This is a genomic window from Planosporangium thailandense, from assembly GCF_011947195.1.
Taxonomy (GTDB): Bacteria; Actinomycetota; Actinomycetes; order Mycobacteriales; family Micromonosporaceae; genus Planosporangium; species Planosporangium thailandense.
On the sequence record NZ_JAATVY010000032.1, the window covers coordinates 1 to 56,931 of the forward strand.

The following is a 56,931-nucleotide window of genomic DNA, read 5'->3' on the forward strand; positions in this document are numbered from 1 at the left end:
CCAACCATCCCCCAAGGGACAGCCGGCCGGGGTATCAAACATACTTTGGCACTGGCTTTACAAGCACCCTGTTGAGTTCTCAAAGAACAACCACACACCAGACCCGCACCGCATCCACGGCCCGCATCCGGGGCAACTCCCTAACGTTATCCCGTCCGGTTCGTGGTGTCAAGTCCCGGCTTGCCGGGTTTGGCACCCACTGTCCGATCCGCGTACCAGCGCAGCAGACAACCAACGACACAACATCGAAGGATTTTGACAGGCCGACCGCCACGGCGCTCCCGCACCGCACTCGCCCGGTTCCCTGCCGGTCGTTCACTCTACCCGACCCCCGGATGCGCTCCAAATCGACCTCACTCGGTCACTCGAAGCGGTCACCCAGTCGGGTGCCGGTCAAGGCCGGCGCTGACGCGCCACCCGCCCGGGATCACCCACCGCACCCCCGGAGAAGTTCTCCGGCGGTCCCGTGGGCGGAGAGAAACGTACCCACGGCGGATCACGATCGTCAAACCCGCGACCGTTGTCCTGCGTCACATCCCGACCCGGCCGTCCGGAAGGACGGACCACCGGGAACCGAGACGCTCACCGCGCCGTACCTGTGTTTTCAGCACCGCTCGGGCGCGTTCCGCTCCCCTGCCGGGCCCACCGGCACCGAACCGCTCGGTCCGGACCAGGCCACTTCCAGGTCAAGGCCGTCGCTCCGGGATCTGTCCCCGAAGCCGGCGCTCCGATCGGCCAACCATGTCGGCCACAGCCGGGCCCCCTGGCGGCCCGCATTCCCGCGGAGACAGGTCCGGGCCTGGACCAGGTCCGAGAACCCGGCTCGAGCATCTGCCGGCCGGCCCGTGGACCCCGAACAACGCCGACCCGGTGCCTTTCATTCCGGGACCGGGACCGGCAACGTCGTCGACGGCTTCCGACTGCCGACGGCGCCCCCGGCCGCCAACCGGCCGGGGCGCCGGCCGGGGCGCCGGCCGGGGCGCCGAAGCGCCGTACCGCCCGGCAGTGATTTTCCTCAGTGAGACGCGCCGCGACACGCCCATACGCACTCACTCCGGCGGCCGGTTCACGACTACGGTCATAGGTCCGCGCCGTATCCGGGGGGATCACTTTGACCGACCAGTTCGTCCATCTGCATGTTCACTCCGAGTACTCGATGCTGGACGGCGCGGCCCGGTTGAAGGAGATGTTCGGGGAGGCCAAGCGGCTGGGGATGCCGGCGGTGGCGATCACCGACCACGGCAACATGCACGGGGCCAACGACTTCTACAAGCAGGCCAAGGCGGCTGAGATCACCCCGGTGATCGGGGTCGAGGCGTACATCGCACCGGCGTCCCGCTTCGACAAGAAGCGGATCTTCTGGGGTACGCCCGAGCAGAAGCGCGACGACGTCTCCGGCGGTGGCGCCTTCACCCACATGACGATGTGGGCGCGTAACGCCGAAGGCCTGCACAACCTGTTCCGGCTCAACTCGCGGGCCTCCATGGAGGGGTACTACGTCAAGGGCCGGATGGACGCCGAACTGATCTCCGAGCACGCGGCCGGGATCATGGCGACGACCGGCTGCCCGTCGGGTGAGGTGCAGACCCGGTTGCGGCTCGGCCAGGTCGACAAGGCCTTGGAGGCCGCGGCGCGGTACCAGGACATCTTCGGCAAGGAGAACTACTTCCTGGAGCTGATGGACCACGGCCTGGAGATCGAGAAGCGGGTCCGCGACGGCCTGCTGGAGATCGGCCGCAAGCTCGACATCAAGCCGGTGGTCACCAACGACTCGCACTACACGTTCGCCCATCAGCGGGACGCGCACGACGCGTTGCTGTGCGTGCAGACCGGCAGCAACCTGTCGGACCCGAACCGGTTCCGCTTCGACGGCACCGGCTACTACATCAAGTCCGCCGAGGAGATGTACGCCATCGACTCGTCCGACGCGTGGCAGGAGGGGTGCCGCAACACCCTGCTCGTCGCGTCGCGCGTCGAGACCGAGGGCATGTTCGAGTTCTACAACCTCATGCCCAAGTTCCCGGTCCCCGAGGGTGAGACCGAGGAGTCGTGGTTCCGCAAAGAGGTCTGGCGGGGCATGGAGCGCCGCTGGCCGGAAGGCTACGACGAGGAGCACCGCAAGCAGGCCGAGTACGAGATGGACATCATCTCCCAGATGGGGTTCCCGGCCTACTTCCTGGTCGTGGCGGACTTCATCATGTGGGCCAAGAACAACGGCATCCCGGTCGGACCGGGCCGTGGTTCGGCCGCCGGCAGCATCGCGGCGTACGCGCTGGGCATCACCGACCTGGACCCGCTGCAGCACGGCCTGATCTTCGAGCGGTTCCTCAACCCTGAGCGTGTGTCGATGCCCGACGTCGACATCGACTTCGACGAACGTCGGCGCGGTGAGGTCATCAGGTACGTCACCGAGCGGTGGGGCTCGGACCGGGTCGCGCAGATCGCCACGTTCGGCACGATCAAGGCCAAGGCCGCGATCAAGGACGCCTGCCGGGTCCTGGGGTACCCGTACGCGCTCGGCGACAAGATCACCAAGGCGATGCCGCCGGCGGTGATGGGCAAGGACATCCCGCTGTCGGGCATCTTCGACCCCAAGCACCCCCGGTACGCCGAAGCGACCGAGGTCCGCCAGCTGACCGAGAACGAGCCCGACGTCGCCAAGGTGATGGAGGTGGCCCGGGGCCTGGAGGGCCTGGTCCGCCAGCTCGGCGTGCACGCCGCCGGCGTCATCATGTCCGCCGAGCCGCTGATCGACCACGTGCCGCTGGTCCAGCGCGACTCGGACGGCTCGATCATCACGCAGTTCGACTACCCGACCTGCGAGTCGCTCGGCCTGCTGAAGATGGACTTCCTGGGCCTGCGCAACCTGACGATCATCGACGACGCGGTCAAGAACATCGAGGCCACCACCGGCAAGAAGATCGACCTGCTGAAGCTCCCGCTGGACGACAAGCCCACGTACGAGCTACTCGGCCGCGGCGACACGCTCGGCGTGTTCCAGCTCGATGGTGGCGGCATGCGCCAGCTGCTGCGCCTGATGAAGCCGGACAACTTCGAAGACATCTCCGCGGCCCTGGCGCTGTACCGGCCCGGACCGATGGGCGCGAACTCGCACACCAACTACGCGCTGCGGAAGAACGGCCTGCAGGAGGTCACCCCGATCCATCCGGAGCTCGAGGAGCCCCTGGCCGAGATCCTGGACATCACGTACGGCCTGATCATCTACCAGGAGCAGGTGCAGCGCGCCGCGCAGAAGCTCGCCGGCTACAGCCTCGGCAAGGCCGACAACCTGCGCCGTGCGATGGGCAAGAAGAAGAAGGAGGTCCTCGAGAAGGAGTTCGTGCCGTTCCGCCAGGGCATGCGGGACAACGGCTACTCCGACGAGGCGATCCAGAAGCTGTGGGACATCCTGGTCCCGTTCGCCGACTACGCCTTCAACAAGGCGCACACCGCCTGCTACGGGATGATCTCGTATTGGACGGCGTACCTGAAGGCCAACTACCCGGCCGAGTACATGGCCGCGCTGCTCACCAGCGTCGGCGACAAGAAGGACACCATGGCGCTGTACCTCTCCGAGTGCCGCGCCATGGGCATCAAGGTGCTGCCGCCGTGTGTCAACGAGTCCGCCGGCCCGTTCACCCCGGTCGGCGACACCATCCGCTTCGGCCTCGGTGCCGTGCGCAACGTGGGCGCCAACGTCGTCAACTCGATCGTCGAGACCAGGCAGAAGAAGGGCAGCTACACGTCGTTCGCCGACTTCCTGTCCAAGTCCGAGCTGGTCGTGTGCAACAAACGTACGATCGAATCTCTGATCAAGGCCGGCGCCTTCGACGGGCTCGGGCACACCCGGCGCGACCTCGTCGCCCATCACGAAGCCGGCATCGACGCGATCGTCGGGGTCAAGCGGCAGGAGGCGGCCGGCCAGTTCGACCTGTTCGGCAGCCTCATGGCGGAGGAGACCACGGAGTCGACGCCGGTCGGTCTGGACTTCAACTTCAGCGGCCAGGAGTGGCCCAAGAAGGAGAAGCTCGCATTCGAACGGGACATGCTCGGCCTGTACGTGTCCGACCACCCGCTCGCCGGCACCGAGCGAATTCTCAAGGCCAACTCCGAACAGCTGATCAGCGAGGTCCTCGAGGAGGACACCCCGGACCGCAAGCCGGTCGTCCTCGCGGGCATGATCTCCGGCATCACCCGCAAGATCACCAAGCAGGGCGCCACCTGGGCCATCGTCAACCTCGAAGACCTCAGCGGCAGCATCGAGGTGCTGTTCTTCCCCAAGTCCTACGAGCTGCTGCGTGACTACCTGGTCGAGGACACGGTGGTCAAGGTGTCCGGGCACGTCAGCAAGCGCGACGGCGCGACGAGCGTGTTCGGCCAGGACATGGCCCTGCTGGACGTGCCCAACACGGTCGCCGGCCAGGAGCCGCCGATCACGCTGGTAGCGCCGTTGGAGCGGGTCACCCCGGAGCTGGCCCAGGAGCTGCGGCAGATGCTGTCGGCGCATCCGGGCGACGTGCCCGTGCACCTGCGGCTGCGCAAGCGCGACGGTGGTGCCCTGCTGCTGGCCCTCGGACCGGACTTCAAGGTCAACAACGACATCGCATTCCGCTCGGAGGTCAAGATGCTGCTGGGGGCAGGCGGCATCGAATGAGCGGGGCGTAAAAGGCGAGGGCAGGCGCGTAAGAACGAGGGCAGGCGCCTAAGCGGCGAGGGAGTCGGCGAGCAGCACCCGGTCGCGACCTTCGGCCTTGGCCCGGTACAGCGCCTTGTCCGCCGCGTGCAGCAGTTGGGCCGCGGAGGTACCGGACTCGGGGAAGCACGCCACTCCCGCGCTGAAGGTCACGCGCAGCCGGTCCTGCCCGGTCGGTACGAACGTCGAGGCGCACAGCCGGCGCCACTCCTGCGCCCGGTTCCACGCCTGGTCCGGGGTGGCGCCGGGGAGCAGGACGACGAACTCCTCGCCGCCGTACCGCGCCACGGTGTCGCCCTGCCGGGCGGCCGACGCCAGCACCTTGGCGATCGCCACGAGCATCTCGTCGCCGACGGCGTGGCCGAACCGGTCGTTGACGCTCTTGAAGTGGTCTATGTCGAGCAGCACCACGCCCAGCGGCCCACCAGTCTGCCCGGCCCGCGCCAGTTCCGCCTCCATGGTGCGGATCAGGTGCCGCCGGTTGTGCAGGCCGGTCAGGTCGTCACGGATGGCCTGCTCGGCCAGGTCGGCCCGGAGCCGGTCGATGGTGCGAAGCTGATCCTGCAACCGGGCGTTGGCCGCCGTCAGCTCGCGCTTCTTGTCGTTGAGCTCGGTCGTGTCGCGCACCACCACGACCCGTCCGATCGACGCGCCGCTGCGGTCGGTCAGCTCGCTGGACCGCACGTCCAGGTCGATCTGCCGCGCTCCGGCCTGGACGACGTACTCGCCGTCTTTGATCCGGTATCCGGGTCCCTGACCGGGGACGAGAAGGTGGGACCGTTCCCCGACGAGGTTCTCCGGCAGCCTGGGCCCGATCTGCCTGAGCAGCCTGCTCGCGGCCGGGTTGAGGTCGAGCACGCGGTCTTCCCGGTCGAGAACGATCAGCGCGTCGCTCACCCGCTCGAAGACGACGCTGCGGGCCACCGGTACGAGCTGCAGCATCCCCTGCCGGAACAGCGCCCACCAGAAGGTCAGCCCGCTACCGGCGAATCCGACGACCGCGAGGTCGACGCTGCCGCCGCCGGTGTACATCGCCAGCGTCACGACGTTGGCGGTGATCGGAAAGCCGCAGCCGAGCAGCACGCTGGTGATCTGCCGCCGGTGCAGCCCGGTCGCGGTACGGCGCGCCCGGACCAGCCGGTACATCATGATTGTCAAAAGCACGTAGCTGTACGCGCTGTGCAGCCAGAAGACCACGCCGACCTGCGGGACGAGCAGGCTCGGGTGGCCGACCAGCCGGGTGGTGGAGAACACCAGGTGGTGCCAGCCGTTCGTGGCCGACGCCACCGTCATCGCGACGGGTTCGATCGCGAACAGGACCTTCGCCCGCCGCGAGAACCGCGAATCGCGGTCGACGACCGCACGGCACAGCCAGAAGGCGCTGAACACCACGAGCGTCACGCCGGGGTAGATGGCGAGGCCGAAGGCGGTCTGTAGCCGGAGGTCGGTGAAGCTGATCCCGACGGCGGTGGCCACGCCCCACTCGACGAGCCCCAGCATCGTGAACGTCAGCGCGGTCGCGGCGGGGGTCGACCGCCGTCGTCGCCACGCCGACCAGCCGACGATCGCGCAGGCCACGGCACCGACGAGCGGAATCAGGACGTACGGCTGCCACTGAAGCACGTCGCACCTCCTGAGCAGAAGACCCACACCGGCCGGCGGCCGGATCGCACCGCGCGAATCGCCGCCTCGCTCTGGATCATCGACGTGCTTGCGCCAATATTGAGAACTCTTCGTAACTGTTTCACTACAGCCGGTGCTAGGGCGGCGTGCACCGATTCCGGTCAGCCGACGCACGTCGGGGGATAGTCTGCGACCATGAACGTGGATGGTGACGTGGACCCGTTCCTGGCGGGAATGGACTACCCCATGGTCATCGTGACGGCCGTGCACCGGGAGACCGGCGTGAAGGCCGGCTGCCTCGTCGGTTTCACCACCCAGTGCAGTCTCGGACCCGACCGGTTCCTGGTCTGCCTGTCGCAGAACAACTTCACGTACCGGATCGCGATGTACGCCGATGTGTTGGCCGTCCACGGGCCGGACCGGAAACAGCGGGAGCTTGCGGCGCTGTTCGGCGGCCGGACCGGCGACGAAGTGGACAAGTTCGCGCGGTGCTCGTGGCGGCCGGGGCCGGCCGGGGTACCGATCCTGAGTGACTGTCCCCGCCACTTCGTCGGCGAGGTACTCGACCGGTTCCCGCTGGGCAACCACACCGGTTTCCTGCTCAGGCCGCGCGACGCGGTGGGAGACCCCACGCGGCCGCCGCTGATGTTCTCCGATGTGTCCGACCTGAACCCCGGTCACCCTGCCTGAGCCCGCACCCGGCCGGCCCGGTCTCGGTCACACAGACTGTTGCCGATCGAAGCCCCGGATCCTAGCCTCAGACCGTGCACCACCGATCCGCCTCGGGCGAACCCTCAACTCTCATGCACCCGGGCCGATAAAGGCGACCGTGGGCACCACGCCGCGCAGTCTCCGCGCCTTCATGTACTACGCCGTGCTGACCGGCGCCGCGGTGGCGGTGCATCAGGTGCTGCCGGCGGGCGCCCGCCCGGTGTCGTACTCGCTGATCCTGGCGACCACCCTCGTGCCGCTCAGCCTGCTGGTGCGACACAGCACCGGCCGTACCCGCCTGCCCTGGTCGCTGCTGCTTGCCGCGATGGTGGTGCTGGCGTTCGGCAGTTGGATCACCGCCGCCGGTGGCGGAGCCGTCCGGGCCCTCGGCGACGAGGTGGTAACCGTCGGACATGCGCTCATCCTGGCCGCCGCGCTGACGCTTGTGGTCATCCGGGGTCGCAATGACCTCGGCGGCCTGCTCGACGGGGCGGTCGCGCTGATGGGTCTCGGCAGCGTGCTGTGGGCCTGCCTGCTGCAGCCCGGACTGGCGGCGATCGGCGCCCCGCTCACCGCGCGCATCACCGTGCTGGTCACGATATTCGTGCTCTCCGGAGTGCTGGGCGCGCTGGGCCGGTTGTGGTTCGTCGGCGGGCGACTGCTGGCGCTTCAACTCCTGGTGTACGCGCTGTTGATCGCGCTTGTCGGCAACACCGCGCTCGCGCTGACGAGCGGGTCGATGACCGTCGACCGGCCGCGGTGGGTGGAGACTCTCTTCCTGATCGCATACCTGTGCGTCGGCGCCGCCGCCCTGCACCCGACCATCCACGAGTTGAGCCAGCCGGGGCCGGCGCCGGTCGACCGGCTCAGCGGCGGTCGGCTCGTCTTTCTCGGCGCCGCGATGGTGGTCGCCCCGGTCATCGGTGGCGTCCGCCAGGTGATCGGCTTGCCCGCCGACGGCCTGCTGATCGCCATCGGCACGGTGGCCGTGGCGCCCTTTGTCATGCTGCGTATCCACCGACTCTCCAGGCAACGGGACGCTGCCGAACATGCGCTGGTCCACCAGGCCACCCACGACGCGTTGACCGGCCTACCCAACCGGGCGGAGCTGCTGGCGCGACTGGAAGCCGCTATCGCGCGCGAACGCGCCACCGGGCGACCGGCCGTCGTGCTGCTCTTCTGCGACCTCAACGGGTTCAAGCTGGTCAACGACAGGCTCGGCCACGTGACCGGAGACAGGGTGCTGGTGGAGGTCGCCAACCGGCTGCGCGCCGGGCTGCGCAGCGCGGACACGGTGGCGCGCTACGGCGGCGACGAGTTCCTCGTGCTCTGCGAGGACGGATCACCGGCGACGGTGGCGCGCCTGCGCGACCACATCGTCTGGGCGTTGTCGGCGCCGATCGAGATCGGCGCCGAACGCATCGCGATCAGCGCGAGCGTCGGCGCCGTCACCTCCGACGGTCTCGTCGACGCCGACGAGCTGATCCGGCGCGCCGACGAGGCGATGTACGAGGCGAAGCTGCGCCACCGGGCCGACGGGCAGCTCGTCGGCGGGCCGGCGCCCGCGGACTCCGGAACCGCGGCCTAGCTGTCGCGCGGGTCAGACCTGTTGCGGCGGGACCGCGATCGCCCGCTTGAGGATCTTGCCGGTCGCGCCCTTGGGCAGGGCGTCGATGATCCAGACGTGGCGGGGGTACTTGTACGCCGCGATCTGGCTTTTCACGTGCTCGCGCAGCTCGTCCGGGGTCGCCGACGCACCGGGCCGCAGGGCGACCACGGCGACGACCTCCTCGCCGAGGGTACGGTGCGGCATGCCGAGCACGGCCGCCTCCGCGACGGCGGGGTGCTCGTACAGAACCTCTTCGACCTCACGGGGATAGACGTTGTACCCGCCCCGGATCACCATGTCCTTGGTCCGGTCGACGATCGTGTAGTAGCCGTCGGCGTCGCGGCGGCCCAGGTCACCGGTGCGGAACCAGCCGTCCACGATCGCCTCGGCGGTCGCGTCGGGCCGGCGCCAGTAGCCCTTCATGACGTTGTGCCCGCGGATGGCGATCTCGCCCACCTCGCCGTCGGGCACGTCGTCGCCGTTCGCGTCGACCACGCGCATCTCCACGCCGTCGATCGGGGTGCCGATCGTGCCGGGCTTGCGCTGCCGGTCGGGGTGGTTGAAGGAGGCGACCGGGGACGTCTCCGACAGCCCGTACCCCTCCAGGATCATCGTGCCGAATCTGCGCTCGAACCGGTGGAGCAGCTCGACGGGCAGCGCCGCGCCACCCGAGACGCACACCCGCAGCGCCGACAGGTCGACCTCCCCCGTGCCGACGGTGTTGAGCAGGGCCCCGTACATCGTCGGCACGCCGGCGAACATGGTCACGTTGTGCGCGGTGAGGATGTCGAGCGCCTGCTCCGGGTCGAACCGGGGCAGCAGGGTGAGGCAGGCGCCGCTGAGCACCGCGGTGTTGAGCGCGACGGTCTGCCCGAACGAGTGGAACAGCGGGAGCGCCCCGAACACCACGTCCTCGTGGGTCAGGTGCACCAGGGTGGACGCCGACACCTCGGCGTTGCGCCGGAGGTTGTCATGCGTGAGCTCGGCGCCCTTCGGCTGCCCGGTGGTGCCGGAGGTGTACAGGATGACGGCGATGTCCGAGCCGTCCCGATCGACGAGGCCGGGCGTCGGCTCGTAGGCGGCCAGCGCCTCGGCGAAGCCGGACGGCTCCACGACCAGGTGCACCGGGTCGTCGCGGCGCGCGCCGTCGCCGACCGCCGTGTGCCATACCAGCATCCCCGCGGCCTGCGAGTCGTCGAGGTAGAAGTCAACCTCGCGCCCTTTCAGTAGGGGATTCATGGGTACGACCACGGCGCCGGCACGCAGGATGCCGTAGTAGGCGACGGCGAACTGCGGCACGTTCGGCAGCATCAGTCCCACGCGGTCGCCGGGCCCCACACCGCAGGACCGCAGGTACGTCACGACGCGGGCGGACGCGTCGTCGAGGTCGGCGTAGCTCATCACCTGGTCACCGAGCCGCAGGGCGGGCCGGTCCGGGAAGCGGGAAACGGTCCTGAGCAGGTTGGCAGCCAGGTTGGTCACCGGGTCTCCTCCCCAGCCGGCGCGTACGTCGCCGCGCTCCGGCATGTCCGACGTGGTGCGAACCGTATGGCTCACGCGACGGGCCTGTCAACCAATCGATTGGCCGGCGACCGGAGGTGGGCCGGTGGTGCCCGCGTCTCCGGGTAGCGCGGCGGCGCCCGCGATCCGCAGGGCGAACTCGGCGAACGTGTCGGCGACCCGCTCGCGACTGTACGCCCCGCCGGAGTGGAACCAGTTGGCCACCCGGATGCCGATGCTGCCGATCGCGGTCGCCGCGAGCCGGACGTCGGGCACGGCGAAGATGCCCCGCTGCGCGCCGAGGTCGAGCACCCGTAGCAGTAGCTCGGCGGAGTGCTCACGCAGCGCGAGCGCGGGCGCGGCCGCCTGCGGCGACAGCGCGTGCAGCTCCTGGTTGGACACCACGGCGAGCAGCGGGAAGTCGGCATGCGCCAGAACCTGCGCGCGGACCAGCGCGGCCAGCTGCTCGACCGGATCGGAGCCGGACTCCACGAGCGCGCGCAGCAGGCGACGGTGCAGCTCCTCGTGGCCGACCACGATCAGGTCGGCGAGGAGCTGCTCCTTCGACGGATAGTGCGCATACAACGTCGCCGAGTTGATGCCGACCGCCGCGGCGATGTCCCGGATCGACGCTCCGTAGTAGCCGTACTCGGCGAACAGTTTCAACGCCGCACGCAGGATCCGGCCCCGGGTGCCGGGCGGCGCCACGCCCTCGGGCAGGTCGACCGCCGCCTCCTCCACTCGCCGCGTCTCCGGCCGGGTACGCGCCACGGCCCCACCCCCTGTGTGTTGTCACCACACGAACGATTGGTTGACACCGTAGCGCACGCGTTACACAGTCACATACATCAATCTGTACTGCCGGTTGTCGGTTTGTACTCCCGCCGCAGAGAAGGGCGACGACATGCCCGAGCCCCAGCGAGAACCGTCCATCAGACCCGCGCCCACCCGCCGCCGCGCCGCCCGGAAACGGCTGGTCCTCATCGCCTTCGTCGCCGCCGTGCTGGGTCTGGTACCGGCAACGACCGCGACCGCCGCCGCCTCCCCCACCCGCGCCGCGACCGGCGGCACCTCGTCCGGCACCTATTTCGCCGGGGTCTACGCCAGCCTCGGCGGCGTCCACCCGTACCACGGGTACGTCCCCTCGTCCTACCGGCCGGGGACCCCCATGCCGCTGCTCGTGGCGCTGCACGGCTGCACCGAGAACGACATCGGCTTCGATCTGCTGTCCGGGTGGAGCGCGCGGGCCGAGCAGCGCGGGTTCATCGTGGTGTTTCCCGAACAGCCCGTCCTGCACAACCCGGCCGCCTGCTGGAACTGGATGCTGCCGTTCGACCAGCACCGCGGCGGCCCCGAACCGTCCGCCATCGTGGGCATCGCCGACCTGGTCCGTGGGCGGTACACCGTGGACGCCCACCGCGTCTACGTCACCGGCGTCTCCGCGGGCGGGTGCATGGCCAACATCATGGCGGTCACCTATCCGGATGTCTTCGCCGCCGTGAGCATCCTGGCCGGCTGCGAGTACAAGGCCGGGGTGATCACGCACCGACCCCCGGCGGAGTCAGGCCGGGACGCGTACCGGGAGATGGGCGGCCGGGCCCGCGCCGTACCCACCCTCATCTTCCAGGGCACCGCAGACAAGATCGTCCCGCCGGACACCGCCGACCGGATCGTCGGACAGTGGGTCGAGACCGACAACCTCGCCGGAGTCGACGTCCAGGCGGCACCGGCCCAGGTGATCCCCGGACAGGTGCCGGGCGGCCGGTCGTACACGCGGTCCATCTACCGGACGTCGGCCGGCGCGGCGCTCGTCGAGAAGTACATGATCAATGGCGCCGGGCACGTCTACCCAGGCGGCTGCTGGTGCAGCCTGTACGGTGATCCGTCCGGACCGGACGCGACCGGCATCACCTGGGACTTCTTCCTGGCGCATCCAAAGCCCTAGCCGGTCACGCCGCCGCCCGGGACACCGCGAGCGCAAGGGCCATGATGGACAGTTGCGGGTTGACCTCCGGGCAGGTGGGAAGCGCCGAGGCGTCCACGACGAGAACGCCGTGGACGCCTCGCAGCCGGCCGGCCGGATCCACCGGAGCCCGGGCCGGGTCGGCGCCCATCCGGGCCGTGCCACCGGGATGGAACGCGGCGAGATGCAGATCGGCGGGGGCTGCCGACGCGGCCGCGGCGGCGAGTTCGTCGGCGGTCCGCGCGTACGGTCGGGCTTCGATCCCGGTGAGCACCTCGTCGGCGCCGGCGGCCAGCAGCACCCGCCCCATCGCCACGATCGCCTCCCGCAACCGGTCGGCGTCGGTCGGCGCGAGCCGGTACCGCACGGTGCGGGCGCCGACGCGACCGCCGGGGACGTCGGCGACCATCGCCCCGAGCGTCGCGAGCCGGTCGGCGCCGTCCAGCTGGGCCCGCAGCGTCCGCCCGTACCCGGGCGGCACGAAGGAGACCAGCCCCGGCGGGCCGGCGGTCGCCTCGATGAGCACGCCGTCGTCGTGCAGCTCCTCGATGCCGACGCTCTGCAGCACCCCGGACCAGGAGACGACCGGCTCGGCGAAGCGGCCGGCCACGCTCACCGCCGGGTGTACGGCCAGGTTGCGCCCGAGCTGGGGGTGGCCGCCGAGGCCGGAGCGGCGCAGCAGCCGGGGAGTCTCGACGGCGCCGGCCGCGACGACGACGAGCGGCGCGAGGATCTCGTGCTCGCCGAAGCGCACCCCGGCGGCCCGGCCGCCCGTGACGAGCAGGCGCCGCACGCGGGCGCCGGTGACGATGACCGCGCCGGCCGCGCACGCCTGCGGCAGGGCGTTCAGGTGTACCCCGTTCTTGGCGTTGCGCGGGCAGCCGACCGCGCACTGGCAGGATCCGGCGCAGCCGGGCGCGTTGCGCCGCAGCGGCGCCGCCCGCCAGCCGAGGCGGCGCGCGCCGGCGAGGGCGAGCGCGCCGTTGCGGCCGAGGACATCGGTGGGCTGCGGCGCGACCGCGAGCAGGGCTTCGACCTCGTCGAGCAGGCGATCGAAGTGCGCCGGGTCGGCCACGGGCACCCCGTACGCGTCGCGCCAGCGGCGCAGGACCCGCGTCGGGGTGCGGTAGCAGGTGCCGGAGTTGACCAGGGTCGTCCCGCCCACGCCACGCCCCTGCGGCAGCAGCACGGGCGGCCGGCCGAGGGCCAACGTGGCGCCGCCGTCGCGGTACAGCGAGACGAAGCGGTCGGCGGGCGGCAGTCGCCGGAACTCGTCGACGGTGAAGCGGCGGCCCTCCTCGACCACGACCACGCGGGCCCCGGCGCGGGCGAACTCGCGCGCCGCGACCGCCCCACCCGCCCCGGAGCCGACGACCACGACGTCGGCGCTGGTCCGCGCCGGCCACTCGGCAGCCGTTATGCAGGTGAGCGGCGGGTCGGGCCGGGCGGGCAGCGGGTCGGGCCGGGCGGGCAGCCGGTCGGGCCGGGCGGGCAGCCGGTCAGCCCGGGCTTGGCGCGGCATCGCGGCGACTGCGGTGTCCGACGCCGCGAGCAGCAGGACCGTCTTCAGCGCGTCGAGCAACTGGGCGCCGCCCGGCAGGGCGGTGACCGCGGCGCACACTGCCTCCCGGCGGTCGGGCGTGAGGGCCGCGAGGCCGGTGCCGGTGCGGGCGTACGCCGCCGCGTTCACCGTCACCGCGGCCGCCCGCAGCCCGGCCGCCACCGGGCGCGGGAAGGCGCCGGCCAGCCGGACGGCACGCGCCGCCACGACGCGCGCGCGGGCGTCGTCGACGCCGAGCACGGCCGCCGCGACCGCCCGCAGCGCCCGCTCACTCACGGCGTCCCACCTCGGCGTGGGCGGTGCCGTCCAGCGTCCAGGACCGCCAGGTACGCCACTGCCCGCCCGTACGGCGCTCCACGACGATCCGCGCGTGCGCCCGCTCGGTGTTGTGACAGACCACCGGACTGCCGTCCGGATTGACGTACTCGACGGCCAGGGTACGGTCGGCCGGCTGGATGACGTCGATGCGCAGCCGGGCGCCGCCGAGCCGGCCCGTGACCGTCCAGTGTGGAAGGTCGAGGTCGGCGCGCAGCCGGGCCGCACCCAGCAGCGGATCACCTCCGGGCAGGTCGACGCCGCCCACCCGCAACCGGACCATCGGCAGCGCGGGCAGGCGCGACAGCCAGGGGCGGGCGGCCACCGCGGCGACCACCTCGCACACGTCACCGCCGCCGAGGTCGGCGTGCAACCACGCCCAGCGTGCGGCGTTGCCGTGCCCGTCGATGCGGGCGATGTTGCCCGGCGCGCGGGCGAGCTCGACCACCGTCTGCCCGTACCGGAGCGTGCCGGTGAACGTCGCCGCGGGCAGGGGCACGATCTGGGCCGCCGGCAGCACGTCGTGCCGCCACGCCCAGCGCGGGAACGTGTAGAGCGGCGCCCCGCCGCCGCAGCGGCGCAGGTCCCAGGAGAGGTCGCCGGCGCTGCCGCGCAGCCGGTCGGCGCTGACGGTCACCTCGCCGGCGCGGTACACCTCGGGCCCGTCCGGGGCGCGCCACGGCACGGGTCCGAACCGCGCGAGCACCGGCGCGGCCCCGGCCGGGAAGACGCCGGTCCAGCCGTGGGCGTACGGGGCGGCGCCGTCGCCGGGCGCGACGAGCTCGTGGTGCAGCCACAGGCCGGTGCCGGTCCGGGGTTCGGTGATCGTCGCGTACCAGACCTCGAGCCGGCCGGGTCGGCCCCGCCAGCGCGGCCGCAGCAGGTCGGCGGCGGTCGGCGGCGGGTCCGTACGCGTCCGCACGCTCACCGCCATCGGCAGTAGCTGCCGGGTGAGCGCGAAGCGCAGGCGGGCCTCGCCGACGACGCGTCCGGAGTCGTCGAGCACGGTCGCGGGCAGCCGGGTCATGGTACGCACCGGCCGGCCGAGCCGGATGGACTTCCACCCGTCCAGGTGGAGCCGGCGCCCGTCGGCCGTGGTGAACGACAGCCGGTACCGGATGCGCCGCGCGCGCAGCGGCGCGATCTCCAGGATGCCCGTGGCGGCCGGGTCGTCGGCCCAGTCCGGGGCCGCCGGGTCGTCGCCGCTGCCCGCGACGTGGACATGGCCGGTGACTTCGGCGGTGGCCGCCATCCACGGGTGCAGCAGCCCGGGCAGTTCGGCGCGCAGCTCCAGCCGCATCGCCCGCGCGGCCGGCTCGCCGGCCAGCCGTACGTCGCCTGTCATGACCTCGCGGAATGCGGTCCTCACGGCGGCCTCACTCCGCCGGTTGCGCGAGCATCAGCCGCTCGGTCTCGACGTAGTACGCCTCGGCGGCGGCGTGCGCGGCCCGCCGGTCCCCGGCGGCGACGGCGGCGACGAGGCCTGCCAGCCGGGCGGCGGCCGCCACCGGGTCGGCGAACGGCGCGGCGAACAGGTGGCGGACCTCGTCGTACGCCCGCAGCAGCGAGTTGACCAGCAGGGCGTACACCCTGTTGCGGCAGGCCGCCGCCAGCGTCCGGTGCACCGCGCACTCGGCCTGCTGCGCCACGTCGGTCGTGGGCGCGGCGCGCACGTCGTCGACCAGCGTCCGCAGGTGCTCCCGCTGCGCGGCCGTGGCGTGCTCGGCCGCTGCCGCGGCGACGAGGGCGCCGATCTCGCGGCGGGCCTGGAAGATCTCGGCGAGCCAGTCCGGGCCCGCCTCGGCGACCAGGAACGGCAACAGATCCGCGCCGGCGTCGCGCTTGTAGTCGCGGACCCGGGTGCCCACGCCGTGCCGGGTCTCCAGCAGGCCGGTCTCGACGAGCCGGACGAGCGCGTGTTTGAGGGAGGTTCGGGTCACCCCGTACCGGGCGGCGAGGTCCCGCTCCGGTGGCAGGTAGGCCCCCGGCGGGTATCGCTCCGCGAGCACGTCGGCCCGCAGCCGCGCCACGAGCGCGTCGACGACACCCTGCCGGGAGATCGGCTGGACCAGTGGCTCATCCACTGCTCCACTCTCGCCCTACCCATCCATCCAAGTCAATAGCTGGGGTCAGAGCTCCTCGCCGACCAGCACCGCCTCGGCGGGCACGGTGTGCGGGTCGGGCTGCCCGGCCCGTCCCCGGATCGCCAGCAGCGCGCCGGCGACGAGGCAGCAGACCGCCGCGACCAGGAACGGCGCGTGCGGCGAGCCCAGCCACCCGGCGACGTGGCCGACCAGCGTCGCGGCCAGCGCGCCGCCGAGCCAGCGGCAGAAGTTGTAGCCCGCGCTGGCGACCGGTCGCGGCGCCGGGCTGATGCTCATGGCGGTGCCGGTGAACAGGGTGTTGAGCAGCCCCGAGACCAGGCCACTGAGGATCACCCCGACGACCACGAGGGGCTTGCTCGGCACCGCGAGCAGCACCATCAGAACCGCGTACCCGAGCACGGCCACCACCGTGGCGTGCCGCTCCCCCAGCCGGGCGGCGAGCTTCGGCGCGAGCGCCACGCCGGCGACCGCGACGCACAGCCCCCAGCCGAAGAAGACCAGCCCGATCTCGACCGCGCTGAACCCGAGCACGAACGGGGTCCACGCCAGCACGGTGAAGAACGCCGCCGTGTAGAGCGCGGAGCCGGCAGCCGTTCGCAACAGGCCGCCGTGGCCGAGCGCCCGCAGCGGGTCCAGCAGCGCGACCCGCGGACGGGCCGCGCGGGAATCCGGCGCCAGGAACGCCGCGCACAGCACGAGAGCGATGGCCATGAGGACCGCGGTACCGGCGAACGGCCCGCGCCACGACACGCTGCCGAGCAGGGCGCCCAGCAGCGGACCGACCGACAGGCCCAGGCCGAGCGCCGCCTCGTAGAGCAGGATCGCGCCCTGCTGGCCGCCGGTGGCCGCGCCGACGATGACGGACAGGGCGGTCGCGATGAAGAAGGCGTTGCCCAGGCCCCACAGCCCGCGCAGTCCGATAAGCACGCCGATCGAGTTGGCCATGGCGCAGGCCGCCGTGGCGATGACGATCAGGACGAGCCCGGTGAGCACCGTGCGCTTGGCGCCGAAGCGGGCGGCGCACGCCCCGGTCAGCAGCATGGCCACCACCTGTACGCCCAGGTAGGAGGCGAACAGCAGGGTCACCTGGGAAGGGGTGGCATGCAACCCCTCCGCGATCGACAGCAGGATCGGGTCGACCAGGCCGATTCCCATGAAGGCGATCACCGCCGCGAACGCGGTGATCCAGACCTGTCTCGGCTGCCCCTTCACCGCGCCGATCAGGCTGGGGTGCTGGTGGGTGTGCATCTAACGTCCTTCCGAATCAAGGTCGAGCAGTCGTCGCAGCGCGGGCAGCGCGGCGGCGATGGCGCACCGGTCCGCACCGGTGAGCGTCGCGAGCCGGCCGCGCAGGTACTCCTCGCGCGCGCGGACCACCTCGGCGTAGAACCGGGCGCCGTCGGCGGTCACGGCCACCACGACGGCGCGCCCGTCGGTGGGGTCGGGGCCGCTGGTCACCATGCCCAGCCGCTTCAGCCGGCCGAGGACGTCGGTCATCGACGGCACCTTCACGCCCTCGATCGCCGCGAGCGCGCTGACCCGCTGCGGCCCTTCGCGCACGAGGGTGCTCAGGACGGCGCCCTGGGTGAGGGTGAGGTCGCGCTGCGGCGCGTGCCTCCGCACCAGGTGGTACAGCTGGAACACCAGCGGGCGCAGTTCGCGCGCCAGGATCCCCTCGTCACCGGTCACTTAGCCACCCTAACTAAATTTCGTTAGGGTGGCTAAGTAACTCGCCTCACACGTCAGCAGGGCGGAAGCGGGCGACGAAGCGGCGCTGCCAGGGCGTCTCGACGGCCCGCCGGTCGTAGTGCGCCCGGACGTAGGCCACCGCCTCGCGGCCGGACACCCCGTCCAGCACGGCGAGGCAGGCCAGCGCCGTACCGGTTCGGCCCCGCCCGCCGGCGCAGGCGATCTCGACCCGCTCGTCCGCCGCACGCGCCCAGGCCTCGCGCAGCGCGTCGGCGGCCGCCGCGCGGTCGGACGGCAACCGGTAGTCGGGCCAGCGCACCCACCGGCTCTCCCAGGCCACGGCGGGCGGTTCGTGGCCCAGCAGATACAACGCGAACGTGGGCAGCGGCCCCGCCGGAAGGGGACGGCGCAGACCCCGACCGCGGACGAGGCGTCCCGAGGGCAGCCGCAGCACACCGTCGGCCGCGGGATCCCAGGTGGCGACCACGACCGGAGCCTAGCCCCACCGCACCATCTCGGGACGAGCCGATGGGCATCGTCGAGGAGGTCGGCCCGGCGATCACCAACGTGCGCGCCAGCGACCGCGTGGTCATCCCATTCAACATCTCATGTGGACATTGCTACCTGTGCGCACAGGGTCCGATGAGCCAGTGCGAGACCACCCAGGTACGCGGCGAGGACATAGGCGCCGCACTGTTCGGGTACACCAGGCTCTACGGTCAGGGACCGGGCGGCCAGGCCGAGCCAACGGGGTCGAGGTCCTCGACCTCACCCGGCACGACGACGTGGCGGACGTGATCCGCGAACTGACCGGTGGCCGTGGCCAGGACCCGGTCGTCGACGCGGTCGACATGGAGGCGGGCGTGGACCGACTGGCCGCGCTGCATCTGGCGATCGACGCGGTCCGCCGCGACGGCACGATCTCCCTGGCCGGCGTCTACAGCGGCACCGCCAACCCCCGCCGCTGAATGATCATGCACGGACAACGCATGATCCTGAAACCTTCACGGGCCTATAACGCCGCAACACCTTCGCCGATCATGGCAGGGACCGCGCGAGGCCGGCGCGGGCTACCGCGTCTCCGCGCCGGACTGCGCACCCCTCGGGTCGACCTCGCCGTCGTAGTTGTAGACCAGGTACGACCGGCCGTCCCGATCCCGGTGCGCGGTGGTGCGGATGTACCGGTGGACCAGGCCACCGATCTCCAACTGGATCAGTCCGGTGTCGTTGGAGTCGAACAGCTCGCCGTCGCGCGGGCCGCCGACGAATATCGCATCATGGTCGGTCGCAGTGCTCATGGCAGCACACGTTCCCGGTACTGAGCGACATCTAACCTTGTCGCCCTGGTGCTTCGCGCACACCGACCAGGCGGCATGCGAAGATCTCTCGCTGTCCGACAACACCCCGCAACGCCGGACAGCCGCGATGCGATCCTGTGACCGTATCCTTTCCGGGGTCCGGCCCGCGACCATGAGAGAGCGGCTCGCAGCCCTGGACGCGAGTGGTGACCTTGACGGCCTTCCCGACTTCTACGGGGACGGCCCGGTGACCGCGCTGGAAGAGCGCGTGGCCGACCTCCTGGGAACCGAGGCCGCTGTCTTCTTCCCCACCGGGACGATGGCCCAGCAGGTCGCGCTGCGCTACGGCGCGGACCGCACCGGCAATCGCACGGTCGCGGTCCATCCGCTCGGCCACCAGGAGGTGCATGAGCGGCACGCCTACGCCCACCTGAGCGGCCTGCGCAGCACCTGGCCGACCACCGTGCCCCGCAACCCGACCGCCGACGAGATCACCGCGCTCGCCGACCCGGTGGGCACCGTGGTCATCGAACTCCCGCTGCGCGACGCCGGCTTCGTCCTCCCCTCCTGGAGCGAGCTCACCGCCGTGTCCGCCGCGGCGCGGGCCATCGGTGCGCGCGTGCACTTCGACGGCGCCCGGATCTGGGAGTCCGTCCCGCACCTGGGGCACGCCCTCAGCGAGATCACCGCGCTCGCCGACAGCACCTACGTCTCGTTCTACAAGACGCTCGGCGGCATCAGCGGCGCGGCGCTCGCCGGTACCGCCGAACTCGCCGCCTACGCCCGCGTCTGGCGGCACCGCTACGGCGGCATGCTGTTCCAGCAGTGGCCGGCCGTTCTCTCGGCACTGGCCGGACTCGACCGGGAGCTGCCGCGCATCCCCGACCACGTGCGGCACGCACCGACGGTCGCGACGGCGCTCACGGCGCTTCCCGGCGCGCGGGTGCATCCGCAGCCCCCGCATACCCATCAGTTCCGGCTCTGGCTGCCCCACCCGGCGCAGGCCCTCAACGACGCGGCGTTGGCGCTCGCCGAGGAGGAGAAGGTGTGGTTCGCCGCCGGCTGGCGGGAGACCGACGTGCCGGGCCTGGCGATGACCGAGATCACGGTAGCCGCGCCCGCCCTCGAATGGACCGCCGAGGACATCGCCGAGGTCGGTGAACGATTCCTCCGCCGCGCCGCCAGCCACCGGGGCTGAGGCGGCGTCCCGGCTGATCCCGCGGTGATCGTACGATCCCGTGATGGCCTACGACGACGCGCTGGCGGAACGCATCCGGGACCGGCTGCGGCACGGGTTCGGCGTCGACGAGAAGAGGATGTTCGGCTGTCTGGTCTTCTTCCTGGCCGGCAACATGCTGGTCGGCGTCGCGGGTGACGACCTGATGGTCCGGGTCGGCCCGGACAACGCCGAGGCGGCGCTCGCCCGGCCGGGAGCGAGGGTGTTCGACTTCACCGGGCGGGCGATGCGGGGTTGGGTACTCGTGGCCGGTGACGAACTCGACGACGAGGCCCTCGACGGCTGGATCGCGGACGCGGCCGCGTTCGTCACGACGCTGCCGCCGAAGTAGCCGCGACCTCCCCGAGTTCGGTTCAGCCGACGAAGGTCCGGGCCGCGGGACCCGCGTTACCTCGAACCCGGCGGCCGGCATCTCCGCCGCAGAGCACCAGCTACTATGCCTTTCCGCAGCTACGCTGCTCGGATCAGCAAGAAGTTGGCTTGATGAAAAACAAAGAAGTGTACGAGCGCCCGCAGTACGCCCTGGCCTCGGTCGACCACGCGCTACGCCTGATCCAGATCCTGCGGGACACCGGCGAGGCACGTCTGTCCGACATCGCCCGGGAACTCGGAACCTCGGCCTCCACCGCGCACCGACTGCTGGCGATGCTGGTCTACCGAGGGTTCGCGGTGCAGAACGAGTCGCGCGCGTACTCGCCGGGTCCGGCGCTCGGTGTCGGCCCGTCCAACGCTCCATGGACCCGTCAGCTCAAGAACCTGCTGTTGCCACATCTGGAACTGCTGTCGGGCCGGATCGACGAGACGGTGAGCCTCATGTTCCGTGTCGGCGGGCGGGTGCGGTTTCTCGCCTCCGTCGAGGGCAGCCACGTGGTCCGCGTCGGTGAGCGCACCGGCACGGTGTTGGACGCCCGGCGCGCGTCCGGCGGGAGGGCCATGCTGGCCGAACTTGACCGATCGGAGCTCGAGCGACTGTACCGCAGCCCCTCGGCTCGCCTGGCCGGCGACTTCATGGAGGAGCGTGAATTCAGTCAGCTCGTCAGCTCGCTGGAGCGCATCCGCCAGATCGGCTACGCACTCAACCGCGAGGAGACCGAGCGCGGCGTCTGGGCGGTCGGAACGGCGATCCACGACAGCGCCTCGAACCTGATCGCCTCATTCGCCGTGTCGGTCCCGGCGGTGCGCTCGCAGTTCCTCGTGGCACCGCGGACCATTGCCCTCATCGGCGCAGCCCGTGAGGAGATGGAGGCGCGCCTGCGCGCCGCGGCCTTCGTGGTCTCCTGATCCGCGCCACGCCTTGGGCGGGCCGCGAAAAGCGGATTCCCGCGAGCGGCCGGCGGAGTTCACATCATGCGTCGAGAACTGGTCAGCAGCACGCGGATCTCACCCGTACCAGCTGCCGACTCGGCGGTCTTCACCGCCGCTTCATAGACCCGGTGAGCGACTTGCTTCGGCGCACCGATCACGAGGATGCCTGCGGGCGCGGCGTTCTCGCGCTCCAGCCGGGGGCGCTCCATCAACCGGTGCCTGTCCTCGGGCTCGGTCTGGATCAGTTGGATCGGCCCGAGATCGGTGACGGCCTCGGCGAAGATCGCCGGATCGAACTGCTCCTCGCCGAGGATCCAGACCTTCGACTCGGGGTCGTAGCTGTCCCGGTTCGTCACTGTGAAAGCCGTGAGCGAGCCGATGAACGTGACCTCGTCGTCCTGCTGCGCCTCGGATGTGTGCTGTTCGGCGGACGCCACCCCCGAGTCGTCGAACCACACCTCGACGATCCCGTCGACCGACCTGCCGACCGATCTGGTCGACCAGTGCTCGACCACCGGGTTCTGCACGTACTCCCTGATTCCCGGTAATGCGGAGACGATCGCCGCGTGCGGCCCCGACCAGTGCTCGTCAAATGCATCGAAGGGCACGTCCGCCCGCTTCCGCAAAAGTACGATCCGCTTCTTCAGCACGGCTGGTTCCTTACCGTAGACCCGGTGATCGGACCTACGGTCCGATCGAATTTCTGATTCGAGCAGAATGGCCCGGCGATAGCCACGGCTTTCCAGCCTGCGGAAAACCTCGCGACCACAGTGCCCGGACCTGAGCTGGGGTTTTTTACATAGCAGAAACGTCTGTGCCGCGCGTCACCTCGTCGTTACCGTCTGACCGACCTCGAGGCAGAGGCACGGCCGGGGCGTCGGCCCCGTTGGACGAAAGGCTCAAGCATGACCCAGGGCTTGACGGACACTTCATGGACTCGAACGGACCACCTCATCGAGTCCGGCCCGGCTCAGCGTTCACAAACGCGTAAGGCTCTGGCGAGTGGAACATTGGGTTCGGCCCTGGAATGGTTCGACTTCGCCATGTACGGGGCGCTGTCGGCGACGGTATTCCCCGCTCTGTTCTTCGCCGGCCTCGGGCAGTTCGGCGCACTCATGGCGTCGCTGGCGACGTTCGGCGTGGGCTTCGTGGCCAGGCCGCTCGGCGCGGTGGTCTGCGGCTACCTGGGCGACCGCTATGGCCGCCGCCCGATCCTGCTCGCCACCTTCATCGCCATGGGTGCGAGTTCGCTCGCGATCGGCCTGCTACCCGCCAACAAGGGCGCGACCATCGCGGTGGTTCTCGTCCTCCTGCGGGTCATCCAGGGCTTCGCCCTCGGCGGCGAGGCCACCGGCGCGCAGCTGATGACCATCGAGAACGCGAAGACGAACCAGCGGGGAATCTTCGGGGCGTTGATCAACATCGGGTCGCCGCTGAGCCAGGTGCTCGCCAACACCGCCCTGGTCATCCTCGGTGCGTCGATGAGCGCCGACGCGTTCCAGTCCTGGGGATGGCGCATCCCGTTCCTGGCCAGCCTCGGGCTGATGGTGGTCGGCATCTACATCCGGGTCCGGCTCGAAGAGACGCCGGTGTTCCGCGAGCAGAAGGCCGCCAGCGACAGGCAGGTCAACGGGCTCGCGGTCCTGAAGTCGCAGCCCTGGACGGTCGTGAAGCTGATCCTGGTCCGGGCCGGCTCGAACGTGACCTTCTACACGCTGGCGGTCTACGGCCTGAAGTACCTGACCGGCGACGCCGGCCTGAGCAGGCAGGCCGCATTCGTGATCGTCCTGATCGCCAACTGTGTCTCCGTCGCGGCCGGGCTCATCGGGGGTCGGGTCAGCGACCGGATCGGCCGCAAGCCGGTGCTCGCCGCCGCGATCGTGGCCCAGATCATCGGGGTGGCCGGGTTCTTTCCCGCCGCGGCGTCAGGCAACGTCGCCCTCATCGTGGTGACCATGACGCTGGCGATCTCCGCGGTGCAGTTCGAGTTCGGTTCGCAGCCGGCGCTCTACGCCGAGCAATTCCCCACCTCGATGCGATTCACCGGATCCGCCCTCGCCCTGTCGTTCTCCCAGGTCCTGTTCTCGGCACCGGCGCCGCTGGTCGCCGCGGCCCTCGCCCGCTCGGGCAGCTCCTGGTCGATCGCCGCGGTGAACGTCGTGGTCCTGGTCGTCTCCGTGATCACCGTGCGGTGGCTGCGGGACAACTACCGCATGGATCTCGCGGAGATCCAGCCCGAACGCGTCGCCGCTGTCACCCAGCACCGCTAGCGGCTTCACCCAGCGAAGCTGAGCGCCGCGGCCGCCGAGTTCGGTGTCGACCTGCCCGGTGTGGATCAGCGCGGCCAGCGGTGTAGGGATCCCCGGCGCTTCGTCACGAGAACGCGGTCCCGCGCCGGCAGAAGATCGAGGCGGTTGCGCGTCAGCTCAGACTGTCGCGCAACTGCGTCACCCGCCGCACCGACGCCTGGAAGGCCGTCGCGTTGAGATCGCCGTTGCGCAGGCCGCCGACCAGCCCCTGGGTCGCCGCCTCGCCCTGGCTGACGTCGCGGGCGGAGCAGAGGATGAGATCCATCCCCGCCCGGGCGGCCAGGACGGCCCGCCTGCCGTTGTCACCGAACGCCTGCAGCGCGCCGGCCTCGAGGGCATCCGTGATGGTCACCCCGTGGTAGCCGAGCCGGCCACGCAGCTCGGAGGTGATCACGGTCGGCGACAGCCCGGCCGGGCGGCTGGCGTCGAGCGCCGGGTAGATCGCCCAGGACGCCATGATGAGCTTGACCTTTGCCGAGATCGCCGCCGGGTACGCCGCCTCGTCCCGCGCGCGCAGGTCGCCCAGGCTTGACGTGATGGTCACCGGCTCGAGGTCGGTGTTCTGGCCGACGGGCGTCGCGCCGAGGCCCGGGAAGTGCTTCGCGGTGGCCGCCACGCCGGTCTTCTGCTGCGCCCCGATGAACGCGCTACCCAGCTTGCCGACCGTGGCCGGGTCGGAGCCGTACGAGCGCTGGAACCGGTCGATGAAGTTGCCGGGCACGCTCACGACGTCGAGTACGGGCGCGAGGTTGAGGTTCATACCGACGCTCTTCAGGTTGTCCCCCGCGCCGGTCCCGGCCCGTACGGCTCCGGACACCGGCTGCGCGGACTGCCCGATCTGCTTCTCGGACAGCTCGGGCGCTCCGGGCAGCCGCCGGATGAGCCCGCCCTCCTGGTCGGTCATGAGCAGCAGCGGCGCGTGTACCGGGCTCTGCCGTGCGGCGTCGCGCAACTGCCGTACGACCCCGGCGATCTGGGCCGCGCTGGCGATGTTCTCGCCGAAGAAGATGACCCCGGCCGCCTCACCGTTGCGGATGTGCGCCAACAGGCTCTCGGGCGGCGTGAGCCCCGGATACGAATAGATGATCCGCTGCCCGGCCAACTGAGCGGGCGTCAGGCGGGCCGACGGTTCCCCGACAACGTCACCGTTCACGGGCCGTCCGGCGGCCGCGCTGCCCGCCGGAATCAGGGCCGTGACGCCGAGCGCCACACCGGCCAGCAGACCCACGCACAGCCTCGTCGAACCACGTCGATAGGCACCTACAGTGCCGAGGATCGATGTCATTGCGCTCCGCTTCCCTGGCCGGCCTCCGCTAACCATAGGCGCACTTCTATAGTTCAGCATCGATATCGTGTCGCCGGATCCGGGACCCCGCACAGATGTGCAAAGCTCCCCGGGCCCCGAAGTCACCATGCGCGGCTACCATCGTTCTTCGATCTGTAGGGGTGCACGCTGTCGCGCATCGAGGGCGGTACGGATGGGCGTCGCTGGCAACGAGATCGGGCCGACCCCGTTGCGGCTCACGCGGTCGGCCGACGGTAGCGGCCGGGTGTCCTTGACGGTGGCCGGTGAGGTCGATATCAGCAACCTGTGCCGCCTGGACGACGAGCTGTCGAGCATCCTGACCGATCCGCACGTCACCCAGCTGATCGTCGATGTGGCGCCGCTGGAGTTCATCGACTCCTCCGGGGTGGAGGTCCTGATGCGGGCCAGGCAGGCGGCACGCCGTCGGAGCACCGGCTTCGCGCTGGCCAACGCGCACGGCAGGGTGCAACGCGTGCTGGCGGTGCTGGGCGTCGACCGGGTACTGGCGTCGACCGTCGAGCCTCGACAGATACCGGGCTGAGGCTACGACGGGGCGGCTACGACGACCGGGAGGCTACGACGACCGGGGCAGGTCCCGGCGTGCGGTCGTGAGCCGTGGCGGGTCGGCGGCGGCCGGGTCGGCGGCGTTGCGGGCGTGCCACGCGAGAACCCCCGCCACGTCGATGCCGTGCGGGGGGGTCCCCGCGTACGGGCGAAGCCGTTCGACACCGCGGTCCACCAGCCGAACCGCGCCGGCCAGGTTGCCCCGCTGGGCGTGGGTGATCCCGACGCACACCTGGGCCAGCCCCTGCCAGAGTTCGCGCTCGGGAGCGGGCGCGGCCTTCCACGCCGCCTCCAACACTTCGTGCGCGGCGAATGCCCGCCCTGCGTCCAGCAACGACTGCGCGAACGCGAGCGTCTCGGCCGGCGGCAGCGGCTCCTCGGGAACCGGCTCCACCCCGCGAGGATCGCCGTACGGCAACGGTCGGCCGGTCGCGTCCCTCGGGCGGGACTGCCGCGGCCGACCGGAGGGGTCCCTGTCCCGGGCGCCACTGTGCATAGCTCACATGCTCGCACCCGCGCCGCCACACGCGGCGGCGTCCCCTCCCACCGCCGGCCTATCCGGCGAGAACGACTCCGACGAAGACGGCGAACACCGCCGCCAACGCCGACAGCGTGCCGAACACCGCCAGCGCCGCGACCCCGCGGGCGCGCTGGTGTATCGCCGCGGCCACCCCGGAGACCGCGACCACGACAAGCTTGACCACGAGCGTCACCCGGGCCCGATGGTCCATGTCGGGCCACTCGGCCAGCACGTTCCAGATCCCCGTCGCCACCAGCGCCGCGAACGCCCACCAGGCGACCACGGCGAACCGCCGGGCGGCCGGCCGGACCGCCTCCGGAGCGGCCCGGCGCAGCACCGGCACCAGGGCGGCCAGCGTGAACTGGCCGCCGACCCAGATGGTGGCGGCGAGTACGTGCAGGGTCACGCGGATCGCGTCCCAACCGATCGATTTCATGCGCCCATCCTGGCCGACGGGCTCGGCGGCCCCGCGGGCACCGGTCATGCGGCGACACACCGTCACATACTTGCCGGGGCCCGGGGGTACAACGGCGACGACAGCGACGGCGGTGACGAAGGGCGGCGTACTCGGTGACTGAAGGCTCGGATCGGGAGCTGTCCGCACTGGCGGCGGCGCACGGCGTCGCGACCGCGTACGAGGACTGGCGGCACCGCCGCGTCGAGGTGGACCCGGACGTGATCCGTACGATCCTGGGGCTGCTCGACGTGGAGGCCGACACCCCGGCCGCGGTACGCCGGGAGCTGGCCCGGGTACGCGAGCGCGACCGCGCCGACCGGCCGCCGCCGACCGTGGTGGTACGGCCCGGCGAGCGCTGGCGCCTGCCGGGTGGCGCGGGCGGCGCCGCGCTCGACGACAGCGGCGCGGCGTACGAGGTGCGCGACGGCGCTTCCGTCGACCTGCCGCTGGGCTGGTACCATCTGGACTCCGGCGCCGGGCGGTCGACGCTTGTCGTCGCGCCCCGACGACTGCCGGCGCCGCCGCCGGCCTGGGGCTGGATGCTCCAGCTGTACGCGCTGCACTCGGCACGCTCGTGGGGCATCGGCGACCTCGCCGACCTGCGCGCCTTCACCGACTGGGCCGCCGGTACCGGGGACGCCGGGCTGGTGCTGCTCAATCCGCTGCACGCCGTCGCGACCGTACCGGCGGTCCAGCCGTCGCCGTACTCGCCGTCGAGTCGTCGCTTCGCCAACCCCGTCTACCTCGCGGTCGAGGAGACGGAGGCCTATCGGCGCGCCGCGCCGGGCGTACGGGCCGCGGTGGACGCGCTGCGTACGAACGCCGACGGCGGGCACATCGACTACGACCACGTGTGGCGGTCCAAGCGGGCGGCGCTGGAGCTGCTGTTCCCGTACGTGGACGGCGGTGCCGCGGCAGCGCGCGACCCGGCCCTGCGCGACTTCGCCGCGTTCTGCGCGCTCGCCGAGTCCCACGGCGCCGACTGGCGGAGGTGGCCGGAGCACCTGCGCCGGCCCGGGCCGAAGGCGGTGGCCGAGGCCGGGGACCGCGTCGCGTTCCACGCGTGGCTGCAGCAGGAGCTGGGACGGCAGCTCGGACACGCCCAGGACGGCGCCCGGCGCGCCGGCATGCCGGTCGGGCTCGTCCACGACCTGGCGGTCGGGGTGGATCCCGGTGGCGCCGACGGCTGGCTGCTGCAGGACGTCCTCGCGCGCGGCGTCACGGCCGGCGCGCCGCCGGACGGGTTCAACCGGCAGGGCCAGGACTGGGGCCTGGCCGCCTGGCGGCCCGACCGGCTCGCCGCCACCGGCTACGCGGCCTTCCGGGACATGCTGCGGTCGGTGCTGGCACACGCCGGGGGCGTGCGGGTGGACCACGTCATGGGGCTGTGGCGGCTGTGGTGGGTGCCGCCGGGCGCCTCGCCCGACCAGGGCACGTACGTCAGCTACGACGACGAGGCGATGCTCGCCGTGCTCGCGCTCGAGGCGCACCGCGCCGGCGCCGTCGTGGTCGCCGAAGACCTGGGTACGGTCGAACCGCGCGTCACGCGGGCGCTGCGGGACATGAACATCCTCGGCTCGCAGGTGCTGTGGTTCACCCGCGAGGAGACCGCCGGCGACGAGGTCGCCCCGTTCCGTCCGCCGTCCGAGTGGCCGGCCGGCGCCATGGCCAGCATCTCCACCCATGACCTTCCCACGGCCGCCGGGATGCTCAGCGGTGGGCATGTGCGGGTACGCGCCGAGCTGGGCCTGCTGGGCGGGGACGTCGAGGCGGAAGCCGACCGGGCCCGCGCGGATCGCCGTGAGCTGGTGGCGCTCCTGCGGCGGGAGGGCCTGGTCGGCGACGACGCGGCCGACGACGAGCTCGTGATCGGCATGCACCGGCTGCTGGCCGCCTCGCCGTGCCGGTTCCTGCTCGCCTCGCCGTACGACATCCTCGGCGAGGTACGCCAGCCGAACCTTCCGGGTACGGTCGACCAGTACCCGAACTGGCGCATCCGGCTGCCGGAGACGCTGGAGGAGATGCGCGCCGATCCGCGGATGCGCCGGGTGGCCTCGATACTCGGTCGCGCCCGTCCCCGGCGCTAGCTCCCCTGTGCCGCGATCCGCACGCCGAGGCCGATCATGACGGCGCCGCTGATGCGCTCCAGCCGGGTCGTCACCTTCGTCGACAGCGTGCGCAGGACCCGCGACGCGAGCCAGGCCATTGCGGTGAGCCAGACGATCGACAGCGTCAGATGGATCCCGGCCAGCAGCATCATGACGGCGGCGCTGCGGTGGCCGGCCGGCGCGAACTGCGGGAGCAGGGAGATGTAGAAGACGCCGACCTTCGGGTTGAGCAGGTTCGTGGTGATACCGCGGCGGTAGGCGGCCAGCGCCGTCCGCCGGGTTTCCGTGCCGGGGACCGGCGCGCCGCCGTCCGCTCCCCCGCGGCGGCGCCAGGTCATCAGCAGGCCGCGCGCGCCGACGTACACGAGGTAGGCCGCGCCGAGCAGCCGCACGATCTCGTAAGCGGCATGGGACGCCGCGAGGAGGGCCGACAGGCCGAGCACGGAGGCGGCCGCCCAGCAGACGAGGCCGGTGTTGATGCCGAGTCCACACGCGACAGCGGTGCGCCGCCCGCCCCGCAGCCCCTGGGAGAGCACCAGCATGGTGTCCACGCCGGGGGTGACGGTCAGCAGCGCCGCGACGACCGTGAAGGACAGGATCGAGGCCAGCATGGGAGGACACCTTTCCGTACAGCGTATATCTTTAACTGTACGACGTACGTCCACTCTTTTTCAAGATCCGCGGGTCATCTCAGGTCGTCGCGACCCGCACATCGGCATCCGGCCCCCGGTCGCCGGCGCGGAGCGCGCTGCTCTCCTCGGTGCCGAACCGCACTCCCCTGGCCTCGCCGCCCAGCGCGGTGAGCACCGCAACCGCGATGAGGACCGGGACGATCGTGACCGCGAGGGCGTACGGGTAGCCGTGGCGCGCCGCGAGGTACTCCTGGATCGGCAGGTTGAACGACGCCAGGAGGTTACCCAACTGGTACGTCACGCCGGGGTAGAAGCCACGGATCTCGTCGGGGCTCAACTCCGTCAGGTGCGCCGGGATCACTCCCCAGGCGCCCTGCACCATCACCTGCATCAGGAACGAGCCGAGGCACAGGTAGCCGGCCGCGTGCGAGTACGCGAAGATCGGCACGATCGGCAGCCCCAGCAGGGCGCACAGCACGATCATGCGGCGGCGACCGAAGCGCTCGGACAGGGCGCCGACCACGGTGCCACCGAGGATCGCGCCGATGTTGTAGAGGATGGCGATCCACGTCGCGGCCGTCGCGGACAGGCCGATGCCCTTCTTCAGGAACGTCGGGTAGATGTCCTGGGTGCCGTGGCTCATCCAGTTGAACGCGGTCATCAGCAGCACGAGGAACACGAATCGGCGCAGCACCACCGGGCTGAACAGCACCTGGCGGACCCCGACCCGGGTCACCCGGGCCCGCGTGGTCTCCCACACCTCGGATTCCCGCACCCGGCTGCGGATCAGCAGGGAGATGAGGGCCGGGACGATGCTCAGGCCGAACAGCCACCGCCACGACAGCCCGAACACCGAGTGCACGAGCAGGAAGGCGACCGACGCCAGCAGGTAGCCGACCGAGTACCCCTCCTGGAGGATCCCGGAGAAGAAGCCGCGCCGATGGGCGGGGACCTTCTCCATCGCGAGCGCGGCGCCGAGCCCCCACTCGCCGCCCATCCCGATGCCGTACAGCAGGCGCAGCACGAGCAGCACGCTGAAGTTCGGGGCGAACGCGCACGCGAAGCCGACCACCGAATAGAAGGCGACGTCGACCATCAGCGGCACCCGCCGGCCGACCCGGTCGGCCCAGACACCGAACAGCAGCGCCCCGACGGGGCGCATCATCAGCGTCACGGTGGTCAGGAACGCCATGCGCTCCAGCGATACGTGAAAGTCCTTGGCGATCTCGGCATAGACGAGAACGACGATGAAGTAGTCGAAGGCGTCCATGGCCCAGCCGAGGAACGCCGCCAGGAACGCGTTGCGCTGATCGGGCCGAAGCCGCCGATCACTGGTGAGGGGGTCGGCGGTAGCCATGCGGCGATGGTAATGCTGATGACCGTTGATCGGATGCCGAAACTACCCGATCAGGTGATGCCCGCTCACCCGTAGAGACGACCGGGGGACGTTCGGTACCGCGCAGGGCGGACCGGTCGCCGGCCCCGTCACCGGTGCGGTCGCGCCGTCAGCCGCGGGTCCGCTTCCCCACGGCCAGATACTTCTTCACGACCGGCAGCAGCCTCGCGGTCGACCCGCGCGGGTTCCGCAGCACCTCGCGGACCAGCTTGTCGGCCTTATCGTCGGAGAAGCCGGCGTTGTCCAGGGCGTCGCGGATCCGGCTGCGCTTGATGTCGTACTTGTGGCTACCAGGTCGAGGCATCTCGGATCGCCTCCTCACCGGTACGGCTACCCGTCGTGGGCACCCGTAACCTCGGCGGCCCCGTGATCGCCCAGTAGCAGGTCACAGTCGGTGCGCTCGCCCCTCAGGGAGACCCGCTGGGCGACCGGGGCGTAGCCGCTCGCGGTCAACGTGTACGTGCCCGGCGGCAGCCCGCGGAACTCGTACCGGCCGTCGTCGCGGGTCACCGCCGACCCGGCGACGTTGCCGTATCCGTCCACCAGCGTCACCCACGCGTCGGCCACCGGCGCCCCGGACCGCGCCGCCCGTACGATCCCCGCCATCGTCGCGTTCAACCGCAGGACCACGTCGACGCGGTGTGAACCCACGGTGTCCAGCACCACCGTGCGCGCGTCGGGCAGCGTACGGTCGGCGATCGCGGTGAGCGTGTACTCGCCCGGGTACAGCTCGGCGAGCACGTACCGGCCGTCGGGGCCGGTCACGGCGGCGCCGACGACCTCACCCCGGACGTCGGTCACGGTGACCGTCGCCGCGGCGATCGGCTCCCCGCTCCCCCGCAGCACCCGCCCTTCAAGCTGAGCGCCGCCCGCCAGCGTCAGATCCCGGCGCACCGGTCCGCCCGCCACGGACACCATGGCCGCCACGGGCCGGTGATGGTCGGCGGCGCAGATCAACAGGTACGTGCCTCCGGTCGGCAACGCCAGCCGGTAGCGCCCCTCCGCGTCGCTGAGCGCGCGTGCGACCTGGTGACCGGTCAGGTCGGTGACGGTGAGGACCGCTCCCGCCACCGCACGCCGGTCCGGCCCCTCCACCCGCCCGGCCACCCCCGGCCCATCGGTGGCGTCGGTGGCGTCGGTGGCGTCGGTGGCGTCGGCCGAACCAGCCGAACCAGCCGGGCCGGCCGGCCCGGCTGGTTCGGCGCTCGGCAGCTCGCCGGTCGGCAGCTCGCCGGTCGGCGAGGCGGGTTCGCGCGCCGCCATCGCCGACCGGGTGCGCAGCGGCAGCTGCGGCAGGAACAGCAGGAGCAGGAAGGCCACGACCACGACCGCGGCGGCGAGAAGGAAGACCAGGTCCATCGACTGCGAGAAGCCGACCTTGAACGGCCGCGCCAGCACGGGGTCGAGGCGCTGGAGGAACGACGTGTCGTTCAACGACGCGTTACCGATCCGGCCGCCGCCGTGCAGGGCGGCGAGCACCGGCCGGTTGGCCGGATCCGCCAGTACGGCGGGGTCGCGCAACGCCCGCTGGAAGGCGTCGGTCCGGGCGGCGTCCTGGAAGGCATTGCGGATCTTGTCAGGCGCCGTGGAGAAGAGCACCGAGAGGAACACCGCGGTGCCGGCGGTGCCGCCCATCTGCCGGAAGAACGTCGCCGACGAGGTGGCGACGCCGATGTCGCGCGGCGGCATCGCGTTCTGCACCGCGAGGGTGATCGGCTGCATGATGTTGCCCAGGCCGAAGCCGACGACCACCATGTAGCCGCCGGTCCGCCAGAACGGCGTGTCGACATGCACGGTGTGCAGCAGCAACGAGCCGCCGGCCAGCAGCAGCGCACCGAGGATCGGGAAGATCTTGTACCGACCGGTGCGGCTGATCAGCTGGCCCGAGATCACCGAGGCGACCATGATGCCGGCGGTCAACGGCAGCAGCAGCAGACCCGACCTGGTCGGCGAGGCGCCGCGCACGATCTGCAGGTACAGCGGTAGGCAGACGATGCCGCCGAACATGCCCATACCGACGACGACGCCGACGACCGCGGTGAGGCTGAAGGTGCGGTTGCGGAACATCCGCAGCGGGATGAGCGCGTCCTCGCCGATCCTGGACTCGGCCAGGACGAACAGGAGCAGCCCCAGGCCGCCGACCACGTAGCAGCCGATCGCGCGGTGCGAGCCCCAGCCCCAGGAGCGGCCCTGCTCGGCGATGAGCAGCAGCGGTACGAGTCCGATCGCGAGGGTGAGCGCGCCGAGCCAGTCGATACGGTGCTCGCGCCGGGTGTGCGGAATGTTGAGGACCTTGGCCACCACGGCGAGCGCCACGATGCCGATCGGCACGTTGACGAGGAAGACCCAGCGCCAGCCGGTGACGTGCAGGATGCTGTGCGTGCCGGCGAAGAATCCGCCGATGACCGGACCGAGAACGCTCGACGTGCCGAAGACCGCGAGGAAGTACCCCTGGTACCGGGCTCGTTCGCGGGGCGGGACGATGTCGCCGATGATCGCGAGTGCCAGGGAGAACAGGCCGCCGGCCCCGATGCCCTGCAGCGCCCGGAACCCCGCGAGCATGTACATCGACGTGGCGAACGCGCAGGCCGCCGAGCCGACGACGAAGATGGAGATGGCGGTCAGGAAGAACGGCTTGCGCCCGTAGATGTCGGACAGCTTGCCGTACAGCGGCGTGGCGATGGTGCTGGTGATCAGATAAGCCGTCGTCACCCAGGCTTGGACGCTGAGGCCGTGGAGGTCGTCGCCGATGGTCCGGATCGCCGAGGCGACGATCGTCTGGTCGAGCGCGGCGAGGAACATCCCGAGCATGAGCCCGGAGAGGACCTCGAGAATCTGACGGTGACCGAGCTGCGCGCCGGGCGGGAGATCCCGATCGGGTCTCGCGTCGACGGGTGCGGCGTTCGGCGTCGCGCTCATGAACTCTCCTGACGGTTTACGAGGCGGCCCGCGCGAGCGGCGGTCGGCGGCGGCCGGACAGCGGTGACCCGCCGGTTCGGCCCAGCCGCACCCGCGGATCCACCGGCCGGGACGTGGCCGCGACCCGTTCCGGGGGCGCGCTCGTACGGGCCTGCCCAGGCGTATCGACATCCGTGATCGAGTTTAGCTTTCGGCAACTACCGACGTCGCGCAAAACGAACGGGTTCCATGGCACCGCTAAAGCGGTAATATCCGGCTAACTCGATTGAGCAGCACGCCTCGATCAGGCACGGCGCCCTGGAAGTCGCGATGAGCACTGTTCCGGCAAATTACGAGGAATATGGCCCAGCCCGCTCGTCGATCCCGTACGAGTGCGGCACCGACGGGCCGCGTGTGATCATGGTGGGGGTCGACAGCTCCCACACCGCGCTGCGGGCCGCGGCGTACGCGGGCGGCCTGGCCCGGCGGCAGCACGCGCACCTCGTGACCGCCTTCGTCGCCGCGCCGTCGGCGTGGATCGCCATCGCGGCCCCGACGCTGACCGTCGCACAGGAGGAGACCTACGACGAGCTCGCCACCGAGCTACGCGACCGGATCCGGGCCGGCGCCGAGGAGTACGGCGTGTCGGTCACCTTCGTCTACCGGCGCGGCAACCCGTACGTCCAGCTCGGCCGGGTCGCCGACGAGGTCCGCGCCGACATGGTCGTGGTCGGCGCGTCCGCCCGTCCCTGGCACGCCCTGTGGGGCTCGACCGCGACCCGGCTGGTCCGATCGGGCCGGTGGCCCGTCGTGGTGGTCCCCTGACGGCACGGGTTCCCCACCGGTCAGGGAGTGACCGGGCCGGCCACCTCGGCCGCCCGCCGGGCCACCCAATCGGTCACGATCCGCACCAGCTCGGGCTCGACCGGCCGGCGCACCTGCTTCTTGTACGTGCGCAGCGTCGCCGGCCCGTCCTCGCGCCGGAGCAGGTGGGTGACGCCGGGTAGCCGGTGCGTCTCGACCGGTACCGGCACGAGCGCGGCGATGCGCTCGAGGTCGTCCGGCGGAACCTGGATGTCCTTGTCGCCGGTGACGGCGCACACCGGCACGCGCAGCCGGGCGAGGTCGGCGGCCGGGTCGTAGTCGAGGTACTCCCGGAACCACTTGGCGTTGAGCTTCCTGCCCTGGATGCGGACGACGTCGGTGGTGGTGCGGCGCAGCCGCTCATGGCTCTTGGTCGCCTTCGCCACCAGGTCGGTGCGCATCAGACGCAGCAGCGCGCGGACCGGAGCGGGCAGGCTCGGTACGATCGCGGCAGCCTGCCAGCGCAGATTCTCCGCGCCGGTCCGCGCGGGGCCCGCGAGCAGCACGACTCCGGCGATCCGCGCGTCCTCCCGCGCGGCCAGGGCGGTCGCGATCACCGCGCCCTCGCTGTGGCCGATGACGAACAGCCGGTCGGGGTCGATCTCGGGCCGGCCGGCCAGCGCGGCCAGCGCGGCCCGGGCGTCGGCGATGTTGTCGGTCAGCCCGGCGGCCAGGAACGTGCCCGTGCTCTCGCCGACGCCCCGCTTGTCGTAGCGCAGCGAAGCGACGCCCCGGGCGGCGAATGCGTCGGCGAGCTGCCGGGACACGCCGATCGGCAGCCGCCGGTGGTCGGCGTTGCGGTCGAGCGGTCCGGAGCCGGTGATCAGCAGTACGGCCGGGAACGGCCCCGACCCGGCCGGCAGCCGTAGGCTGCCCGCGAGCGTCTCGACCCCGGAGGTGAAACGTACGTCCAGGTCTGTTGTGCCTGATTCAGGCATGTCAGGCCTCCGGGCGGAGCGCGGCGGCGAGTGTCTGCGGATCGTCGGTGCCGAGCAGCAGGGACGCCAGGCGTTGACCGGCCAGCAGGACCCGGACGGCGGGCTGCCCGCCGCGTACGTCGACGAACTCGGCGCCGGAACGGCTGTGCCAGGTGCCCAGCTTGCGTACGCCCGGCAGGCCGAGCCCGACGCGCAGACCGTGCGCCGCCGCGAGCGCGTCCTCGACGATCTCGACACCGGTGACGGCGCTGAGCGGCACGCTCACGTCTCCGTGTACGGAGGCGACCTTCTCTGCCGTGGTCAGGTGGATCTTCAAGGTGTCCTCGGTGATGGCTATCTCGCTCATGCCGAAATCATTATCGGATTTGATAATGATGTCAAATGTGAGAACATGTGATGCGTGTCAAGTGCCGAACTGCTGCTGCACCCGGTCCGCCTGCGGATCGTCCAGGCCTTCCTCGGCGACCGCGAGCTGACGACGGGCCAACTGCGCGAGGAGCTGCCCGACCTACCGACCGCGAGCCTCTACCGCCACGTCGCCACCCTGGTCGACGGCAAGCTGCTGGAGGTGGTGGCCGAGCGGAAGGTGCGGGGCACCTTCGAACGGACCTACCGGCTCAACCTGGCCAACGCCAACGTGACCGGGGAGGACGCGGCGACGATGAACGTCGACGCCCACCGGCGCGCCTTCATGACGTTCGTCGCGGCGCTGCTCGCCGACTTCGACCGCTACCTGACCCGGGACGGGTTCGACCTGGCCCGCGACGGCGTCGGGTACCGGCAGGTCGCGCTGAACCTCACCGACGCCGAGTTCGACGCGTTCGCCGCCGAGCTCGGCGAGGTGCTCAGGCGCTGGATCGCGCTGCCACTCGGCCCCGGCCGGGCCCGCCGGCTGCTGTCAACCGTCGTCATGCCGATGGAGCAGCCCCGGCCGGCGACGGAGTAATCCGGGGCGACCCGGCCGCGCCACCGCTACTATCGGCGACCGATGAGCGCCACACTGATCGCCAAAGGCCTGTCCGCCGGATACGGGGACCGGCTTCTCTTCTCCGGGCTGGACCTCGTCGTCTCCCCCGGCGACGTCATCGGCCTGGTCGGGCCCAACGGCGCCGGCAAGTCCACCCTGCTGCGGGCCCTCGCCGGCCAGACCGCTCTGGAAGCGGGCGAGGTGCAGCTCAATCCGCCGTCGGCGACGGTCGGACACCTGCCCCAGGAGCCGGAGCGCCACCCGGGCGAGACCGTTCGGTCCTTCCTCGCCCGGCGTACCGGCGTGGCGGCGGCACAGGCCGACCTCGACGCCGCCACCGCCGCGCTCACCGACGGCCTTCCCGGCGCCGACGACGCGTACGCCGCGGCCCTGGACCGCTGGCTCGACCTCGGCGCCGCGGATCTGGACGAACGGGCGGAGCAGGTCACCGCCGACGTGGGGCTGGGAGTCTCGCTGGAGCAGCCGATGACCGCACTGTCCGGCGGCCAGGCGGCCCGGGCGGGCCTGGCGTCGCTACTGCTCAGCCGCTACGACGTCTTCCTGCTCGACGAGCCGACCAACGACCTGGACCTCGACGGCCTGCGGCGGCTGGAGGAGTTCGTGTCCGGGCTGCGGGCCGGCACGGTCCTGGTCAGCCACGACCGCGAGTTCCTCACCCGGACCGTGACCCGCGTGGTCGAGCTCGACCTGTACCAGCAGCAGGTCAACCACTACGGCGGTGGCTACGCGTCCTATCTGGAGGAGCGCGAGATCGCCCGCCGGCACGCCCGCGCCGAGTACGAGGAGTACGCCGAGACCCGGTCGGCTCTGGAGGCCCGGGCCCGCACCCAGCGGGCCTGGATGGAAAAGGGCGTGCGCAACGCCCGCCGCAAAGCCACCGACAACGACAAATTCATCCCCAAGTTCCGGGCCGAGGCGTCCGAGAAGCAGGCCGCCAAGGCCCGTCAGACCGAGCGGCTCATCGAACGGCTGGAGGTGGTCGATGAGCCGCGCAAGGAGTGGGAACTGCGGATGGAGATCGCCGCCGCGCCGCGCGCCGGCGCGGTCGTCGCCGCGCTGCGCGGGGCGGTGGTCCAGCGCGGCCCGTTCACGCTCGGCCCGGTCAACCTCCAGATCGACTGGGCCGACCGGGTGGCCGTCACCGGCGCCAACGGCTCCGGCAAGTCGACCCTGCTCGCGGCGCTGCTCGGCCGGCTGCCCCTGGACGCCGGGCACGCGTCACTGGGCCCCGGTGTGGTCGTCGGCGAGGTCGACCAGGCGCGGGCGCTGTTCCTCGGCGACCGGTCCATCCTCGACGCCTTCTGCGCGGCCGTACCCGACCTGGCCCCCGCCGAGGTGCGCACGATGCTGGCCAAGTTCGGCCTGCGCGCCGCGCACGTGCTCCGCCCGGCCGTGACCCTCTCCCCCGGCGAACGTACGAGAGCCGCGCTGGCCCTCCTCCAGGCGCGCGGGGTGAACCTGCTCGTGCTCGACGAGCCGACCAACCACCTCGACCTGCCCGCCATCGAGCAGCTGGAGTCGGCGCTCGCGACGTACCCCGGCACGCTGATCCTGGTCACCCACGACCGGCGCATGCTGGCAGCGGTCCAGACCAATCGGCATGTCGAGGTGGCCGACGGTCAGGTCACCGATCGGTGAACCCCGCGGCGTCCTCGGACAGCTCGCCGTGGGCGGCCAGCCAGGCGGCGTACACGGGCGACCCGGCCGCGAGGGACCGGTACTCCTCGGCGAGCCCCGCCCGGATGTGCGCGACGTGCCGCGCGAGGCACCCCCGCTTCGGCCAGACGAGGACGTGACGAGCGGTCAGCGGCGTGCCGGCCAGCGGGCGCACCGCGAGGTCGGGATGCGGCGTGGCGGGCTGCGCGAGGGCGACCGCGTGGCCGAGCGCCACCAGCGGTAGCCCGACCGCCGGGGGCATGGCCTGCCGGTATCGCGGGGTGAACCCGGCTCGGGCACAGGCCGATTGGAACTGGTTCAGGAAGCCGGTCTCCTCGCACTCGTCGAACAGCCACTCCTCGTCCGCGAGGTCGGCCAGGTCGACCTCGTCGGCAGCGGCGAGCGGGTGTCCGGCCGCCAGGAGCACGAACAGCGGTTCGACCGCGACGGTCGCCCAGTCCACGCCCGCCGCCGGGGTGATCTCGGCGCCCGGCCAGTCGCTGACCACGGCGAGCTCCATGCGGCCGTCGGCGAGGAGTTGCAGGACCTGCTCGACCGAGCGGTACACGTGCAGGCTGACTTTCCGGTCGGGCAGGAGATCGCTGACGACCACCACGAGCCGCGACCCCAACGGGGCCGGTAGGCAACCGAGCCTGAGCGTCGTCGGATCCGGGTCGGTCGGGCGGCGTTTCTCGACCGTGGCGTGCAGGTCGTCGAGGATCGGCAGCACGGCTCGGGCGCGGGTCAGGACGACCTCACCGAGCGGGGTGGGTTGCGCTCCGGACCTCCCCCGGTGGAACAGTTCGCCGCCCAGCATCCGCTCCAGCCGCTGTAACTGGGCGGTCAACGCCGGCTGTGACAGGCCGAGCGACGCGGCGGCCTTGGTGATGCTTCCGGCCTCCGCGATGGCATGGACGACCCGCAGGTGGCGGATTTCCAGTTCCATCTGTCGATGTTATGAACCTTCGAGATTATTCGAAGGTTCTCGATGGGCGGCAGAGTACGGGCAGGCCCTTTTCACCCGGGGGCTGCCGAAGAATTCATCCACAGCTAAGGAGCTGCTCATGCCGTCTCGCAGAATGCTGGCCGCCATCATCGGCGCGGCCGCCCTCGCCGTCATTCCGGTGGGTGTCGCCTCGGCGGGCACGAATGGCACCGGCGCGGTCCAGACATTCATCGTGGGCGGCAAGAAGGCGCCACAGACCTTCTCCTTCATGGGCTCGCTGCAGAACCGCCAGGGTGACCACATGTGCGGCACCACCCTGATCTCCGCCGAGTGGGCGGTCACCGCCGGACACTGCGCGCTCGACGACGACAACCAGCCGGTGGACCCCGCACTGATGAAGGTTCGCTTCGGCTCCAACGACCGCAGCACCGGCGGCGAGCTCGTGGGGGTGTCGGATGCGGTGGTGAACCCCGCGTTCGTCAGTGACGGAACGCACGACATCGCCCTGCTGCATCTGAACCGTCCGGTGTCGCTGGCGCCGGCGAGAATCGCCACCAGCTCACCGCGGCCCGGCACCACCGTCCGGCTGCTGGGTTGGGGGCAGACCTGCCCGCAGCCGGGCTGCCAACAGGATGCGCCACGTCTGTTGCAACAGCTCGACCGACGCGTACTGACCTCGGCGAAGTGCCGCGCCGGCTTCGACCCGTCCTTCGAACTGTGCATCAGCGGTACGCCCGCGCGTACGGCGTGCTTCGGTGACTCCGGCGGGCCGGCGCTCGTCAACGACGGATCCGGGCTGGCGCTGGTCGGTGCCACCAGCCGCGGCGGCAACGACAACCCGGTCTGCGGTACCGGAAACGCCATCTACACCGACGTCACCGCGTTCCGTGACTTCATCGACCAGGTGACCGGGGGCGAGGGCTCCGGGCAGGGCCCCGATCGGGGCTCGGACGGCTACCCGGGACGCGCTGGCACGGGCTCGTCCACGACCGGGTCCTGACGCCGGTCCGGCGTACCGCCGTGTCGACGGCGGTACGCCGGTCAGGCGCGGGCGGCGGCGATGACGCGGGTCAACGACTCGTGGAGGCGTTGGAGCTCGTCCAGACCCATTCCGAGGCGCGCCACGACCGCGGCGGGTACGCGCTCGGCACGGGCGCGCAGCGCGGTACCCGCCTCGGTGAGGGTCACGGCGAGCACGCGCTCGTCGCCCGGATCGCGCTCGCGGCGAACGTACCCGGCCGCCTCCAGTCGCTTCAGCAGCGGTGACAGCGTCCCGGGATCGAGCTGCAACAGCGCGCTGAGATCTTTGACAGATCGCGGGGCACGCTGCCACAACGCCAACATCACCAGGTACTGGGGGTGGGTGAGACCCATCGGCTCCAGCAGCGGTCGGTAGACCGCGACGACGCTGCGCGAAGCCACCGACAGCGCGAAGCAGACCTGACGCTCCAGCGCGAGCGGATCACCGGCGTCGAGGGCGACAGTCCCGCCGCCGACGGACTCCTCGCCGGCGGCATCCCGGTGGTCGGTGTCAGTCAGGTCACCCATCGCGCGTCGCGCCCCTCCAAAGTTTGTGCACAAAACGTTGGCCCGCATAATACGCTGTGGCCGGCGACGTGAGGTCTGCGACGAGGGTCCGCCCTGGTCGAGTGTGAGCTGCTCAGCGGGGTAGCTCTCGAAGTAGGCGGGCCCGGCGCACACGCGGACCCGGCCGCCCGGCTCCAGGCACGACAAGAACGGATGTCAGACCCGTGACCCAGCCCGACAACGAAGACGCCACACAGCCCAAGCAGCGCGACCGGCTCGGCCGGTTCCTCTTCTGGATCTTCGGTCCGCCCACCGCGAACGACGCGATCAGCGTCCACAGCCCGCAGGGCAAGGCGTACCTGGCGCGCCAGCGCGCCGCCCGCGAGCGGGAGCGCGAAGCGCGCCGGCGCAAGCGCGACGAGTCGCGGTAGCGGCGGCCGCCCACTACCGCCGGTTCGCGCGGACGCTGAGCGTCCGCAGGAACGCGTTGTACCGGGCCAGGTCGTCGTCGGCGCCCTCCGTCTCGGCCCGGGCCGCGGCCCGGTCGAGGCGGCGCTGCTCGCGCTCGTCGGCGCGGATCCACTGCAGGATCAGCACCGCCATGACCGCCACGCCGGGGATCTCGCCGAACGCCCAGGCGATGCCGGCGGCCAACTTCTGATCCGAGGCGAGCGAGGCCCGCCACGCGGGGTGCAACGCACCGAACCAGGACGCCGCCAGCAGCCCGGTGGCCAGCATCAGCACCACGCCGAAGAAGGCGTGGAAGGTCATCGAGGCGAAGTGCACCAGGATCAGCGCGTGGTGGGGCACCCGGCGACGCCCCGGGTCGATGCCCACGACGACCCAGAAGAACAGGTATCCGGTGACCACGAAGTGCGTGAGCATCACCAGGTGGCCGAGGTGCGTGCGCATCAGCACCACGAACAGGTTGCTGAAGTACAGGGCGTAGAGGCTCACCACCACGATCGCGAGCGCCACCACGGGGTGGGTGAGCAGCCGGGTGAGCCGGCTGTGCAGCGCCACCAGCAGCCACTCCCGGGGTCCCCGCACGGCCGGATCCGGTGACGGCCGCAGCGCCCGCAGCGCCAGGGTGGCGGGCGCGCCGAGCACCAGCAGCACGGGTACGACCATGGCCAGCACCATGTGCTGGGCCATGTGCACACTGAACAGGATGTAGGCGTACCTGCCGAAGCCCAGCAGCGTCGCCGCGCCCAGCACCGCCACCCCGCCGAGCCAGCACGCCGTCCGCTCGACCGGCCACGCGTCGCCCCGGCGGCGCAGCCGCCACACCCCGGCCAGGTACGCGCCGGCGGTGACCACGACGACGGTGAGGAAGAACAGGTCGGGTACCGCTTCGGTGACCATCCGACCGACGGTCGGCGCCGGCGGCATCGCAAAGCCGAGAAGCCCGGTCGCCCGGTCCGGGCCCGGCGGGTTGCTCGGCACCGGCGTCGGGCTGCGCGACAGCGCCACCGCCAGTCCGAACGTGGCGGCGAACACGACCGCCTCGGCCGCGGCGAACCGCCGGAACGCCCCCGGCGCCCGGGCGCGCAGCGCCGGGAGGGTACGCCGCCGGTGGACCGCGCCGAACCCGCCGAGCGTCACCAGGGCGGCCATCTTGCCCAGGACCAGGACCCCGTACGCCGACCGCCACAGCTGGTCGATCGAGCCGAGCCGCACCCACGCGTTGGCGGCCCCGCTGAGCGCCACCACGACGAAACAGCACAGCGCCAGCCGGCTGTACCGGGCGGCAGTCGCCGCGAGGACGCCGGTGGCGCGCAGGGTCAGCAGCGCGGTCAACCCGCCGGCCCACAGCGCGGCGGCGACCACGTGAAAGACGAGGCTCGTCACCGCGACCTCGTGGTTGCCGGCGCTGGCGGCGTGGCCGGTGAACCCCGGCAGCAGCACCGCCACCACGGCCAGCAGCGCGGTCCCGGCGGCGGCGTTGCGCCGCAGCAGCCGGGCAGCGCCCACGGCGACGACAAGTGCGAGCCCTACCTGCGCCATGTACATCTGGCCGGTGGGGACCGACGTGACGAAGCTCGCGAGCCCCGGACCGGAGACCGCCTGCGGCAGCGGCGCCCCGAGCAGGTCCGACAGCGTCAACACGATCACGACCGCCGAGGCCACCGCCCAGCACAGCGCGGCGATCGCGGCCCGGCGCACCAGGCGGTGCCCGGCCGCCGAGACCAGTTCCCCGTCACCCGGCAGCAGGAAAGCGGCGGTCACCGTGAATCCGACGGTCACCGTACCGAGCACGTTCGACAGCAGCAGCGCGACCGGCAGGCCCCAGGTGGTGCCGGTACCCGGCGCGGGCAGACCCGCCACCTGCCCGGCGCCCGCGCCGCCCCCGGCCAGGAGCGCGACGACGAGCACCGTCGCGCCGGCGACCGCGGCGATCCCGACCAGCGCGCCCGGCCGGCCACGCCGCGGTGGCGCCGGGGTGGAGATCGGGGCGGACGTGGCGGTCGCGAAGGAGGCCGGCCGCGCGGCCCGGCGCGGCCAGCGGGCAGGACGCAACGCTTGCCTTCTCTCGTCTCGACGGCGTCCGCGTACGCCCTACCCACTCGGGCAGGGCGTACGCGCGTACCGCCGCGAGGCGTCAGGAGGCCGGGCGGCGCCTCCAGGCCAGCCCGGCGAGCACCAGGCCCGCCAGCGCCACGACCAGGGCCGCGATCCCGAAGCCGAGCCCGAGGCCGGCCCGCGACCGGGCGGTGTCATCGGCGGCCTTCGCCGTGCCGGAACCGTTCGCGTCGGCGGACGTGGCGGTCGCGGCGCCGCTGACGGACGACGCCTTGGCGAGCTTCAGCGTCGGCGCCGGGTGCGCCGGCTCCTTGCCGTCGGCGGCCGGCTCCTCGATCCACCGGACCACGTCGCCGTCGGAGTACGTCTGCAGTGCCTTGAACACGATCTTGTCGGTTTCGGGCAGTGGGCCCGCCGAGACGTCGAACTCCTGGAACTGGCCCGGCTGGATCGCGGTGTCCGGGCTGTTGGCCTTCCACACGATCTTCGTGACGGCCTCGGTGATCTCACCGTCGTCGCTCTTGATCGGCTGGGCCAGCTTCGACTTCGTCGCCGTCGCGGTCCACCCGGTCAGCGGCTTGACCGACACCGACGCGATCGGCGTGTCCTGCGGGATGTTCACCTCCACCTGCGTGGTGGAGGCGTTGTCCTTCTCGTTCGGTACCCGGAAGGTCAACTTTGCGTAACCGCCCTGGGCGGCGTTCGACGGGTTGACCGTCACGTGCGCCGAGGCCGGCGCCGCGGCCAGCAGCACCGTGGCGAGCGCGCCCGCCACCACGGCCCCCGACCGGATCAGTACCTTGCGCATGAAGGCTCCTCACAGCTTCAACGGCGATGTCGTTACACAACGTGGGGATAGTCGCCGCCGGCGCCGGACAAGTTCCCGGCGATCCCGCCCCGCCCGGTGGACCGGGCGAGGCCCCGGAGCACGGCCATCGCCGATACGCTCGCCCGTGTGGCGCTCCCCTGGTCGCACCCGTCCATCCACCCGACCGTCCGCGCCGTCGTCGACGCCTACCTGGCCCGGGTCGACGCCGAGGCGCCGGGGCTCGTCGAAGGCCTGTACCTGACGGGGTCGGTCGCCCTGGGCGACTTCCGCGCCGGCGCTAGCGACATCGACTTCGTCGCCGTGACCGCCAAGAGACCGGCCGGGGCGACCGTGGACGCGCTGCGCCGGGCGCACGCGCTGCTACGCGCCCGGCACCGGCGTCCGTTCTTCGACGGTCCGTACGTCACCTGGGGCGACCTGGCAGCCGACCCGCTGCTGGCGGCGCCCGGTCCGCACGCGCACGGCGGACGGTTCAACGCCTCGACGGCCAGCGAGCGGCACCCCGTCACCTGGCACACCATCACCGACCACGGCGTGACGGTCCGCGGGCCACAGCCGCCCGGCGTCCCCGTCCACACCGACCGGACCGCCCTGCGCGCCTGGGTGCGCGACAACCTCGACAGCTACTGGGCGTCGTGGCGGCGGCGGGCGGCCCGGCCGCTGTCGCGTACCGGCCTGGCCAGCCTGGGTCCATTCGGACCGGTGTGGGCCGTCCTCGGCGTCAGCCGCCTCCACCACACCCTCGCCACGGGCGGGGTCATCTCCAAGACGGCAGCGGGTGAGTACGCCCGTGGCCGGTTCGATCCTCGCTGGCACGCGATCATCGACGAGGCGCTGCGGATCCGCCGGGGCGGCACCGCGCGCGGTTCGTACCGCAGCCCGCTGCGCCGGCGCCGCGACACCCTCGCCTTTGTCGACCACGTCCTCGACGACGCCTGCCGTACCGAGTGACGCACCGCAATCCCCGTACAGTGGGCCGGTGGTTGATCGTGCACGACGACGCGGCGGCGGAGGCGCCTCCCGCACCCCGGCGAAGCCCAGACCACCGTCGTCGCTGGAGCTTGCGGTCCTGCCCGACCACCGGTTCGACCACGAGGGCACGTACCGCCGGCTGGGCTACGTCGACGCCGACCTCTCCGGCGGCGCGGCGGAGTCGGTCGAGGTGGAGCAGTGCCGATTCCGGGGCACCGACCTGTCCACGACCACCCTCGACCGGGCCCGCTTCACCGACTGCCTGGTGGAGCACAGCAACCTCGCCAACCTGCGGGCCAGCGACTCGTCATGGGCGCGGGTACGCGTCGTGGCCTCCCGGATGACCGGCTTCACCTGGGCGGACGGATCGCTGCGGGACGTCGTCTTCGACGAGTGCCGCCTCGACCTGTCGGGCTGGCGGTTCACCGACTTCCACGCGGTCGCGTTCACCGGCTGCAACCTGGCCCGCGCCGACTTCTACCGCGCGGACCTCTCCGGCGCGCGGTTCGTCGGGTGCGACCTCACCGGCGCCCAGTTCTCCCAGGCGACGATGAAGGGCACCCGGTTCGTCAACTGCACTCTCGCCGGAATCGGCGGCCTGACCAGCTGGGACGGCGCCGTCGTGCAGGGCCAGGACCTGATCGCCCTGGCGTATGAACTGGCCGGCGCCCTGGGCATCGGGATCTCCGACGAGGACGACTCCTGACGGCGCCCCCCCGCCCACGCTCAGTGGCCGGCGAACGTATGGATGATGTTGATGACGCCGGGACCGAGGACCACCACGAACAACGCCGGGAACAGGCAGAACAGCGTCGGGAAAAGGATTTTGACCGGTACCTTCTGCGCCAGCTCCTCGGCGCGCTGCCGGCGCCGCATCCGCATCTCCCGGGACTGTTCGCGCAGCACCTGGGCGACCGGTACGCCGAGGTCGCTGGCGTGGACCACCGACGCCGCGAAGCCGCGCAGCTCCCCGACGGTGGTACGGGCCGACATCGCCCGCAGCGCCTCGCTGCGCGACTTGCCGATGCGCATCTCCTGCAGCACCCGGGCCGCCTCGCCGGCCATGGGACCCTTGCCGTTGCGGGCGACCTGCGCGAGCGCCGCGTCGAAGCCCTGACCCGCCTCGACGCAGATGGTCAGGGTGTCCAGCACGTCCGGCAGGGACCGGCGCAGCTCCTCCTGCCGTTTCGCGCCGGCGTTGTAGATGGCCAGGTCGGGGCCGAAGAAGCCGACGACCGCCCCGATCACGGTCGCGAGCAGGACACTGCCGGTGCCACCCAGCATGAGGCCGAACAACACGCCGCCGCACAGGCCCGCGACGAGGCCGATGCCCTTCGCCGCGACGACCCGCTCGACCGGCCAGGACGGCGGGTTACCCGCCCGGTCGAGCAGCCGCTGCAGGCGCGCGACCGCGCCGCCCACGGTCAGGGCGGTGCCCAGCCTCCCCAGCCGGCGGGCCAGCGGCCCGCCCACCCGAACGCCGAAGGACGGCCGGCGGTTGGGGTCGACGTAGCCGCGCCCGATGGTGGCCAGCGTGCGGTTGACGTTGGCGCGGTTCGGGTCGCGCAGCACCAGCGCGAGCACGCCGAAGACGGGGGCCAGCGCGGTGGCGCCCAGCGCGATGGTCAGCACGGTCGTCGATCGCATCCGCTCAGACCTCCACCTTGACGACCCGCGTGATCCAGAACGTGCCGAGGGCCATCATCACGACCGCGACGAACAGCATGGTCAGCCCGATCGGGGTGGTGTACAGCGGCCGCAGGTACTCCCGCCGGGTCGTGAACATGAACGCGGCCAGGAGGACCGGCATCGCGATCAGTACCCACGCCGACAGGCGGCCCTCGGCCGACAGCGCCCGGACGTGCCGGCGCAGCCGCCCTCGTTCGCGCATGGTCTCGACCGCCGTCTCCAGCACCTCCGACAGCGTGCCGCCGACCTCGCGCTGTACCCGGATCGCCATCACCAGCCAGGCCAGGTCGGCGCTCGCGGTACGTTCTGCGGTCCGCAGCAGCGCGTCCTCCAGGTCACCGCCGAGCCTGGTCTCGGCCAGGGCACGGCCGAACTCACCGGCCACCGCCTCGTCGCCCTCCGACACCAGCGCACCGATCGCCTGCGGGAACGAAAACCCTGATCGGAGGGCGCTGACCACGAGCTGAAGCGCGTCGGGCAGCTCCTCGTTGAAGCGGCTGGCCCGCCGGCTGGCGCGCAGCCGCCGGTACACGCCGGTCGCCAGCCAGCCGACGACGACGCCGAGCAGCAGCCCGAGCAGCCACGGCAGCAGCAGCGCCAGCAGCACGCCGCCGATCGCCGCGACGCCGGCGCGCAGCAGGATCCATTCGGCCGGCCGGAGATCGAGGCCGGCCCGGTCGAGGTCGGCCTCGATCCGGGCGAGGTTGCCGCGCCGGGCGATGGCCTGCTCGGAGACCTCGAGCGCCGCGCGCAGCACCGGGTTCTCGTCGCGGACGGCCACCGCCGGCGCCGAGCCGAACCCCTCGAGCTGGCGCAGCCGGTTCCGCACCGGGGACCTGCCGACGAGCAGGTACATCACGACCGCGGCGGCCAGCAGGACCGCGAGGCCGATACCACCCACCGCCAGGTACAGCAGCCAGCGGGGGCTGTCCGTGGCCGGCGCGGCGACCAGCGGCGGGCCGGGCGCGAACCGGACCGGGGTGTCGGCCGCGGCCACCGTGGCCCCGTCGGCGGTGAGCGCGACGTGCAGGCTCGCGTCCGCGCCGGCCAGACGGGCGGGGACGGTGACCGTCACGGCGGCCGAGGCGGGCCGGATGGCGGCCGCGATGTCGGCGAAGGCGGCCCGGAGCGCGGCGGCGTCCCCGGCCGCGACGACCCGCCCACCGGTGCCGGCGGCGAGGTCGTTCATCGCCGGGCTCCGCGCGTCCGGCCCGTACGCGATGCCGTCGAGGGTGATCGCCGCGGCGGCCAGCCGGGATCCGACGGCGTCGGGCGTGGCGGTCGAGCTGGTGTCGGTGCCGTCGGAGAGCACCACGATCCGCCGCTCCCCCGACCCGGTCAGCAGGTCCGCGGCCTGCTGCACGCCGTCGTAGAGGGCGGTGCCCCCGTGGGCCCGCACGGCCGCGACGGCCGCCCGGAACGCGCCGCGGTCGGCGGTCGGCGCCAGTACGGTCGTCGGCTTGTCCGACACCGACACCAGGCCGAGCCGGACGTCGGCGGGCAGCGCGTCGGCGTACCCGGTCGCGGCGGCCTTGGCCGCGGTCAGCCGGGCGCCCTCCATCGACCCGCTCGTGTCGAGGACCAGCACGACGCTGCGGTCCGGCGCGACGGTGGGCGAGGGCTGCGGCGCGGGTACGACCATGGCGCGCAGCGGCTCGCCGTCGACGTCAACCCGCAGGCTGCCGCCGTCGAGCACGGTGCCGGCCGGCAGGCCGTACGCGGTCACCGCGAACGTGAGCCGCCCGTCGACGGTCCGCACGTCGGAGACCGACAGCCGGGTACCCGGATCGGCCGCGGCCGGGGCGCCGGCGAGCGCGCCGGCGAGCAGCCCGACGACCAGGGCCCACCGCCGGCGCCTCATCGGTGGACACCCGCTCGCCGGGGGCCACCCGTTCATCGTGGGCCCCCGGACGAGGCGAAGAACTCCATCGGCAGCGTGACGTCGTGGGCGGCCAGCTCCTCGAGGAACCGGGGGCGCAGGCCGGTGGAGACCAGCGCACCCCGCGGACGGCCCTGCTCGTCGCGGCCCGCGCGGTGGTCGTACACGAAAAGGTCCTGCAGCGTGACGACGTCGCCTTCCATGCCGACCACCTCGGTGACGTGGGTGATCCGGCGGCCGCCGTCTTTCAGCCGGGCGACCTGCACGATGAGGTCCACCGCGGAGGCGATCTGCTCCCGGATGGCGCGGCTGGGCAGGTCCATCCCGGCCATCATGACCATCGTCTCGAGCCGGGCGATGCTGTCCCGCGGGGTGTTGGCGTGGACCGTGGTCAGGGAACCGTCGTGACCGGTGTTCATCGCCTGGAGCATGTCCAGCGCCGCGCCGTCACGGACCTCACCGACGACGATGCGGTCGGGGCGCATCCGCAGCGCGTTGCGTACCAGGTCGCGGATGCTCACCTCGCCGCGACCCTCCACGTTGGCCGGTCGCGACTCCAGGCGGACCACGTGCTCCTGGTGCAGCTGCAGCTCAGCCGCGTCCTCCACGGTGACGACCCGTTCGTCGGGCGGGATGAACCCGGAGAGCACGTTGAGCGTGGTGGTCTTGCCGGAGCCGGTACCGCCGCTGACGACGATGTCGAGGCGGCCGCGCACGCAGGCCGACAGCAGCTGCGCCACCGGCGGGGTCAGGGTGCCGAACCTGATGAGGTCGGCCACGGTCAGCGGGTCGGTGGCGAACTTGCGGATGGTCAGCGTGGAGCCGTCGAGCGCGATCGGGGGCACGACCGCGTTGACCCGGCTGCCGTCGGGCAGGCGGGCGTCCACCATCGGGCTGGCCTCGTCGACGCGCCGGCCGACCCGGGAGACGATCCGGTCGATCACCCGGCGCAGGTGCGCCTCGTCGGCGAACTCGGCCTCCACCTGGCTGATCCGGCCGCCCCGCTCGACGAAGATGCGGTGCGGGCCGTTGACCATGATCTCGCTGACGTTCGGGTCGCGCAGCAGCGGCTCGATCGGGCCGTGGCCGAGGATCTCGTCGGTGACCTCCTGCGTGATGCGCATCCGGTCGGCGCCGGCGAGGGGCGTCTCCTCGCGGGCGAGCAGGGTGGTGATGGTCTCCCGGACCCGGGTGGCCAGGTCGTCCTCGCCGCCGAGCTCCTCGTACAGCTGCGGGCCGAGCGTCGCGACCAGCGACTCCTGGATGCGGCGGCGCACCGCGGCCACCGGGTCCACCGCGGGCGGGCCCGGCCGGTGCCGCTCACCGGCTACCGGTGCCCCACCGTTCGCCCCGTACGCGCCCGGCTTGGGGTCCGGTGGCAGCGCGAACCCGGCCGGCGCTGCCCGCCCCGGCGCGAACCCGGCCGGCGGGAACTCGGCCGGCGAGGCCGGCGGGTCGGGCGCCGGGTGAGCCGGCGCCGCGTGAGCCGGCGGGGCTGGCGCCGCGTGGGCCGGCGGGGGGTTCGGAGGCAGGCCGGCCTCGGCCGCCGCCGCCCGTCGCTGCTCGATCCGGTCGTACAGGCCCATCGGTCACCGGCCCCGACGCAGCGAGAAGGCGCGCCGTCGCGCCGGCTCCACCGGCGCGCCCGCCGGCTGCGCCGCGGTCTGGATCCGCGCCTGGATCTCGCGGATGTACCGGCTGACCGGGTTGTTGGGGCTGTCGACCATCAGCGGAACTCCCCGGTTGATGGACACCGGGACGTCGCGCGTCGAGGGCACCCGGCCGGCGATCGGCGCCCGTACCACCCGGTCGATGTCGGCGTGGGTCAGCCCGACCTGCGAGTCGGAGCGGTTGAGCACGATGATCCGCTGGCTCGTCGGGTACTCCAACAGGTCGAACATGTCCAAGGTGAGCCGCAGGTTCTTCAGCGCCGGGATGTCCGGTGTGGCCAGCAGGATGTACCACTGCGACAGGTCCAGCGCGGCCAGCACCTGGTCGGAGAAGAACGGCGGGGTGTCGACGACGACGTAGTCGTACATCCGCTTGACGATCTTCAGGATCTCGCTGACGAGCTCCCGGCCGACCCGTTCGCCGTCGGCCGGCGCCGGCGGGGCCAGCAGCGTGTCGATCCCCGGTGCGTACGGCGTCACCAGCGAGCGGATGCCGGTCTCGTCGAGCCGGCCGGTCATCGGCACGGCGTCGGCGAGGCTGCGCTTCGGCACCAGTTGCAGCATGATCGCCACATCGCCGAAGGTCAGGTCCAGGTCGACCAGGCAGACCCGGTGCTTGCCGCCGTCGGCGAGCGCTACCGCCAGGTTGGTGGCGACGGTGCTCTTGCCGCATCCGCCCTTGCCTGCGAAGACCGTGACGAGACGGCCTTCCTTGACGGGCGCCGCCGCCGGCTGCGGCGCGACGCCGCCGAGGGCGAGCTGGTGGGACACCTCCAACGAGCGGCCGCAGGCGGCACGGATCCCGTGCGAGTCCCCGGCGTTGATCACCTCCCGGATGCCCGCGCGCAGCGCCTCTGCGAGCACCGCCACGTCGACGTGGTCACGCAGCAGCACCACGCCGAGCGTGGGCCGGGTCAACCGGTGCTGGGCGGCGAAGGTGACCGCCTCGGCGAGGTTGACGCTCGAGCCGAGGATGACCAGCTGCGCGCCCGGGTCGGCGCGCACCAGCGCGGCCAGCTCGGCGAGGTCGGCCGCGCCGTGCGGCTGCCCGCCCAGGATCTCGACCAGGGTACGGGCCCGGTCCGGCAGCGGCTCGTAGTACAGCGTCATGGCCAGTCCTCTTCGGTCACTGGAAGAGCGAGTAGTTGTCGACGCCCGGCCCTGGCTTCGCCTCGGCGCCGTCGCCGAGCAGCGCGAGGTAGAGCGCGCCGGTCTGGGCCGAGTGCACCAGCCGCTGCGCCTGGTCCTGGTTCACCGCGACGGTGACCAGCACCGAACCGCCGTCGGCCGGCTGGCCGGACTGGCTGCCGGCCGCGCCACCGGCCGACGGCGTCGCCGTGGGCCGGGGCCCGACGTCGGCTGCGCCCGGCGTGCCGCGGCCGCCGATCGCGAGGATCTCGACCTTGGGCAGCAGCAGCCGGGTCGCCTGGTTGTACCCGTGGCCGGTCGAGAGCCCGTCGCCGGCCGGTACGCGATCGGGGCTCTTGCTCTCGTTGACGGTGAACGTGTCGAACACGGCCACCTCCTGGCCCGGCTGCACGTAACCCGCGACCTCCGCCGGCACCCGCATGGAGACGCTGACGGCGAGCATGCCGTCCGGTACGGGCAGCCCGGCGCGCCTGGTCGCCGGCGCGTCGAACACGCCGCGCAGCAACAGCTGGCGCGGCTGCTGGTCGGCGGTGACCGCCTGCGCCAGCAGCGACCCGTCGATCGTGCTGAGGGCGTCGGCCGGTACGGTCGCCGCCGGCATGGTCACCACTTCGGTGTACCCGCCGTCGCGGATCGCCTGTCCGGTGGTGCCGGCCGGGATCTTCTTACTCGCGACCAGGACGCGGACGCCCTTCTGGCCGTCGAGGGCCCGCTTGTCGGCGGTGTGCGCGTACGCCAGGAGCGCGGCGCAGCCGACCGCCGCGAGAGCGACCGCGACCAGCGCGGCGAAGAAGCTGCGCTTCATCCCACTACCTTCAGAATCTCGGTGCCGTAGTCGATGGTCCCGAAGCTGCCGCCGGTCGGCAGGATCGCGGTGACGAAGTAGCCGTACAGGCACTTGGCGGAGCCGGTGCAGTACGTGCGGCCGGTCAGCCAGGACGCGGGGCTGTTCGTGCTGGGCAGGTTGTAGCCGGTCAGCACGAACGACGAGAACCCCGACAGGTGGTAGACGGTGTTCTGACCGGTGCCCCTGACCCCGTCGAAGATCGGCATCAGCACCGGCGTGTGGGTGGTGTACAGGCTGGCCAGCGCGGCGCTGCACGCCTTCGATGGAGCCAGTCCGCTGTCGCCGCCGTAGGTGCCGTTCGCCGCGACGGTGCTGCTGCAGGTGTTGGTCGGGTCGTCGAGCCAGCCGAAGCCGCCGGGCGCGTCCCAGCCGGACGGCCCGGCCGGGCAGGTGTTGGCGCCGCTCGTGCTGTGCAGGTACAGCACGCCCTCGGCGCTGGCCGGCGGCAGCGTGCCGGGGGGCAGGTACGCGGGTGCCCCGCCGGTGACCCGCTGCCAGTCGCAGGTCGACACGGTGACGCCGAGGCCCGTCGCCTGCAGCGGCGGCCCCCAGGCGACCCGGGAGCAGGCCGCGAGCCGCGCGCCCTTGTACCCCTGGTTGCCGACCAGCGTCTGGGCGAAGGTCGGTGGCAGCAGCGTCGACCCGTCGGGCTGGAGGGTCGCGGTCCGCACCTCCGCGTACGGGCCGGCCGGTGGCGGGGCGCCCATGCAGTCCCACCGGTTGCCGGTCGGGGCCGGACAGCCGGCCAGACCGGTGGCGCGCCCGCAGATGAGCGTGACGGCGCTCGCGCCGTCCTTGGCGTTGCGGTTCGCGTAGCTGACGGCGGGCGCGTTCTGGTTGCCGCACGCCGCGGGGGTACGGATGCAGTTCTGTGCGACGGCCATGGCCGCCGCGTCCGCGCCGCTCTGCAACTGCTCGCGTTCGGCGTAGAGCTGGCCGACGTCGACGGAGAGGGCACCGGCGCCCAGCAGGACGCCGCCGCCGAGCACGATGGTGACCAGCAGCGCGATGTTTCCCCGGTCGGCTCCGGCCAGGACGGTACGTAGCCGGTGCCGGAGAAGGGAGCTCAGCCGACGCATGGCATGACCCCCCTTCCGGTCAGTGTGATCGAGCTGGCGAGGTTGCCGCCGAACAGCGGAGCGAGGGCGGCCAGCGGGGTGACGAAGCTGAAGCGCACCTGGGTGGTGACGACGGCGTTGGCACTGGCCGCGCCGGTCGCCGGGCAGGTGGTGACGGTGTCGGTGACGCCGCGCAGGCCGGTGGTGGCGGCCTGCACCCTCGCGTCGGCGCTCTGGCCGAGCGCGGCGGCACGGGCGCCCTCCCGGGCCGCCTCAGTGAGGGTGAGCTGGGTGTTCAGCATCCGACCGAAGTCGATGACACCGAACAGGACGAACAGCAGCAGGGGTAGGACGAGGGCCATCTCCACGGCGGCGGCTCCCTCGTCGCGGCGGGTACGCCGCCCGCGGGCCATGCCGGCCGTCGTCGAGCGCGCGACGGCCGGCATGCCCGCACGCCTCACAGGCTTCCGGCGATGTTCTGGAACATGGCGTTCAGCCTGCCGCCGAGCAGCGTCACGGCGCCGATGATGACAACGGCGATCAGCGCGACCATGAGGCCGTACTCCACGGCGGTGGCACCCTGCTCGCGGGTCGCCCGCACGGCCTGCGCCTTAGCCACGAACTTCTTCATAGGTTCCCTCCCGAGGTCCCAGGCCGACACGTTCGGTGGCCTTGAAACCACATTCGGTTAGGAAGCGGGGATCCTTTGTCCGCCGGCAGGTCGCTTTTCCCTCCGGCGGCCGGGGGACACGCCGGCTACAGCTCGGTGACGACCAGGTCCAGTTGACACGGCCCGGCCCCACCCCCGGCGCGCTCCTCCACCGTGTACTTGAGATCGCGCAGCGCCGTGACCAGGTCCGCCGGCGTCTCCGGCGCCGCCCCGGCCATCGCCAGGTCGCGGACCAGCCGGCCCTTCGTGGCCTTGTTGAAGTGGCTCACCACGGTGCGCTTGACCGCGCCGTCGACCACGCGCTCGTGCAGCACCCGTACCACCGCCGTACGCCCGGCGGTCGCACCGCGGGGCGTCCACATCGACGCGTACGCGCCCGACCGCAGGTCCAGCACGAGCCCGTCGCCCGCGGCTTCGGTCAGCGCGGGCGCCATGACGCGCCGCCAGTAGGTGCCGAGCGCCCCCACGTCAGGCAACCGGACCCCGACCGGGCAGCGGTACGGCGGGATGCGGTCGTCGAGGCGTACCGCGCCCCACAGCCCCGAGAACACCAGCACCGAGCGCTCGACCAGTCGGTGTGCGCCGGCGCTCAGCGTCGGCAGGTCCAGCGCCTCGTACAGCACCCCGGTGTAGACCTGCCCCGCCGGCGCCGCCGGGGCGTCCGCGAGCCCGGCGTTGCGCCGCACCTCGGCCGCCTGGCCGGGGCTCAGACCCAGCACGGTACGGGCGGTCTCGGCGTCACCGCCCCGGCACAGCGCCACCAGCGCGTCCAGCACCTCCTGCCGCGCCGCGGTCAGGGTCGGCAGGGACAGCGCCGCCAGGTCGACCGGACCGCCCGATCCGGACGCGGCCTTGCCTTCCGATGGCGGTAGCAGGATGAGCACGGGTGGGACTCCTCGGGCGGTGCACGACAGGGGCCGGTCGGCGACGGGCTCGCCGGCCAGCACAGGGTACGGACATTCCGGTCGCGTACGGCGCTCAGCGCGCCGCAGTGAGGTGCCCGTCGCAGGACTCCGGGTCGTTGCGCGACGACTTCGTCCCGTCCGGGCAGACAGCGTTCGACCAGATCGTACGGTCGAGCTTCGCGCCGGCGAGCCGGGCGCCGCGCAGGTTGGAGTCGTAGAAGGACGCGCCGGTGAAGTCGGTGCCGCGCGCGTCCACGCCGGACAGGTCGGACCGGGTGAATCCGACGGAAGGCAGGTTGGCCCCGGACAGCTGCGCCTGTTGCAGGCCCACGTCCTCGAAGCGGGCGCCCTTCAGTCCGGCGCCGCGCAGGTCGGCGTGCGCCAGCCGGCCGCCGGTCATGTTGAGCCCCGCGGCGTCGGCCCGGCGGAGGTCGGACACCGACAGGTCGACGTCGTTGAGCCACAGGTTGCGCAGGTGGGCGGCGTACAGGTTGGCCCGGGCCAGGTTGGAGTCCGAAACGTTGCCGGTCAAGGTGGACCGTTCGAGGTTGAGGCAGAGCAGTTGCTGCTGGCTCAGGTCGACGCCGGCGACCGTCTGCCCGGCGAAGTTCGCCCCGCCCGGACAGGTCCGGCCGTGCTCGTCGGCGGCGCCGCCGCCCCGGTTGACGGCGCCGCGACTGGCGAGGAAGGCCAGCAGCAGCGCGACGCCGACGAAGTACGCCACCCGCAGCCGCAGCGGCACCCGCTCCACGGCCGCCCGGAGGTCGCGCGCTCCCCCGGTCCCGGCTCGCCCGGTCCGCACTCGCACGGCCGTCGCTCGCATGCGGAGCACGTCCCGATTGTCCCGCCGCCGGACGGCCGCATACCACCACCACTTAACGATCTTGGACGGTTGGCGGGGCTATCGGCCCGCCAACCGTCCAGGATCTCGTCAGTGCAGGCGGCGCATGGCGAGTTCGGCGAGCAGGGCGGCGCCGTCGGCCAGGACGCTGTCGTCGAAGGCCGCGCGCGGCGAGTGGTTCGACGGAGCCGACCCGGGATCGTCGGTGACGCAGGCGCCCAGAAACAGATACGCGCCCGGGACGTTGTTCAGTACCCGCGAAAAGTCCTCGGAGCCGGTCATCGGGTTGGCCAGTTCCTCGAACCGCTCCTCGCCGAAGACCTCCCGCACCGTGTCGGCTACGAACTCGTGGTCGGCCGCATGGTTGATCGTCGCCGGGTACTCGTTGTCGTAGCGGATCTCGACCTGCAGGCCGTGCGCGGCGGCGATGCTCTGGCACAGCTGCACGCAGTACTCCCGCACCCGCGCGCCGGCCTCCGGCGTGAAGCTGCGGATCGTCGCCTCGAAGGTCGCATCGTCCGGGATGATGTTGCGCTTCGTCCCGGCGTGGAACGAGCCGACGGTCAGCACGACCGGGTCGAACACGTTGAACCGGCGGGTCACCATCGTGTGCAGTGCGGTGACCATCTCGCAGGCCACCGGTACGGGGTCGAGCGCGGTGTGCGGCGTCGAACCGTGGCCGCCGGCCCCGACGACGCGCACGAACAGCCCGTCCGAGGCGGCCATCAGCGGTCCCGGCCGGGACGCGAACACACCTCGGGCGATCTCGGAGGACATCACGTGCAGCCCGTACGCCGCCGCGACCGGCCGGCCCGCCGCCGTCAGCACCCCTTCGGCGATCATGTGGCCCGCGCCGTCCAAGCCCTCCTCGCCCGGCTGGAACATGAAGACCACGTCGCCGGCCAGCTCGTCGCGACGGGCGGACAGCAGCCGCGCCGCCCCGACGAGGCCGGCGGTGTGCAGGTCATGGCCGCAGGCGTGCATGACGCCGTCGTGGCGGGAGCTGAACGGCTCGCCGGTCTGCTCGGCGATCGGCAGCGCGTCCATGTCGCCGCGCAGCAGCACCGCCGGCCCGGGCTGGCCGCCGCGCAGCACCGCGGTGACCGAGGTGAGGCTCGAGCCGGTGCTCAGCTCCAGCGGCAGCCCGTCGAGGGCGGCGAGGACCGTTTCCTGCGTGCGCG

The 56,931-nt window shown here is 72.0% G+C and carries 54 protein-coding genes (1 of these 54 only partly in view); 19 read left to right on the forward strand and 35 right to left on the reverse strand.

What is annotated here, in order from left to right; translation table 11 throughout:
• Window positions 1-1,111 precede the first annotated feature (1,111 nt).
• Window positions 1,112-4,654: a DNA polymerase III subunit alpha gene (gene dnaE / locus HC031_RS28025; protein WP_167928454.1), complete on the forward strand. Its 3,543-nt coding sequence runs from the start codon at window positions 1,112-1,114 to the stop codon at window positions 4,652-4,654.
• A 48-nt stretch (window positions 4,655-4,702) separates the two neighbouring features.
• Here dnaE and HC031_RS28030 read toward each other — a convergent pair whose 3' ends face one another.
• Window positions 4,703-6,316, reverse strand: coding sequence for a diguanylate cyclase (locus tag HC031_RS28030; RefSeq protein ID WP_167928455.1), 1,614 nt, complete (start codon window positions 6,314-6,316; stop codon window positions 4,703-4,705).
• A gap of 195 nt (window positions 6,317-6,511) precedes the next feature.
• On the opposite strand from HC031_RS28030, the gene HC031_RS28035 reads away from it, so the two are divergent.
• Both HC031_RS28035 and HC031_RS34580 read left to right on the forward strand, forming a co-directional pair.
• Window positions 6,512-7,006, forward strand: a complete 495-nt coding sequence (locus HC031_RS28035; RefSeq protein WP_167928456.1) for a flavin reductase family protein — start codon at window positions 6,512-6,514, stop codon at window positions 7,004-7,006.
• A gap of 139 nt (window positions 7,007-7,145) precedes the next feature.
• Window positions 7,146-8,615 carry a diguanylate cyclase domain-containing protein gene (locus HC031_RS34580; RefSeq protein ID WP_167928457.1) on the forward strand — a complete coding sequence of 490 codons (1,470 nt, stop codon included), beginning with the start codon at window positions 7,146-7,148 and terminating at the stop codon, window positions 8,613-8,615.
• A 12-nt stretch (window positions 8,616-8,627) separates the two neighbouring features.
• Here HC031_RS34580 and HC031_RS28045 read toward each other — a convergent pair whose 3' ends face one another.
• Window positions 8,628-10,193, reverse strand: a complete 1,566-nt coding sequence (locus HC031_RS28045; protein ID WP_338090868.1) for a long-chain-fatty-acid--CoA ligase — start codon at window positions 10,191-10,193, stop codon at window positions 8,628-8,630.
• A 12-nt stretch (window positions 10,194-10,205) separates the two neighbouring features.
• Window positions 10,206-10,907 carry a TetR-type transcription factor C-terminal domain-containing protein gene (locus tag HC031_RS28050; RefSeq protein ID WP_167928458.1) on the reverse strand — a complete coding sequence of 234 codons (702 nt, stop codon included), beginning with the start codon at window positions 10,905-10,907 and terminating at the stop codon, window positions 10,206-10,208.
• Between the two features lie 133 nt (window positions 10,908-11,040).
• Between HC031_RS28050 and HC031_RS28055 the strand changes: the two genes are divergently transcribed.
• Window positions 11,041-12,081 carry an extracellular catalytic domain type 1 short-chain-length polyhydroxyalkanoate depolymerase gene (locus HC031_RS28055; protein ID WP_167928459.1) on the forward strand — a complete coding sequence of 347 codons (1,041 nt, stop codon included), beginning with the start codon at window positions 11,041-11,043 and terminating at the stop codon, window positions 12,079-12,081.
• 4 nt (window positions 12,082-12,085) lie between these two features.
• Here HC031_RS28055 and HC031_RS28060 read toward each other — a convergent pair whose 3' ends face one another.
• Genes HC031_RS28060 through HC031_RS28085 form a run of 6 tightly spaced genes read right to left on the reverse strand, consistent with a single transcriptional unit; the run spans window position 12,086 to window position 18,256 of the window.
• Window positions 12,086-13,936 carry a GMC family oxidoreductase N-terminal domain-containing protein gene (locus HC031_RS28060; protein ID WP_205863336.1) on the reverse strand — a complete coding sequence of 617 codons (1,851 nt, stop codon included), beginning with the start codon at window positions 13,934-13,936 and terminating at the stop codon, window positions 12,086-12,088.
• Window positions 13,929-15,344 (reverse strand): hypothetical protein, encoded by a 1,416-nt coding sequence (locus tag HC031_RS28065; RefSeq protein WP_205863337.1) that lies wholly within the window; start codon window positions 15,342-15,344, stop codon window positions 13,929-13,931. Before HC031_RS28065 ends, HC031_RS28060 begins: the two co-directional genes overlap by 8 nt.
• A 7-nt stretch (window positions 15,345-15,351) precedes the next feature.
• Window positions 15,352-16,059 carry a GntR family transcriptional regulator gene (locus tag HC031_RS28070; RefSeq protein WP_205863338.1) on the reverse strand — a complete coding sequence of 236 codons (708 nt, stop codon included), beginning with the start codon at window positions 16,057-16,059 and terminating at the stop codon, window positions 15,352-15,354.
• A gap of 45 nt (window positions 16,060-16,104) precedes the next feature.
• Window positions 16,105-17,328: an MFS transporter gene (locus tag HC031_RS28075; RefSeq protein WP_167928460.1), complete on the reverse strand. Its 1,224-nt coding sequence runs from the start codon at window positions 17,326-17,328 to the stop codon at window positions 16,105-16,107.
• On the reverse strand, window positions 17,329-17,769 hold the full coding sequence (locus HC031_RS28080) for a MarR family transcriptional regulator (protein ID WP_167928461.1): 441 nt from the start codon (window positions 17,767-17,769) through the stop codon (window positions 17,329-17,331). It abuts the gene before it with no gap.
• 46 nt (window positions 17,770-17,815) lie between these two features.
• Entirely contained in the window at window positions 17,816-18,256 is a 441-nt protein-coding gene (locus tag HC031_RS28085) for a phosphatase domain-containing protein (RefSeq protein WP_167928462.1), read from the reverse strand.
• A 41-nt stretch (window positions 18,257-18,297) separates the two neighbouring features.
• On the opposite strand from HC031_RS28085, the gene HC031_RS33575 reads away from it, so the two are divergent.
• The gene (locus tag HC031_RS33575) at window positions 18,298-18,567 is read left to right on the forward strand and encodes an alcohol dehydrogenase catalytic domain-containing protein (RefSeq protein WP_240943126.1); all 270 of its coding nucleotides are present in this window, start codon (window positions 18,298-18,300) and stop codon (window positions 18,565-18,567) included.
• Entirely contained in the window at window positions 18,564-18,737 is a 174-nt protein-coding gene (locus tag HC031_RS33580) for a hypothetical protein (RefSeq protein WP_240943127.1), read from the forward strand. Before HC031_RS33575 ends, HC031_RS33580 begins: the two co-directional genes overlap by 4 nt.
• 102 nt (window positions 18,738-18,839) lie before the next feature.
• On the opposite strand, the gene HC031_RS28095 is transcribed toward HC031_RS33580, so the two are convergent.
• Window positions 18,840-19,067 carry a hypothetical protein gene (locus tag HC031_RS28095; protein WP_167928463.1) on the reverse strand — a complete coding sequence of 76 codons (228 nt, stop codon included), beginning with the start codon at window positions 19,065-19,067 and terminating at the stop codon, window positions 18,840-18,842.
• 172 nt (window positions 19,068-19,239) lie between these two features.
• Between HC031_RS28095 and HC031_RS28100 the strand changes: the two genes are divergently transcribed.
• The 3 genes from HC031_RS28100 to HC031_RS28110 all read left to right on the forward strand — a co-directional run bounded on the left by HC031_RS28100 (window position 19,240) and on the right by HC031_RS28110 (window position 21,585).
• Complete coding sequence (locus HC031_RS28100) at window positions 19,240-20,265, forward strand: threonine aldolase family protein (RefSeq protein ID WP_240943128.1); 1,026 nt, start codon at window positions 19,240-19,242, stop codon at window positions 20,263-20,265.
• Between the two features lie 43 nt (window positions 20,266-20,308).
• Entirely contained in the window at window positions 20,309-20,635 is a 327-nt protein-coding gene (locus HC031_RS28105; protein ID WP_167928465.1) for a TfoX/Sxy family protein, read from the forward strand.
• Between the two features lie 152 nt (window positions 20,636-20,787).
• On the forward strand, window positions 20,788-21,585 hold the full coding sequence (locus HC031_RS28110) for an IclR family transcriptional regulator (RefSeq protein WP_167928466.1): 798 nt from the start codon (window positions 20,788-20,790) through the stop codon (window positions 21,583-21,585).
• Window positions 21,586-21,644: 59 nt separating this feature from the next.
• Here the strand turns inward: HC031_RS28110 and HC031_RS28115 are convergent, their stop codons facing one another.
• Window positions 21,645-22,259, reverse strand: a complete 615-nt coding sequence (locus HC031_RS28115; protein ID WP_167928467.1) for an EthD family reductase — start codon at window positions 22,257-22,259, stop codon at window positions 21,645-21,647.
• A 360-nt stretch (window positions 22,260-22,619) separates the two neighbouring features.
• On the opposite strand from HC031_RS28115, the gene HC031_RS28120 reads away from it, so the two are divergent.
• The gene (locus HC031_RS28120) at window positions 22,620-23,879 is read left to right on the forward strand and encodes an MFS transporter (RefSeq protein ID WP_167928468.1); all 1,260 of its coding nucleotides are present in this window, start codon (window positions 22,620-22,622) and stop codon (window positions 23,877-23,879) included.
• A 151-nt stretch (window positions 23,880-24,030) separates the two neighbouring features.
• Here the strand turns inward: HC031_RS28120 and HC031_RS28125 are convergent, their stop codons facing one another.
• Window positions 24,031-25,146 (reverse strand): glycoside hydrolase family 3 N-terminal domain-containing protein, encoded by a 1,116-nt coding sequence (locus HC031_RS28125; RefSeq protein ID WP_205863339.1) that lies wholly within the window; start codon window positions 25,144-25,146, stop codon window positions 24,031-24,033.
• A 250-nt stretch (window positions 25,147-25,396) separates the two neighbouring features.
• Here HC031_RS28125 and HC031_RS28130 point away from each other — a divergent pair, with 250 nt between their 5' ends.
• Window positions 25,397-25,765, forward strand: coding sequence for an STAS domain-containing protein (locus tag HC031_RS28130; protein ID WP_167928470.1), 369 nt, complete (start codon window positions 25,397-25,399; stop codon window positions 25,763-25,765).
• Between the two features lie 33 nt (window positions 25,766-25,798).
• On the opposite strand, the gene HC031_RS28135 is transcribed toward HC031_RS28130, so the two are convergent.
• Together HC031_RS28135 and HC031_RS28140 are read right to left on the reverse strand one after the other, a co-directional pair.
• A complete protein-coding gene (locus HC031_RS28135) occupies window positions 25,799-26,182 on the reverse strand; it encodes a DUF309 domain-containing protein (RefSeq protein ID WP_338090869.1) in 384 nt (127 codons plus the stop codon).
• 160 nt (window positions 26,183-26,342) lie between these two features.
• Window positions 26,343-26,744, reverse strand: coding sequence for a hypothetical protein (locus HC031_RS28140; RefSeq protein ID WP_167928472.1), 402 nt, complete (start codon window positions 26,742-26,744; stop codon window positions 26,343-26,345).
• Between the two features lie 134 nt (window positions 26,745-26,878).
• Here HC031_RS28140 and malQ point away from each other — a divergent pair, with 134 nt between their 5' ends.
• On the forward strand, window positions 26,879-28,852 hold the full coding sequence (gene malQ / locus HC031_RS28145; protein ID WP_338090870.1) for a 4-alpha-glucanotransferase: 1,974 nt from the start codon (window positions 26,879-26,881) through the stop codon (window positions 28,850-28,852).
• Here malQ and HC031_RS28150 read toward each other — a convergent pair.
• From HC031_RS28150 to HC031_RS28165, 4 genes are all read right to left on the reverse strand, one after another.
• Window positions 28,849-29,484, reverse strand: a complete 636-nt coding sequence (locus HC031_RS28150; protein ID WP_167928473.1) for a LysE family translocator — start codon at window positions 29,482-29,484, stop codon at window positions 28,849-28,851. The genes malQ and HC031_RS28150 overlap by 4 nt on opposite strands.
• Window positions 29,485-29,563: 79 nt before the next feature.
• Window positions 29,564-30,862 carry an MFS transporter gene (locus tag HC031_RS28155; protein ID WP_205863340.1) on the reverse strand — a complete coding sequence of 433 codons (1,299 nt, stop codon included), beginning with the start codon at window positions 30,860-30,862 and terminating at the stop codon, window positions 29,564-29,566.
• Window positions 30,863-31,010: 148 nt separating this feature from the next.
• A complete protein-coding gene (locus HC031_RS28160) occupies window positions 31,011-31,205 on the reverse strand; it encodes a phosphatidylethanolamine-binding protein (RefSeq protein ID WP_167928474.1) in 195 nt (64 codons plus the stop codon).
• A gap of 26 nt (window positions 31,206-31,231) precedes the next feature.
• Window positions 31,232-33,820, reverse strand: coding sequence for an MFS transporter (locus HC031_RS28165; protein ID WP_167928475.1), 2,589 nt, complete (start codon window positions 33,818-33,820; stop codon window positions 31,232-31,234).
• Window positions 33,821-34,129: 309 nt separating this feature from the next.
• On the opposite strand from HC031_RS28165, the gene HC031_RS28170 reads away from it, so the two are divergent.
• On the forward strand, window positions 34,130-34,624 hold the full coding sequence (locus HC031_RS28170) for a universal stress protein (protein WP_167928476.1): 495 nt from the start codon (window positions 34,130-34,132) through the stop codon (window positions 34,622-34,624).
• A gap of 20 nt (window positions 34,625-34,644) precedes the next feature.
• On the opposite strand, the gene HC031_RS28175 is transcribed toward HC031_RS28170, so the two are convergent.
• Window positions 34,645-35,601 carry an alpha/beta hydrolase family protein gene (locus HC031_RS28175; protein WP_167928477.1) on the reverse strand — a complete coding sequence of 319 codons (957 nt, stop codon included), beginning with the start codon at window positions 35,599-35,601 and terminating at the stop codon, window positions 34,645-34,647.
• Between the two features lies 1 nt (window position 35,602).
• On the reverse strand, window positions 35,603-35,947 hold the full coding sequence (locus HC031_RS28180; protein WP_167928478.1) for a hypothetical protein: 345 nt from the start codon (window positions 35,945-35,947) through the stop codon (window positions 35,603-35,605).
• A 54-nt stretch (window positions 35,948-36,001) separates the two neighbouring features.
• Between HC031_RS28180 and HC031_RS28185 the strand changes: the two genes are divergently transcribed.
• Window positions 36,002-36,547: a helix-turn-helix domain-containing protein gene (locus tag HC031_RS28185; protein ID WP_167928479.1), complete on the forward strand. Its 546-nt coding sequence runs from the start codon at window positions 36,002-36,004 to the stop codon at window positions 36,545-36,547.
• Between the two features lie 42 nt (window positions 36,548-36,589).
• Entirely contained in the window at window positions 36,590-38,227 is a 1,638-nt protein-coding gene (locus tag HC031_RS28190; protein ID WP_167928480.1) for an ABC-F family ATP-binding cassette domain-containing protein, read from the forward strand.
• Here HC031_RS28190 and HC031_RS28195 read toward each other — a convergent pair.
• Complete coding sequence (locus tag HC031_RS28195) at window positions 38,214-39,191, reverse strand: LysR family transcriptional regulator (RefSeq protein ID WP_167928481.1); 978 nt, start codon at window positions 39,189-39,191, stop codon at window positions 38,214-38,216. The genes HC031_RS28190 and HC031_RS28195 overlap by 14 nt on opposite strands.
• 118 nt (window positions 39,192-39,309) lie before the next feature.
• Between HC031_RS28195 and HC031_RS28200 the strand changes: the two genes are divergently transcribed.
• Window positions 39,310-40,191, forward strand: a complete 882-nt coding sequence (locus HC031_RS28200; protein ID WP_167928482.1) for a S1 family peptidase — start codon at window positions 39,310-39,312, stop codon at window positions 40,189-40,191.
• Between the two features lie 41 nt (window positions 40,192-40,232).
• Here the strand turns inward: HC031_RS28200 and HC031_RS28205 are convergent, their stop codons facing one another.
• Entirely contained in the window at window positions 40,233-40,739 is a 507-nt protein-coding gene (locus HC031_RS28205) for a MarR family winged helix-turn-helix transcriptional regulator (RefSeq protein ID WP_167928483.1), read from the reverse strand.
• 203 nt (window positions 40,740-40,942) lie between these two features.
• Here HC031_RS28205 and HC031_RS28210 point away from each other — a divergent pair, with 203 nt between their 5' ends.
• A complete protein-coding gene (locus HC031_RS28210; protein WP_167928484.1) occupies window positions 40,943-41,149 on the forward strand; it encodes a hypothetical protein in 207 nt (68 codons plus the stop codon).
• Window positions 41,150-41,162: 13 nt separating this feature from the next.
• Here the strand turns inward: HC031_RS28210 and HC031_RS28215 are convergent, their stop codons facing one another.
• Together HC031_RS28215 and HC031_RS28220 are read right to left on the reverse strand one after the other, a co-directional pair.
• Window positions 41,163-43,238: a bifunctional copper resistance protein CopD/cytochrome c oxidase assembly protein gene (locus HC031_RS28215; RefSeq protein WP_240943129.1), complete on the reverse strand. Its 2,076-nt coding sequence runs from the start codon at window positions 43,236-43,238 to the stop codon at window positions 41,163-41,165.
• Window positions 43,239-43,320: 82 nt separating this feature from the next.
• A complete protein-coding gene (locus HC031_RS28220; RefSeq protein ID WP_167928485.1) occupies window positions 43,321-44,049 on the reverse strand; it encodes a YcnI family protein in 729 nt (242 codons plus the stop codon).
• Between the two features lie 147 nt (window positions 44,050-44,196).
• Here HC031_RS28220 and HC031_RS34585 point away from each other — a divergent pair, with 147 nt between their 5' ends.
• Window positions 44,197-45,021, forward strand: a complete 825-nt coding sequence (locus HC031_RS34585) for an aminoglycoside adenylyltransferase domain-containing protein (protein ID WP_167928486.1) — start codon at window positions 44,197-44,199, stop codon at window positions 45,019-45,021.
• A gap of 28 nt (window positions 45,022-45,049) precedes the next feature.
• The gene (locus tag HC031_RS28230; RefSeq protein ID WP_338090871.1) at window positions 45,050-45,748 is read left to right on the forward strand and encodes a pentapeptide repeat-containing protein; all 699 of its coding nucleotides are present in this window, start codon (window positions 45,050-45,052) and stop codon (window positions 45,746-45,748) included.
• 20 nt (window positions 45,749-45,768) lie between these two features.
• On the opposite strand, the gene HC031_RS28235 is transcribed toward HC031_RS28230, so the two are convergent.
• The 11 genes from HC031_RS28235 to HC031_RS28285 form a co-directional block, all read right to left on the reverse strand.
• Window positions 45,769-46,689 carry a type II secretion system F family protein gene (locus HC031_RS28235; RefSeq protein ID WP_167928488.1) on the reverse strand — a complete coding sequence of 307 codons (921 nt, stop codon included), beginning with the start codon at window positions 46,687-46,689 and terminating at the stop codon, window positions 45,769-45,771.
• A 4-nt stretch (window positions 46,690-46,693) separates the two neighbouring features.
• Complete coding sequence (locus HC031_RS28240) at window positions 46,694-48,592, reverse strand: VWA domain-containing protein (protein WP_167928489.1); 1,899 nt, start codon at window positions 48,590-48,592, stop codon at window positions 46,694-46,696.
• 32 nt (window positions 48,593-48,624) lie between these two features.
• Window positions 48,625-50,196 (reverse strand): TadA family conjugal transfer-associated ATPase, encoded by a 1,572-nt coding sequence (locus HC031_RS28245; RefSeq protein WP_167928490.1) that lies wholly within the window; start codon window positions 50,194-50,196, stop codon window positions 48,625-48,627.
• Window positions 50,197-50,199: 3 nt separating this feature from the next.
• On the reverse strand, window positions 50,200-51,390 hold the full coding sequence (locus HC031_RS28250; protein WP_167928491.1) for a CpaE/TadZ family protein: 1,191 nt from the start codon (window positions 51,388-51,390) through the stop codon (window positions 50,200-50,202).
• Between the two features lie 16 nt (window positions 51,391-51,406).
• Window positions 51,407-52,234, reverse strand: a complete 828-nt coding sequence (gene cpaB, locus HC031_RS28255) for a Flp pilus assembly protein CpaB (RefSeq protein WP_167928492.1) — start codon at window positions 52,232-52,234, stop codon at window positions 51,407-51,409.
• Window positions 52,231-53,355 (reverse strand): pilus assembly protein TadG-related protein, encoded by a 1,125-nt coding sequence (locus tag HC031_RS32675; protein WP_205863341.1) that lies wholly within the window; start codon window positions 53,353-53,355, stop codon window positions 52,231-52,233. The genes cpaB and HC031_RS32675 overlap by 4 nt, the downstream gene beginning before the upstream one ends.
• A complete protein-coding gene (locus HC031_RS28265) occupies window positions 53,343-53,780 on the reverse strand; it encodes a TadE/TadG family type IV pilus assembly protein (protein ID WP_167928493.1) in 438 nt (145 codons plus the stop codon). Before HC031_RS28265 ends, HC031_RS32675 begins: the two co-directional genes overlap by 13 nt.
• An 11-nt stretch (window positions 53,781-53,791) precedes the next feature.
• Window positions 53,792-53,965 carry a Flp family type IVb pilin gene (locus tag HC031_RS28270; protein WP_167928494.1) on the reverse strand — a complete coding sequence of 58 codons (174 nt, stop codon included), beginning with the start codon at window positions 53,963-53,965 and terminating at the stop codon, window positions 53,792-53,794.
• 125 nt (window positions 53,966-54,090) lie between these two features.
• The gene (gene yaaA, locus HC031_RS28275; protein WP_167928495.1) at window positions 54,091-54,888 is read right to left on the reverse strand and encodes a peroxide stress protein YaaA; all 798 of its coding nucleotides are present in this window, start codon (window positions 54,886-54,888) and stop codon (window positions 54,091-54,093) included.
• Between the two features lie 94 nt (window positions 54,889-54,982).
• A complete protein-coding gene (locus HC031_RS28280) occupies window positions 54,983-55,732 on the reverse strand; it encodes a pentapeptide repeat-containing protein (protein WP_240943142.1) in 750 nt (249 codons plus the stop codon).
• 108 nt (window positions 55,733-55,840) lie between these two features.
• Window positions 55,841-56,931, reverse strand: the 3' portion of a protein-coding gene (locus HC031_RS28285; RefSeq protein WP_167928497.1) for a M20 metallopeptidase family protein. It continues 94 nt past the right edge of the window; the window shows 1,091 of its 1,185 coding nt (coding positions 95-1,185); its start codon lies beyond the right edge, outside the window; it ends in the stop codon at window positions 55,841-55,843.

Coding starts and splice junctions, on each gene's coding strand:
- HC031_RS28035 (WP_167928456.1), top strand. CDS start 6,512: ATGAACGTGGATGGTGACGTGGACCCGTTCCTGGCGGGAATGGACTAC.
- HC031_RS28055 (WP_167928459.1), top strand. CDS start 11,041: ATGCCCGAGCCCCAGCGAGAACCGTCCATCAGACCCGCGCCCACCCGC.
- HC031_RS28075 (WP_167928460.1), bottom strand. CDS start 17,328: ATGCACACCCACCAGCACCCCAGCCTGATCGGCGCGGTGAAGGGGCAG.
- HC031_RS33575 (WP_240943126.1), top strand. CDS start 18,298: ATGGGCATCGTCGAGGAGGTCGGCCCGGCGATCACCAACGTGCGCGCC.
- HC031_RS28095 (WP_167928463.1), bottom strand. CDS start 19,067: ATGAGCACTGCGACCGACCATGATGCGATATTCGTCGGCGGCCCGCGC.
- HC031_RS28100 (WP_240943128.1), top strand. CDS start 19,240: ATGAGAGAGCGGCTCGCAGCCCTGGACGCGAGTGGTGACCTTGACGGC.
- HC031_RS28105 (WP_167928465.1), top strand. CDS start 20,309: ATGGCCTACGACGACGCGCTGGCGGAACGCATCCGGGACCGGCTGCGG.
- HC031_RS28110 (WP_167928466.1), top strand. CDS start 20,788: ATGAAAAACAAAGAAGTGTACGAGCGCCCGCAGTACGCCCTGGCCTCG.
- HC031_RS28130 (WP_167928470.1), top strand. CDS start 25,397: ATGGGCGTCGCTGGCAACGAGATCGGGCCGACCCCGTTGCGGCTCACG.
- HC031_RS28140 (WP_167928472.1), bottom strand. CDS start 26,744: ATGAAATCGATCGGTTGGGACGCGATCCGCGTGACCCTGCACGTACTC.
- HC031_RS28150 (WP_167928473.1), bottom strand. CDS start 29,484: ATGCTGGCCTCGATCCTGTCCTTCACGGTCGTCGCGGCGCTGCTGACC.
- HC031_RS28155 (WP_205863340.1), bottom strand. CDS start 30,862: ATGGCTACCGCCGACCCCCTCACCAGTGATCGGCGGCTTCGGCCCGAT.
- HC031_RS28160 (WP_167928474.1), bottom strand. CDS start 31,205: ATGCCTCGACCTGGTAGCCACAAGTACGACATCAAGCGCAGCCGGATC.
- HC031_RS28165 (WP_167928475.1), bottom strand. CDS start 33,820: ATGAGCGCGACGCCGAACGCCGCACCCGTCGACGCGAGACCCGATCGG.
- HC031_RS28170 (WP_167928476.1), top strand. CDS start 34,130: ATGAGCACTGTTCCGGCAAATTACGAGGAATATGGCCCAGCCCGCTCG.
- HC031_RS28175 (WP_167928477.1), bottom strand. CDS start 35,601: ATGCCTGAATCAGGCACAACAGACCTGGACGTACGTTTCACCTCCGGG.
- HC031_RS28180 (WP_167928478.1), bottom strand. CDS start 35,947: ATGAGCGAGATAGCCATCACCGAGGACACCTTGAAGATCCACCTGACC.
- HC031_RS28190 (WP_167928480.1), top strand. CDS start 36,590: ATGAGCGCCACACTGATCGCCAAAGGCCTGTCCGCCGGATACGGGGAC.
- HC031_RS28195 (WP_167928481.1), bottom strand. CDS start 39,191: ATGGAACTGGAAATCCGCCACCTGCGGGTCGTCCATGCCATCGCGGAG.
- HC031_RS28200 (WP_167928482.1), top strand. CDS start 39,310: ATGCCGTCTCGCAGAATGCTGGCCGCCATCATCGGCGCGGCCGCCCTC.
- HC031_RS28205 (WP_167928483.1), bottom strand. CDS start 40,739: ATGGGTGACCTGACTGACACCGACCACCGGGATGCCGCCGGCGAGGAG.
- HC031_RS28220 (WP_167928485.1), bottom strand. CDS start 44,049: ATGCGCAAGGTACTGATCCGGTCGGGGGCCGTGGTGGCGGGCGCGCTC.
- HC031_RS28235 (WP_167928488.1), bottom strand. CDS start 46,689: ATGCGATCGACGACCGTGCTGACCATCGCGCTGGGCGCCACCGCGCTG.
- HC031_RS28240 (WP_167928489.1), bottom strand. CDS start 48,592: ATGAGGCGCCGGCGGTGGGCCCTGGTCGTCGGGCTGCTCGCCGGCGCG.
- HC031_RS28245 (WP_167928490.1), bottom strand. CDS start 50,196: ATGGGCCTGTACGACCGGATCGAGCAGCGACGGGCGGCGGCGGCCGAG.
- HC031_RS28250 (WP_167928491.1), bottom strand. CDS start 51,390: ATGACGCTGTACTACGAGCCGCTGCCGGACCGGGCCCGTACCCTGGTC.
- cpaB (WP_167928492.1), bottom strand. CDS start 52,234: ATGAAGCGCAGCTTCTTCGCCGCGCTGGTCGCGGTCGCTCTCGCGGCG.
- HC031_RS32675 (WP_205863341.1), bottom strand. CDS start 53,355: ATGCGTCGGCTGAGCTCCCTTCTCCGGCACCGGCTACGTACCGTCCTG.
- HC031_RS28265 (WP_167928493.1), bottom strand. CDS start 53,780: ATGCCGGCCGTCGCGCGCTCGACGACGGCCGGCATGGCCCGCGGGCGG.
- HC031_RS28270 (WP_167928494.1), bottom strand. CDS start 53,965: ATGAAGAAGTTCGTGGCTAAGGCGCAGGCCGTGCGGGCGACCCGCGAG.
- HC031_RS28280 (WP_240943142.1), bottom strand. CDS start 55,732: ATGCGAGCGACGGCCGTGCGAGTGCGGACCGGGCGAGCCGGGACCGGG.